The sequence below is a fragment of the Psychrobacter maritimus genome (assembly GCF_029953575.1).
Classification (GTDB): Bacteria; Pseudomonadota; Gammaproteobacteria; order Pseudomonadales; family Moraxellaceae; genus Psychrobacter; species Psychrobacter maritimus.
In genome coordinates this window covers 1,095,760-1,153,430 of record NZ_CP124526.1, presented here as the reverse complement: position 1 = coordinate 1,153,430, position 57,671 = coordinate 1,095,760, and the positions used below count along the sequence as shown (strand labels likewise).

The window sequence follows — 57,671 nt, the reverse complement described above, 5'->3', positions numbered from 1 at the left end:
AAACAGATAGACACCCCTGTATTAATCATCACTGCTCGCGATGCCATCGCCAATCGCGTGGCCGGACTCAATGCAGGGGCTGATGACTATTTGATTAAACCCTTTGCCTTGGATGAAGTTATCGCTCGTCTGCAAGCACTGATGCGGCGCAGCCAAGGACGTAGCCAACCTGAAATTCGCTACGGTAACGTGACTTATCAGCCGCATAGCCAACAACTCTACCATCAAGGCAATCTTATTGAGCTTACGATTAAAGAGGTGGCAATACTAGAGCAAATGCTGACGCATCCTAAGCAGATTCACAGTCGGGCAAGCTTAGAGGACAAGCTCTATGGATGGCAACAAGATATCGAAAGTAATGCCATTGAAGTACATATTCATCATTTACGCAAAAAGCTTGGCAATGATTTTATTTTAACCAAACGTGGGGTGGGTTATTATTTAAATCCCACTTACAATCATCTATAGTGATTTAAAAGCTTAAACTTAAACTTAAAATCATAAAATCCTTCATCACCTTTTGCCCTGTGAGCCTATGAAAAGTATCCAACAACGACTACTGACGTCCTTATTGATTGGACTGCCTTTGCTTTGGTTACTCACCTCCAGCTTTATCGCTTGGCGACTGTGGCATGAAATCAATGAGATGAATGATACCCAAATCACGCAAGTCGCCCGTTACTTAATCGGGGTATCTGCTGACGAGGAACATGACGACGATGACAATGGTAACGATGACCATAAGAAACAGTCACGCGCTGCCAAAATATATCACTTAAAAAGTAAGCAGCTATCCGGTGATCTTGGCGAGGCTGAAGATGATTACATGGGGTTCGCCATCTGGAATAAAGACGGTCGGCTGCTCATGGCGGACGAAAATGGGCAGTCATTTAAATTTCTCCCCGATCAACATGGCTTTTTAGAAGACCATCATCATGCCTATCAGCGCTTGAACCCTTTTAACCATCAATGGCGCTTGTTTTATATTCACGATGAACATTCTGATAAGCACGAAAGCCGTATGATTGCGGTTGGTCAAAACCTTGATTCTCGCCAAAAAATGATTGTCGAGACTATGTCGGTGCAGCTACTGCCTATGCTGATTGGGTTGCTGGCGTTCATGGGTCTCGTCGTTCTACTCATTCGCCGTGGCTTTAAACCTTTAACAGAGGTCAGCGCCGAGCTTGAACAACGTCAGCCACAAGATGACAGCCCCATCACAGCACATGTCCCTAAAGAGATTCAGCCTTTAGTCAGCGCCTTAAACGTGTTATTTGTAAAAGTAGCTGACACTTTAGCGCGTGAGCAACGCTTTACGGCTGATGCGTCACATGAGCTACGAAGTCCGCTTGCCGCCTTAAAGTTACAAGCGGATTTATTACAACAGCAATTACTGCAACTGTCAGAGATAGAGGACGATAGCCAACTGTTCTATCACACTCAAAAAATCAGTGAGGGTATTGAGCGCGCCAATCACTTGGTTGAGCAACTTTTGACGTTAGCAAAAATAGAGCCACAGCAGCACCTGCCTGCTGAACAATTAGAAAAACCTGATTGGCTGGCTTTAACCGACGAAGTACTTAGCGAGGTCAATCGGCTGGCACGGGAAAAGCATATCCAACTCAAGCGCACAGTGCTGTGTGACCATCCTGCCGATATTTTACCTATTCTGGTAAACCCCACCTTATTCAAATTATTAATTCGCAACCTCTTAGAGAATGCCATTCATTATTGCCCAGAAGGCGCTTTGGTGGAATTACAGCTAGATATAAATGCTATCCGAGTGCTCGATAATGGCAATGGCGTCGCGCCTGAGCAGTTAGCACGGCTCAGCGAACGCTTTTATCGACCAGCTGGTCAAAGCCAAATGGGCAGCGGCTTAGGTCTATCTATTGCCAATCGGATTGTCGAGCTACATAACCTGAACTTAGCATTTGCCAACCGCCCTTCTCCAGAAACCGGCTTTATGGTCACTATCAGTAAATAAAGCTGCCTTGTCTTAAGTTTGAGTTAATCTTCACCGCGTATGCTACTTGTATTCCCTCATGATTTCATACGGAGTACAACTTATGAGCCTGCCACTATTAAAACCCTTGTTATTGACTATCGGTGCCTCTTCACTGGTCTTCTTTGGCGGTGTCATCGCATTAACGACAGCATCATCAGATTCTACTGATGTCTTATCAGCGGCAAATATCACCAATCAGCTGACTGCTGCTGTTAAACAGAACACTGCTATTGAGCCGCTATCGGCTGCGATGCTTACAAGCGACCAAGCAATCGCCTTAGCTAAGCAGAACCTTCCTAATGCAACCCTCCAAGCGACTCCAGAGCTGGTTAACTACAACGGTGCCGTCGCCTATGAGGTGCGCTTAGATACCAACACCACTTATATTGATGCCAATCTCGGCTCTATCTTGAACCCTGTTAACACCAGTGCTGCCTTTGTTAATGACGACTATTCTGATTATGACGATGACGATGACGATAAAGATAAATACGAAGACCACGACAATGATGACGTTTAAAAATAGCATTCTCATCGTCTCGGTCGTTGGCACCATGGCAGGTTGGCTCATATTACTTGATCAAGAAGCCGATAATTTACCTGCCAGCACCGCTATTCCTGTCAGCACTAGCATCTCAAACCCTAACGTCATAGTGGCTCAAACCCCAAGTGGCGTTGATATCACGCAATTGAGACAAGTGAATGAAGTAGAAAGCCCAGCGGTTGAAGCGATAGCGGTTGTCGCTCGTACCCGCTCTTCTCGATAAATAAAAAATGATGGGCTTAAAATGATGACCAATCGTGCAACTAAGGACTTCTTATGCAAGCAAACACCAACAGCAGCACGCCACAACTAGCGACCTTTATATTGCCGGCGATGGGTTGTCACGTCCAAATCAGTCTAAATATTACGCAATTAAGCTTGCAGCAAACGCAAGGCAACACAGACCAAGAGATAGACCAAAAAATTGACCAAAAAGTCGCTTTGGTTAAAGTCTATGTAGAAGAAAAACTGCTGCAGTGGGAGTATATATTCAGTCGTTTTGATAACACCAGCGAGCTGATGAGACTCAATAATCATACCAATCAATGGACAGATATCAGCCCAGAATTATTTGCAGTTTTAGAAAGTGCCATTGCTTTTGTGCCAAAAACCCAAGGCTTAGTCACCCCAACATTACTAAACACCCTGTGGGATATTGGCTATAAACACTCATTTGAGACCTTAGCAAAACAACCGACGCCGTCTGTGCAAACTGCTCAGCCGACTTTACAAGATATTTCTGATAGCTCTAAAAACGACGCTGCCAGTCAATCCATAAAAAATATCAAGCTTCGCACGTCAGCTCATGGACAACACAAAGTATGTCTCCCGACTGGCACAGCTCTCGATTTAAATGGTTATGTCAAAGGATGGTGCGCGATGCAATTGGCCGAATACATCAGTCAACGCTCTGACTGGCAATTGCCTTGTTTAATTGATATGGGAGGCGACATAGCGATTGGTGTGCCAGACAACCAAAAATTTGTCAAACCTATTACATGGGCTATTGCTATCGCCAAACCCTATATTGCTGATAGCCAGCAGGTTCAAGATGAAGATATTGCCATTATTCATATCAGTGCGGGCGCTGTTGCAACCTCAGGTCAAGACTATCGCCGTTGGTGGCATAAAGGCCATTGGCAACATCACTTGATACACCCTTATTATGCTTACCCTGCAAAAAGTGACGTTTTAAGTGCCACCATACTTGCTGATGATACGCTGACCGCAGAGGTATATGCCAAATACTGTGTCATCCTAGGCGCGAAAAAAGCGCTGCAATGGCTGTCCGAACAGCATATTGCCGCCGTATTAGTCGATACTAATCACAAGGTCATGGCTTCACCCGCCATTCATCCAAACTTAATTGCCATTTAATCCATAAAAAATATTTAAGTCGTTACTATTTAAATCGTTACTATTTAAGGTTTTACTATCTTAAGTTATTATCTTGATTGGAGAATAGCCATGCATACTGACTCTCACCCTGATTCTAGCAATCACTTGATAGTTAAACTAACTAAGACAGTCTTTCAGGCGCTATGGACAGTATTTATTTTAAGTGCTGGCATAGTCGGCGGCGTTTATGCCTTTTCGTTGTGGGGAGAAAGCCTATCGCAAATCCTTATGACCACAGATAAGCACTTTTGGTATTTGTCGCGCGCAAGTGGTGTGATTGCCTATGCTTTATTTTGGTTGGCAGTTGTTTTTGGTTTGTTGCTCAGTACGCGCCTATGTCGGTATTTTAATGCGGCAAAAGTATTTGCATTACATCAATATTTAAGCTTGCTGGCCGTAGGTTTTGCTACTTTTCATGCGGCTATTTTATTGGCTGATAACTATATGAATCTGAATATTTGGCAGGTATTATTACCGCTTGGGTTTCAGACTGACCGTATCGGTGTCGCATTAGGACAATTGGGATTTTGGTTTTTATTCATCAGCGCGTTTAGCTTCTACCTTAAAAAATACATAGGTCAATCAGCATGGCGATGGTTGCATTTTTTAACCTTTTTAGCTTATATGGGCATTAGTATCCATGTGTTTATGGTGGGCTCTGATAGCCGACTGCTAGCGCCATCATTGTTTTATGCCGGTAGTCAGACAGTGGTCTTTGTACTGATTGCCTATCGTTTATATGCGTTAAGGCAAGTTAGCTAATCTCTGAGCAATTTACAGGGTAAACTGTAATACACTATCTTTGGTTTATTATTTTTGGTTTATTATTCTTGCTTAGTTATTTTTGAGGTTATTTATGTCCCTTTCTATTCATGATGAAGTGCATTTAAGCAACCGTAGCCAGTGGCTCAGAGCAGCCGTTCTCGGTGCAAATGATGGATTGATTTCTACCGCCAGTTTATTGGTTGGTATTGCTGCGGCAAACGCCAATAGCCAGACTTTACTACTGACGGGGCTTGCGTCATTGACTGCGGGTGCTTTATCAATGGCGGCGGGTGAGTATATTTCCGTGTCATCACAGGCAGATACTGAAAAAGCGGACTTGGCAAAAGAGCATCATGAGTTAACACATAACTCTGAGCGCGAGCTTCTTGAGCTGACAAGAATTTATGAGCAGCGTGGACTTGAGCAAGACTTAGCCCATCAAGTTGCCGTGGCTTTGACTGAGCACGATGCCCTAGAAGCCCATGCGCGTGATGAGATTGGCTTAACTGACATAAGTACCGCCAAGCCACTTCAAGCCTCCATTGCCTCTGCTCTATCATTCATAGTAGGCGCCATCGTCCCTGTTATGGGTATTCTGCTATTGCCAGCAGAGACATTAGTATGGTCGTTGGCCTCGTTGACTGTCGTAGGCTTAATTTTACTTGGTGTGGTATCTGCACGCTTGGGCGGTGCCCCTATTATTCCTGCTACTGCTCGGGTAGTAATATGGGGTGTACTAGCTATGCTGGCAACTTCGTTTATCGGCGGATTGTTTGGTGTCGCGGTTTAATTTCTGTCTTCTTTACTATAACCTCTCTTATACAAGCAAAGAGAGGTTCCCTAATGAGGACTTGAACCCTAAGCTGTGGGCTAATGGTATCAACGTTTTAACTCGCTGAAATAGTCACAGTGTACTTCATGGTGTACTTATCATATATATTCTGTTCGTGATCGGTGCGCTATACAGGCATCGAACAGCAGATTTTAGATATAATCTTAATGCCTATGAGGTCATTGATTAAAAATTACTAAGTTAGCTTCTGCAATCTCTCTATCGTAGCTTATGTTTAGGGTGCTTTAAGCTATATTCTAGATATATTTGGATATTTATTTTCTGGAACTTAAGTAGAGGTATAAGTGAATATCTGTAGCATTAGTACACAAATTAGGGAAATGTCTGAAGCAAAAGTAGATGCAGATATGGGGACATGGAGAGATGTTTTCAGTAAATTTGATAAAGCAGTAGAAGAATGCTTCGATGTTGATATGTTAGTTAAGTGCTTATTAGAAGATGACTCATGGTATATACCTTTTGATTCTAGAATGAAGCTTATGGAAAAAGCAAAATCTTTAGGCGGATGCTCATTGGAGTTTTTGGCAGATTACTATTCATTTAAAACAGCATTTCTAGATCCAGGCAAAGAATATGATGATGCTGTCGTAAAATTAGATGAATTATTTCAATAGGTTCTGTTAGGGCATACCCCAGCGGAACCAGTTATTTTACCCTTCAAACCTATTAACAGACCACTTAAAACAGACTGGTATAATGGAACCACTTATATCACGACAATAAGTAGAGACTTGTCCCATTTGCATCTCCCTCCCAATCCTTTAAATTTATAGATAATAGACCTCTTGCAAAAGCACCATTCTATTAATTTCTAATAACAGACTTTCAAAGACTGGCGACGACTTATGCAAGAAGTCTAATAAAATATATAATTCAAATATGACACATCAATAATTAACGCAATTCATCCACGACCGCCAGCATGGCAACCAACGAGGCTTCACCTAGCTTAATTGAACGCTCTGGTGACCAGCCTGTGTCTGCATCAGGTACATTATCATTATCTTTAAACGGCATCTCTAAAGTATTGGCCAGACAATCAAACCGTTCCGCTACCCAGTGGGTGGCGATGGTCATGTTCGCGGTGCCCAGCGCATCGATGTCATAGCCAAACTCAGACTGAAAATCAGCACTGGCGAGCTTTAATACGTCTGAAAACTTATCACGTAAACGCGCAAGACGGTCGTTATAACTTGCCGTGCCTTGCGAGCCGGCTAAGAACACATAAGGCAGTGCTTCATCACCGTGCACATCATAAAATAAGTCCACACCCGTTGCTTCCATTTTATTAATGACATGGAATACCTCAGGGCTTTTCTCTAAACTTGGATTCAACCATTCACGGTTTAAATTCGTTCCGACAGCATTAGTACGTAGATGTCCGCGCACACTGCCATCAGGGTTCATATTTGGCACAATATAAAAGTTAGCCTTTTCTAATAACAGCTTAGCAGTGGCGTTATCACTATCTAGTAAGCTATATAACAATCCTTCAACCAACCACTCAGCCATCGTCTCACCCGGATGCTGACGCGCCGTAATCCAAATATTGCGTTTGCTCTTATCACTACTGCTATCGCCATCAGCAATTTTAACTAAGGTTAAGTCGCGCTTATCAAGCGTTTCACCTAAATGCTCTACACTCACTAATGGGTGCGTTTGTACGGCTGCCAATAAGTCTTGATGACGCTCATAACTGTAAGGGGCAAAATACGCAATTTGAATGGTGTCACACTCAAGCTCTGCCACTATGGTTAATTTGCCGTCTTTATAAGAGGTTGGCAGACGGAACCAGTACTCCCGATCATAGGAAGCAACCGCTTGGTAATTCTCCCAGCCCTCAAGGTATGACGCCGCCCCTGCATTGACAATATTGAGCACATATTGCTCGCCAATCTCACCTGATAGACGAAAGTTAAACCACTGGAAAAACTCTTCACCAACGTCTGGGCGAATCGCTAATTGGATATCTTTTTTATCTTCTAGACTAATAACGTCAATATTACCTGCGTCAAAATTTGCAGTGATATGCATAATCTTTCCTTAATGGTTTTTTGTAAGTTTAAAGACTTATGTTAAAAAAACTTATACTAAACTCAATAGGTTGTCCATCATAGTGTAACGGAGTTTATGGCACACTCTTGATCAAGTTTGGTTGCTTATTATAGCGCTTGTTTCTTTATTATTAGCTTGATTCTTGGCTTGATTCTTGGATTGCGTATAACTAGAAACTAAGAGAACACCGTAAATTCGTACATTCTCGAACATCAAACACATATTAGCTTTTACTAGACAGTTTATTTCAATAATTCGTGCGTCTTAGAGCAATATCTGCTGCTCTACTACCAAAGATAAATAAAGGAATATATGTGACTTCAGGAAGAAGCGCCAGCGTGCATAGCGCACCTATATACATCTCACCCAAGCACTTTGCCGATTACTTATCGCCTCAGCAAGGCTATTGCCTATTTTTGGATATAGATGGCACGCTTGCAGACTTTACCTTGAATCCAAAAGACAGCTTCATTCCTACTACCACCCTAACACTTTTAGAAAAAATACAAAGTCATGGCGTCAACATCGCAATTGTCACCGGACGCAGTTTGGATGAAGCAAAGCAAATGCTGTCTCCTATAAAGCTGCCCATTGCCGCAACCCATGGATTAGAAATGGCATTTGATGGTATCAGCGCAAGTTTGACGCAGATTAACCTTATTGAACTGAACGCCATTAAGCAGGCTATTCGTCAATCTTGTACGCCTTACGATGATTTGTCGATAGAAGATAAACCTTATTCTGTTGCCCTACATTATCGGCAAAATCCTGTGTTAGCCGATGTGGCTTATAGCATTATGTCAACGGCGTCAAAAAATCATGCTGATTGGCTATTAAAACAGGGCAAATACGTGTGGGAGATAGCGCCCAAAGAGGCCGATAAAGGCACTGCAATTTTAACCTTATTAAAACAAATGCAGACCAATGATACTCTTTGCCCTATTTTTATCGGTGATGATATAACCGATGAAGCAGGGTTTATTGCCGTACAAGGCAGCAAGCGATTCATAGAAAAAAGCCATTTAATCGAAGGCATGGGTATCAAAGTAGGTAACGAGTACCAGCAGCCAACGTGCGCCCATTATTATGTTAATAATATTCATGACGTAACAGTTTTACTTGAGCGCTTTTTAACTGTTTGTCAAAAACGTAGCACGCTATTGTCTAACCTAACTAATTCCAATGTTCAGATAGTCAGCAAACATTCGAGGCAACTGATATGAGCCGTTTAATCGTCTTATCTAACCGAGTAAAGATGCCCGATAATAACCCTATGGCAGGCGGGCTGGCAGTAGCGCTGCAAGATATATTAACGGGCAATTCAGTCATCTGGATGGGCTGGAATGGTGACATTATTGATAGCTCTGATGCCGGTGAAATCAATAGCTTTAGCAATTATAAACAAGAGAATGTAGCAAGTTCTTGTATGCAAGGAACGCATACCGAAACTACTTATATGACCACCGCCCTTACCACCCGACAATATCAGCATTTTTACTGCGGATTTGCCAATAATGTGCTGTGGCCAATGCTGCATGAGCAACCTGAGTTAATTAACCAAGCACCAGAGGACTATGCAGGCTATCAAGATGTAAATCGCCTGTTTGCTCAACAATTAAAGAGCATTATTCAGCCTGACGATGTGATTTGGGTGCATGATTATCATTTTTTAAGTGTGGCTTATCATTGTAAGAAACTTGGAATAAAGAATCGTATTGGCTTTTTTTTACATATTCCGTTTGCGCCATTAGCCTTTTGGCAACGGCTTGCTCAAAGCTGTGAGCTGATTAAGCATTTGGCACATTATGATGTGCTCGGCACCCAAACGCAGCAAGATAAAGCCCATTGTCTTGCGGTTTTGCAACATTATTTAAAAGAGAATTTGGTAGAAGAAAAACCTTTCGAAGATAGTCTGGCAAAAAACAGTCTTTTAGATTTTTTACCCATCAACGTTTTATACTCCAAACAGCCTGTTAATAAAGCACATACTGCATCTGGTACACAGTTAAAGCTTCATTTAGAGTTAAAACCCCAGCATGCTTTAACAATTAATGCCTATCCTATCGGCGTTAATGTCGCAAAGATTCAGCAGCAGGTTAGCCATGTATTCTCACCTTTATCCTTATCACCTATCAAGCATATTCAGAATAACGATACCGTAAAGCCCATCTCACAGCGTATTATTGCGGTCGATAGGATTGATTATTCCAAAGGTTTATTAGAGCGTTTTTCGGGCTATCGCGACTTTTTACAGCAATATCCAGCCTATCAAAATCAGCTGCAATTATTACAAATCGCCTGCCCTAGCCGTTTAGATTTATCGACTTATCAGCGACTTTATAAGGAAGTTAAACAAGCGGTTAATAACGTTAACCAGCAATTTTTACCTAATACAGATTCTTGGCAAGCAATTGATTACAGCGAAGAAGTGTTAAGCCATGAGACCGTGATGACGGCATTTTGCCAAAGTGATATCGGCTGGATAAATTCGCTGCAAGACGGTATGAATCTGGTCGCCAAAGAATATATTGCTGCCCAAAATCCTGATAATCCTGGGGTGTTGATGCTATCACGTTATGCCGGAGCCGCCGAGCAAATGCAAGCAGCGGTCATTATCGATCCATATCAGCCAAAAAGTATCATAGAGGGTTTGAATACTGCCTTAATAATGCCACTAGGAGAGCGAAAGTCCCGCTATCAGGCATTATTACAAGGATTGCAGCAATATAATTTACATGCTTGGCAGCAAAGCTTTTTAGACGACCTATATTTAGATAACTTATATGATAATAAAAAACATCAAACAGACAGCGATTCCCCAGCAGCCGTCCAAATGTTTGGCTCATAAAAATAACTAGGAGACCCTTATGCTCGCGCTCGAGACAAAAAACCCTTTATTATCAGACATAAAATCTGCCATAGAAAATATCATATTTACTGGTAATCAAGCCAGCAGCAGATGGCTGATAACCGATAAGCTGCGCCATGAGATATTAAAAATCTTAGTGAGCTATAGCGATAAAATCCCTTATCCTGCCAGCGGCACTGAAGACAATAAAGAAAACAAATCCCGAACCAATTCACGTACTTTGATTCGTTGGCAAATTTTGGCCTATGTAGCCAGTATAGATTTAACGATTACCAAATGGTTTGAGTCACATTTAGACGCTTTAAGTATTTTACATGAACTGGGCTATGAGCAAGCAACACAAGGTTTATGGGCGGTTTGGGCAGCAGAAGGTCATCCTTTGAGCTATCAGCAGGGCAAAATCAGCGGTACAAAAGCATGGTGTTCAGGCGCAAATATTGTTGACCATGGGCTAATGACCTATCGCGATAAGGATGGTCAAGCGCAACTGCTTATGGTGGATATGCAGCAATCTGGCATTAAGATTGATAATAGTGCCTGGCAAGCAGTCGGCATGCAGGCTACTGATACGGCAACCATACATCTCGATCAGGTAGTAGCCAGTAACGTTGGCGCGGCAAATGCGTATCTAGAACGCGTGGGATTTTGGCATGGAGCGGCTGGCGTTGCTGCTTGCTGGTATGGCGCGGCAGCTTGTCTCGCCAGTTATTTAATCAGCGCTTATCAGCAAAAACCAAGCGATTATAAAGCCATGTATTTGGGACAAATTGGCACAGCACTGGCTGTCACTCAGCAATATTTTCATCATCTTGCTGAGTTAATAGATAATGAGCCAACACAAAGCCATGAGCTTGCCATCCGCCAATTAAGGTCAAACGTTGAGCAGATAGCTCGCGAGGTTATAGAGATCGTCGGGCAAGCATTGGGCGCCGCACCGTTTTGTAATAACCCTCATTTCGCCAGATTATCTGCCGATTTGAGCGTATTTATTCGCCAAAGTCATGGCGCTTTTGATTTACAGAAAATCGGTGAGCTGTCTAGTATGTTAGCGAGTGAATCCGCTAGCAAACTGACTAACGATGGCCCCAGTGATTTTATAAATAGGCAGGGACATATATGGCAACTGTAATTCCTAGTAAGCCAGCACCTATAAAAAATAACCATCCGATTGTTGGCGACCGCATTATTGAAGGTGATGGTACCAGTTGCGACGCTTGGCAAAATTGGTCAGGGCTGAAAAACATGCCGCGCTTAAATGTAGCGACAAGCTTTCCGGCGCATCAGCGGGTTTGTATTTTCGCGCCGCATCCTGATGATGAGGTTTTGGGCTGCGGTGGGTTGCTACAACAACTAGCAGCTAACGGTAATCCAATCCTACTGGTCCATGTAACCAATGGCACGCAAAGCCATCCTGACTCGCAGATTTATCCTCCGAAAGCGCTTGATATTATCCGTCCACAAGAAAGTATTGCAGCGTTAGAGGCATTAGGTATATATCACCAAGTAAAAGTTATTTCTATGCATTTAAGCGATGGTGACGTGTTTGCTGAGCAGGCACAGTTTCACCAAAAATTAGCAGCAATCATCCAACCTGATGATATTCTGGTAACGCCATTTGTACACGACGGGCATCCTGACCATGAGGCGACAGGGCAAGTGGTCGCTGCATTTGCTAAGCAACACCATTTAGCCTGTTATCAAGTATTAATTTGGGCGTGGCATTGGGCAACACCTGCTGACAGCCGTATTCCTTGGAGCTGTGCTTTCAAAGTAGATTTAACGCCCGAGCAATTGCAGCGCAAAATACAAGCCATTAATTGCTTTACCAGCCAAATTACCGTTGATGAAAGCACGGGCAATCCGCCCATTTTATCGGCTCAAACCATCGCCAGAATTAGCCAACCATGGGAGGTTTATTTATATGAGCCAACACTATAAATCAACGCCACCAATGGATTTTGCAAAGCCCTTAATGGTTCGTAAAAATGAAACGGCTGACTCCCTTCCTATTGATACGCAAGCTGTCAACTATGCAGAAACCTATTTTGATGCTTTATATAGCGACAATAGTGACCCATGGCAGTATCAGACACGCTGGTACGAAAAGCGTAAACGCGATATGTGTCTTGCTGTATTACCAAAAGCACAATATCACAATGCCATTGAATTAGGCTGCGGAAACGGCGTGTTTAGTGCGTTACTTGCCAGCCGTTGTCAGGCTTTGGTAAGCATCGATGGTAATAGTCAAGCAGTTCAGCTTGCTAAACAACGCTTGGCAGAGTCCGCGCATGTAAATGTCATACAAGGAGTCATTCCTGATGCATTATCGACTGCTAAACCAACCTTTGATTTAATTATTATTAGTGAAATTTTATATTATTTATCGCCCAATGATATTGATATAGTTATTACTTGGATCAAACAAAACCTTGCTATAGGTGGCACCTTGCTGTGCTGTCATTGGCGTTATGCCATTGATGGCTTTGTGATGACGGGTGAAACCGTACACCAACGTTTATGCCAAGCGTTTAATAAAATAAGTAATGCGGTAGAACCTAAGCAGGGACAGGGACAGCAAATCGATACTAAAAATTCAGCCTTTACCCATCAAAGTAAAATTATCGATAGTGATTTTTTATTAGACGTTTGGCAATACTCTCCTGAATCAGTCGCCATGCAAGAAAACTTGGTATAAGAGGATATGACAACGAGTAAACCGAGGCAGATATATGGATGATATAAAAATTGGTATTGTCATTCCTGCTCATAACGAAGCGATGACTATTACTAAATGCTTAGCATCGGTGCAAACTGCCATTAAGCAGCTGCCCTCTACCATTACCGCGACTGTGCTTGTCGTGCTCGATAGCTGTCGCGATAATACACTTGAATTGGTTAAAAGTGTCCAATTAGAAAGTGCTCAAGCTAAAAATACTAAAATCGAAAATGCTGACGTGAATTATCTATGCTGTGATTACCAATGTGTGGGACAAGTACGGGATTTAGGCATTCGCCATGCTATCGCCTCTGGCGCGACATGGCTTGCCTGTACAGACGCTGATTCAGTCGTCACCCCAGATTGGCTGATACAGCAAATCGCCCATATCAAAGCTCAGCCTACTGATATGATATGCGGCGTAGTAAGCGTTGATAGCTGGGCGCATTTGACGCCGCAAACGCGCAAAGACTATATGGCTCACTATCAAGATAAGATGGGACATCGCCATATTCATGGGGCAAATTTAAGTTTTAGCGCTAAGGCTTATCTTGCCGTTGGCGGTTTTGCGCCCCTGCCTTGCCACGAAGATGTCGATTTGGTAAAAAGGTTTGAGAGTACAGGCTATGCCATCACTTGGAGCAATCGCGTTCGGGTTATTACTAGCAGCCGTTTGCAAGCTCGAGCAACAGAAGGTTTTGCCGCGTTTTTAGCCAATTTAGAAACTAATCATTGACAGTAATGTTTAAAATCCTGCTAACGGCTACGAGTTTAACAGTTAGCCTATAGGAGCAGAGCGAATATGAGTGGCGGGGAAAACGGCGCTAAATGTCGAGCCTTTGCCTTCTGACGATTCAATTTGCAAAGTCGTATCATATTGATATAACACATGCTTTACAATCGCCAGCCCTAACCCCGTACCACCTGTCGCACGACTGCGCCCGCTATCCACTCGATAAAAACGCTCGGTCAACCGTGCGACATGTTGTGGCGCAATACCAATACCATCATCACTGACGGCAAACCGACAACCTTCTGCAGTTTTTGCCCAACTGATAACGATATTACCTGCTTTTGGCGTGTATTTAATCGCATTAATCACCAAATTGGATAACGCACTGTTCAAATACATCTCCGAGCCATAAAGACCATCATAGGTGTCTATCTGTAAATGCAGCGTATGACCATATTCTTGGTTGTAAGCCTGCGCGTCGTCATAGACATGGGTGAGCAGCTTGGTCATATCAATATAATGCAGCTCATGTGTCTCTTCGATTTCAATCCGAGACAGCAGCAGCAAGTCATTGACCACTCTATTCATGCGCGCGGTCTGCTGCGTCATTAATTCAAAGCCGCGTCGCCATTGCCGCGGCATGTCTTCCTGATCTGAGAAATTTTCCAGATAGCCCATCAGTACAGTCAATGGCGTTCGTAACTCATGCGAGACATTTGCCACAAAGTCGCGGCGCATTTGCTCTAAGTGTTGTAAGCGGGTCACATCATAAATAATCAGCAGCTTTTCATCGCCAAAAGGCGTGAGCTCACATTTAAGATAACGGTTAGGATCTTGCCATGACTTCATATGTACACCATCATTGGGTGTCACCATGCTCTGATAGTATTGCCGAAACTCAGGGACGTTAATAAAGTCAAAAATACTTTTGCCATGATCCGCTGACTGCAACAATAACAAATCCTCGGCGGCCTGATTCCACCACTCCAAACCATCATCGTCGTTTAGCAAAATAACCGCATCTCGCAGTGCGCGTAAGGCACTTCTGATTTTTTTAAGCTGATCGGTGGAGTATTGCTCGATGTCCTGTTGCTCAATGTCCCTTGGCGTTATCATGTGTTTCTCTCTTTTTTATTACCAGTATGATGCTTAGCACTTATTATTAGCACTGACTATTCTTAGCACCAAATATCCTCAGTACTTATGCTTCTCAGTACTCAATATTCTAAATATTTATGCCTCTGAGCACTGAATGTTCTTAACGCTGGTTTCCTGCCTCGTAAGCTGCCTTGTAAATAATGGGCTATTTTTCAAAATCGATAGCGTTATTCAACCAGACTCGAAAACCGATAACCGGTACCGCGAACCGTTTGAATCAAGGCACTGCAACCATAAGGCTGTAGTAATTTGCGTAAACGCCGGATGTGCACATCAATCGTGCGATCTTCGATATAGACATTGCCGCCCCAGACCTGATCTAGCAGCTGGGTGCGCGTATAAGCACGCTCGGGATGACTCATAAAAAACGCCAGCAAGCGATATTCTGTCGGTCCGATATCAATGACTTTATTATCAGCGGTGATACGCTGGCTTTTAGGATCGAGGCTAAGCTTGCCTATTTCAATTGGCTTATCGCTACTAAGCGCACGACTACGGCGTAATACGGCTTTGATTCTGGAGATTAATTCACGCGTTGAAAAGGGTTTGGTCATATAGTCATCAGCGCCCGCATCAAGCCCATGAACCTTACTATCTTCCTCACTTTTGGCCGTCAGCATAATCACGGGTATCTCAGCCAACATCTCATCACTTTTAAGCATACGGCAAAAATCAATACCACTTTTATCACCCGGTAACATCCAATCTAGCAAAATCAACGCGGGTCTATGATCCACCACTTGTTGATGCGCTTCTGCGACGTCAGCCGCTTGTAAACTCTCAAAGCCCGCCATCTCTAGCGTCATTACCACCATCTCACGAATTGCAGGTTCATCTTCGACAATCAAAATCTGCTCATTGCGCATACCATCGCCTCATTATTGAAAGACAAAAAATTGGAAAACAAAAATACTAAGCCCTTATCAACGTCTGCCCATTAAACGGCTTAATTATGACAGTTTGATGACACAGTGACTCGATACGTTAAATGCTGCGCCTTAAACATTGCAGCTCAAACACTGTACTTTCAGCCCTATACTTTAAGCGCTGTGCTTTGAACGCTTAGCCTTAAACCCTTACGCCCCAAAAAAAACCAACGGCTCATCATAACGAATTTTGCGCTAGATAGCAGCTGCAATCCCCTTAAACGACTGCTTTATTAGGCTGCGTTTTTAATTGACCAACTTTTTTCATAAAAATGTCTTATTTCATCAAACTGTCATATTTGCTCGGCACAATATGCTCATTGACCACCGAGCGTCTTTGCAGCAAAACCTTGCTAACCAAACATCGTTAGCAATACATTACTAAAAACCTGGGCAGCGACATTGTTATTCATAAATGCCCCATACTTAAATCTGATTACTTTTTAGGAGAAATAATGCGTTATTCATTAATGGCTTTAGCAGTCGCGAGTACCTTTACCTTAGCTGCTTGTAATCAAACCCCCAATAGTAATGAAAGCAATGAGCCGGCTACTTCGGCGCAATCAACCACCGCCTCTACCGACAGCGCAAACGTTCAGTCGACAGACGTCCAATCAACAGACAATGTGTCGATGAATATCACCGGCGCAGGTGCCTCTTTCCCGCAGCCTATCTATGCTAAATGGTCAGATGCCTACAATAAAGCAACAGGCGGTCAAGTGAACTATCAGTCGATTGGTTCATCGGGTGGTATCAAACAAATCGTCGCAAAAACCGTTGATTTTGGGGCGTCTGATGCGCCAATGACCCCAGCTGAATTAAACGAAGCCGGTCTGATTCAATTCCCAACTGTTATCGGCGGCGTGGTACCTGTCGTTAATATCGATGGTATTAAGCCCGGACAATTAAAGCTCGATGGAAAAATGCTAGCTGACATCTATCTTGGCAAAATTAGCAAATGGAATGACCCTGCCATCGTAGCCATGAACCCTGATTTAACCCTTCCTGACGCGGCTATTACCACGGTGTTCCGTTCAGACGGTTCGGGCACAACTTTTAACTTTACCGATTATCTAGCCAAAGTTTCAAACGACTGGAAAGACAGCGTTGGCGTCGACAAAACCGTGAAATGGCCAACCTCAGCAACCGGTGCGGGCGGTAAAGGCAACGAAGGCGTTTCAAGCTATGTGAATCGTATGAAAAACTCTATCGGCTATGTCGAGTACGCCTATGCTAAGCAAAATGGTATGTCACACGTTGCCCTGAAAAATGCTGCCGGCAATGTCGTTCAACCATCTGCGCAGACATTCGCCGCCGCTGGTGACATTGATTGGTCAAAGCAAGAAGGCTTTTATAAAGTCATCACCAACTCCGAAACGGCTCAAGCATGGCCTATCGCTGCTGCGACCTTTATCTTAGTCCATAAACAACCAAAAGATGCTAAGCAAGTGGCAGGTGTCCTTAACTTCTTTGACTGGGCTTATGCTCAAGGCGATGATGATGCGATGAGCCTCGATTACGTGCCTTTTTCTGATACGGCCGTGGCTTTATTTAAAGCGAAATGGAACGAGGTGGTAGACAGCGAAGGTAAGCCTGTTTATACCTCAGCACAGTAGGTCAGGAATAAGCTAACTAATGCCAGCAAGCAAATACGGAAAAGCGTGTTTGCTTGGTGACGTCTTAGCCGTAGTGAACTTAATAGATGCTTGTTATAAAACACAGTTTATTACGGTAAGACGCTAAAGCTAAAACCCCTAAGATTTTTTACAATCAAGCTTTCACACTAGCAAGCGTTAACACCATTCATCATTAACATAATGAAAAGTTAGATCGATAAACAACAGAGGCTTTTATGGCAGACCTAAAATCCCAACTGGCAAAACAAAAACGCTTTGACGCGGTTTTTGTTAATGCCACCAAAGCATTTGCAATCTTGGTGCTCTTGTCGCTTGGCGGCATCATGCTGTCATTGATTGTCGGTGCGTGGCCAAGTATCACTGAGTTTGGCTTGGGATTTTATACCAGCAATAACTGGGATACGGTGAACGATCAATACGGTGCGCTTGCGCCCATTTACGGAACGGTGGTCACCTCTCTTATCGCTATCTGTATTGCCGTGCCAGTCAGCTTTGGAATTGCTATATTTTTAACGGAACTTTGTCCCAATTTTTTGAAAAAGCCATTGGGTATTGCTATCGAGCTGCTGGCAGGTATTCCTTCTATCATCTACGGCATGTGGGGCTTGTTTGTCTTTGCGCCGTTTTTTGGTGATCACATTCAGCCTTGGTTTATTGAAAATATTGGCCCCCTACCGATTATTGGCAAGGTTTTTACCGGCGCGCCGATGGGATTGGGGATGTTTACCGCCTCATTAATACTGGCAATTATGATTATTCCCTTTATCGCCGCCACTATGCGCGATGTTTTCTCTGTGGTGCCAGACCTGCTAAAAGAATCCGCATACGGCATGGGCGCCACCACGTGGGAGGTGATGTTCAAAATTATCTTACCTTATACCAAAGCAGGTGTGGTTGGTGGCGTGATTTTGGGACTTGGTCGGGCGCTTGGCGAGACGATGGCCGTTACCTTTTTGATTGGTAATGCTTTCAATATCAGCCCAAGCCTATTCACCTCTGGGGTGACTATTACCTCAGCGCTGGCCAACGAGTTTGCCGAAGCGTCAAGTGAGCTGCACTTAGCGTCATTATTACATTTAGGATTAATTTTGTTTGTGATTACCTTTATCGTTCTATCAATATCTAAGCTGATGCTCATGCGTATTGACCAAAAAGCAGGTAATTAAACATACTATTTTAAAAGCCAACAAACCCAATCAAATCAAAACAAGCCTAAACAAATTAAAACACGTCATTTGCCGCCATTATTTGACCCAAGAAGGACGAACACTTCATGACTTTAGCACCAGTCACTACTCAAACGACCCAGCCAAGCCCGCCTTCTGCAAGCTTTGAAGATCGTTACAACAAGCGTCTTTATAACAAGCGCCGTTTTATCAATAGATTGGGACTTGGGTTTGCTTTATCAGCGATTGTATTTGGTTTGTTTTGGCTGATTTGGATTTTGATTACGCTGTTTGTTGAAGGCTTTCAAGGTCTAATCGAGATGCCTGTTTTTATGGCCGATACCCCGCCACCGATGGGCGAAGGTGGTCTACGCAACGCCATTGTTGGTTCAGTAATGTTGGCTTTTTCGGGATTGGCGATTGGTGCCCCAATCGGCATGATGGCTGGCATTTATTTAGCAGAGTTTTCACATGGCAGTATGCTGGGTAAAGTCACCCGATTTTTAAATGATATTTTATTGTCGGCCCCCTCCATCGTGATTGGTTTGTTTATTTATGCTCTGATGGTCAAAGGACAGAGCTTTTCGGGTTGGGCTGGTGCTTTGGCATTGGCACTGATTGTGATTCCTATTGTCGTGCGTACGACGGAAAACATGCTAAACCTAGTGCCCAATACCTTGCGTGAAGCTGCTTATGCACTCGGCACACCAAAATGGAAGCTGGTCAGTACCGTGACACTGAAAGCTGCCAAAGCCGGTCTGACTACCGGTGTGCTGCTCGCTTTTGCGCGTATTACCGGTGAGACCGCGCCCTTGCTATTTACCGCGCTAAACAACCAATACTTTAGTACCGATATGAGCCAACCGATGGCCAACTTACCGAATACGATTTATCAGTTTGCCATGAGCCCTTATGACAACTGGCATGCACTGGCTTGGGCGGCGGCGCTGCTCATTACTGCGACAGTATTATTCTTAAATATCGCCGCACGCTTTATCGGTGGCAAAGACCATAGCAGATAATTCAAGGCTAACAAACGCACAGCTAAGAGCAAAAAAAACACCCCATTTAACAAAACTTTAAAACAGATGGATACCATTATGACTGATGTATTAGAGAGAAAAGCGACTAAGCCGATGACAGATACCAGCAGCAAACGCCGTTTACTGGATGACGCTATGTTTGATCATGGTCAGCATAAACAGCCAGATATCTCCCATCTTATCAAGCAAACCATGGCGGACATGCCCGACAACATGCCGCCTGCCAAGATTACCATTCGCGATTTGGACTTTTATTATGGTGATTTTCAAGCATTAAAAAACATCAATATTGATATTCCAGAAAAAAAGGTCACCGCTTTTATTGGTCCCTCAGGCTGCGGTAAATCAACGCTGCTACGTACCTTTAACCGTATGTATGACTTGTATCCGAGTATGCATGCTGAAGGCCAAATCACCCTTGATGGCCAAAATATTTTGGCCAAAGACATGGATGTTAACTTGCTGCGTGCGCGTGTCGGTATGGTTTTTCAAAAGCCCACACCCTTCCCGATGTCTATTTATGACAACGTCGCATTTGGCGTCCGTCTCTATGAAAAGCTCAGCAAAGCAGAGATGGATGAACGTGTCGAGTGGGCACTCAAAAAAGCAGCGTTATGGCTGGAAGTTAAAGACAAACTTAAAGCGTCAGGATTGTCACTATCAGGCGGTCAACAGCAGCGACTTTGTATTGCCCGCGGAGTAGCAACGAAACCTGAAGTCTTGCTATTAGATGAGCCAACGTCAGCGCTCGACCCCATCTCTACTGGCGCGATTGAAGATTTGATTACCGATTTAAAAAACGACTATACCATTGCTATCGTCACCCACAATATGCAGCAGGCCGCGCGCGTCTCTGACTACACTGCTTATATGTATTTGGGAGACATGGTAGAAATGGGTGAAACAGATCAAATATTCACCAACCCAGCACAAAAAGCGACTGAAGATTATATTACCGGTCGTTATGGCTAAGTCGCTGTTCGCTTAAAGCAATCATTTCTAGCAGTCATTTATCACGCTACTCATTTTGGCAATATTTTTATGAGCAACACCAATACGATTAAGACCACTACGATTAAGGAAGCAAGCATGGCGATAACGGCAAAGCATTTATCAAAGAGTTTTGATAATGACTTACATGACGTGATTGAGCTGTTTATGCAAATGGGTCACATGGCAGCAGAGCAAGTCATGGTTGCGACACGCGCCTTGATAGCCGCAGATGAGGCGACCGCAAAAAAAGTGATTGAAGATGACCATCTGATCAATCAGCTAGAGATTAAAATCGATGAGCAAATTATTTTGTTAGTCGCCAAGCGCCAGCCAGCCGCCAATGATTTGCGTTTAGTAATGGCGCTGAGCAAAGGCATTGTCGACTTTGAACGTGTCGGTGACGAAGCAGAAAAAATCGCCCGTATGGCCTGCCAATTGATTGAAGATGGCGCGTCACCCAGAGGTTATTCAGAGGTTCAGCATTTATCCAATCAGGTGCGCCTGATGCTGCTCGATGCCATTGACGCCTTCTCAAATATGAATCCGCAGCAGGCATTTTCGGTCTTGCAAAGCGATACCGCGGTCAATGAGGAGTATCAATCGGCCACGCGCGCCTTGATGACCTATATTATGGAGGACAGCCGCCATGTGTCTAAAGTGATTAATATACTGTGGGTATTACGCGCCCTAGAACGGGTGGGCGATCATGCTCGCAACATTGCTGAGCTGGTTATTTTTTGCACCAGCGGTAAAGATGTGCGGCATACGGATTTTATGCAAGTCGAACAAATCGTCCAGCAAACCACTGATGCTGGCATTATTCATACTGATAATAAATAGCCCATCTTGACGAGCGTGTTGAGCATGATGGATATATATCCATCATGCTCAACACGCTCTTTGCATTTTTAAGTTCAGCATTTAACTTCTGAGCACTTTTCCAAGCTCGACTCTATTCAAATCCTCGCCTTTTTTAAAGTCTTCACGCTATTCATATAAACCGTATTTTTTCTATCTATATATAAATAAGCACTTGAATTGCTTGTATTTTTACAATATTTACCTAGCCTTACATTATTAAGTATTCTTAAACACTTAACCATCAAGTTCTTACTATACTCTGAGTTATGATTATTCAAATAATAAATATAAACCCGTTCATTAGCGTCTAATTATATTTTTATAACGCTACTATTTCTAATGGAATAAAACGGTTTTTGTCATTATTTAACTAATAGCGTGAATAATAATAACTAAGGACAAATCATGATGGTCAATAATGGAGTGGCTTATAAAACGATACTAGACGCTATTATGGCTTCCCCTAAAAAGCCGTATCCGGAAAACGATTCTTTACGTGAAAGGCTTTCATATAAAGCTGCCCCTGCCCTTCCTAATGCTACTTTAAGCTTTCAGTTAATGACCCGGTCTGAACCACCAGAGCTGGTGATGGCGACCATACAATCTTTGCTGGCTGTAAAACAGGCGACTGATGAAATACTTATTATTGATAACAATAATACAGATACGTCAATGTATCAGCCTGTGGCAGCTTTCTGCACCAGTCTAGATCCAGCACTCAATGTGCGTTTTTATCATATCGACGCGGTAGCAGGTTTTAAGGCAGGCGCGTTAAATTTGGCGTTGGGTCTTATGAATCCAGACTGCTCTCACCTTGTTGTGGTCGACAGTGATTACCAAGCCTTGCCCCACGCTAGAGACTCGATTGCCAATGCTATTAAGCAATATCCAAACCATACGCTTTTACAGTTCCCGCAGTTTTACCGCAGTGCTGGGCAATTGGACACGCACAGCGAGCTTAACCATTATTTTAATCATCATTTATACCGTCCCTTTAATCGTAAGCGTGCACTATCAACAGGCACTTATGCGGTGATACGTCGCTCCGATCTTTTGAGCTTAGGCGGTTGGTCAGGTGCCTCGATTACCGAAGATGCACAAATGGGTGTATTGATGCATAAAAGAGGGTTTCGCAGTCAGTTCATACCAGAAGTCATTGCGACTGGCCTATTACCTACCTCGTTAAATGATCTGATGTGTCAACGTCGGCGCTGGATCTATGGCAATATGCAGGTGTTAAGCAACTATTTCTCGATAGCATGGCCAACCAACCCCCAAGAGACCGTAAACACTCAATCATTAAGTACGCGACAAACGGTTGAACAAATAAGCCACCCAATTATTTCTTTTAACTCATCCGCTATCAGTAGCCAATACATAAAAAATAAGGGTGAACGTTTAGGATATGCGCGTGCGCATTTATCTCAGCTAAGCGCTTGGATAAACTTCACCGGTTTATTTATTTTCTTGCAGATAGCGACCTTATTTATCCTTGGCTATGCACTTCTAAAAGCTCAACTTTCAGACGCCACGCCTGATATATCCCTACTCACGCCCTTGTACTTAGTCTATGCCAGCTATGGCGTTTTTATCATAAGGCGATTATGGGCATATTTACAGGATAAAGCGCCACTGAATAAACAGCTCAGTCAAAACCATGGGTCTAGTATCAAAATGCGTGTCAGGGCATGGTTCATGCATTTAAATTTTTGGGAGCTTGGAGCACTATCGTGGTTGCCCGTGTTATGGGGTAGCGAAAAACCCTTTGTCTGCACGCCAAAGCAAGAATACATTCGTACTCAAAGCTCATTACGTCGTGCAAATGTGGTGGCGTTACCCAAGCTTATTTTGCTACTCAACATCATCACTGCCGTTATAGTGGCACCGTTTTCGCCGCTTTATTCTCCGCTATTATTTATCTGTGCTTTGATAATTTGTACGTTAAAAATTGGCGCCGCAAAAGTGGCATTTGATAACTTTAGGGTTCCTAAGAAAAATCCGTCCAGCATTAGCATCAAATCTAAACCTACAGTTGCCTTAGCTATTAATCAGTCTCGTAAACAAACCAAAAGTCTAAAGCCGTTACAACCTGAAATTCACACGGTATTTGAAGACAAAAAAATTATTAATTCTTAATGGTTGGCTTTAGGCATTTATTTTCAGCTTATTAATTCAAAATTCAGCTTATTAATTTAATAGTGCTTAAAAACGCCTGCAGCAGTTTATTGATAGCGAATCAACGTTTTAGAGCGTTTTAGCACGTTTTAAGCAGTTGTTTTATTAAGACTCCCTTTTTTACTTATTTACAATAATCGTTCGTTTTACTTTGAGGTGCTTATGCCCGCTGCTGATCCTATTAATTTTATAGATGCTATTGATAATGATGCTGAACGCCCTGCCCTGTTAGCTGATAAACCTTTACGTATTGCGATGATTGCTCATTGTTTATATCCTATTGCTCAGCCCTTTGCTGGCGGGCTTGAGATGATTACTCAGCTTATATGTGATGAGCTTGTCTCCCAAGGCCATGAGGTTTTACTTTATGCGCATCAAGACAGTCAAACGCAGGCTCGCCTCGTCCCAATGCTAACCCGAGAAAAATTTGATAACACCGTCTATCCGAATGAGCATGAGACTTTAGGAATGAGCCGCGAGGAGATGTATCAGTATTTGGTCTATCAAGATGTCCTACGCGATATTATCGAACGCGATGAACGTGGTGAGACTGACATCGTGCATAATCACAGCCTGCACCATATCCCCATGATGACCGGTCAAGCGTTTGGCTCGCGGTTCTTTACCACCTTTCATACGCCTATTTTCCCGCAATTGCGTTTGGCGCTATTGACCTTGCGCCACGGTACAACCACCCAGTTTACCGCTATCAGCAAACACCAACAGCAGCTATTTTCTGAGTTTGTGCCCTCAACGGTGGTTTATAACGGCATTGATGTAAAATCCTTTGACGCTAACATTGCATCTACGGATGATTTTACCCGTGAAAATGATGAAATTTATTTTTGGTTTGGACGTATTTGCCCCGAAAAAGGCACACATTTAGCCATGCAATACTGTATGGAAGCTGGAAAAAAACTCATTATTGCTGGTCCCAAAAGCAACCAAGCGTATTTTGATGAACAAGTCGCACCACTATTGGCTCAAGATGGTGAAAATGGCGCGCAAAGACTGTTTAATTATGTCGGTCATGTTACCAAAGACGAGGTGAATCGCTACCTTTGTCAAGCGACTGCCATGCTATTTACCAGCACATGGGATGAGCCTTACGGTTTGACACTGGCTGAGAGCCTAGCCTGCGGTACACCAGTGATTGGCTTTGATGTCGGTGCTAGCGCTGAGATTGTTACACCAAATACTGGCGTTATCGTCGCTAAGGAAGATAAAGACGCTTTTATCAAAGGCTTTACTAAGATTAAAAGCATCTCACGTCAAGCCTGCCGAGAACGCGCCTTACAGTTTTGTTCCGTAGCAGCCATGGTAGCAGGCTATTTAGCCTTGTATAAAGCAGCAGTAACAGAAAGTGAGCAGAAAAAAGGCATTGAAGCTCCAACAGATGCACATTTAAAACTGAATTCATTTAACCACAAAAAGGGCAAAGACAATAAAGCAGAGCCGATAATCGGTTCAAGCAGTGGCTTAAATAACATGATGGAGCGAGGATAATGCGGCTTGGTTATTATGCCCATCATCACGGCTCAGGGCATTGCCGCCAAATCGATAAGCTTGCTGCCCTATTACCCGCTGAAGCAAGACAGCAATTAACGGTATTTACTAGCGTAACATCTGATACTTATACGTTTGCGGCTATAGATGAGGGGCGAATTGTACGACTGCCAGCAGAGGATGAACGTGCAGATGATGTACTCGCTGGGCGCGCAGGGCAATATTGGCAACCAGCCAGCCTGCACTATTCGCCCGTGGGTAATAGCGATATTCAGCAGCGCAGCCATAAAATACTGGATACCATCCATCAGCGGCACATTGATTTAATGGTTGTTGATGTCAGCGTTGAAGTCGCAATGCTATGCCGCGCCGCCAGTGTTCCTTACCTTTATGTCAGACTGCCAGGTATTCGCGATGATGAGCCGCATCTAAACGCTTTGGCTGGTGCGCTTGCTTTACTTGCCCCTTATCCTCGCACATTAGAATCTGCGATGACACCTGATTGGCTGGCTAAAAAGACCCTCTATCTTGATTTTATCAACACGGAGCAAAGGAATGCGCAAAATTATCAAGATTTTATAAAAGACTTAATACAGCTTACTACTGATGAAGAAGCGCTCTCTTCAATGCTAGAGGGTAAAAATACGCCAGCTATCGTTACCGTCATTAAAGGCTACGGCGGACATCAAGCTATTGATGCAAAACTGCCCGAGCTGCGGCAGCTTTTACCACATGCTTTTATTATATCGCTTGGTCCTATCGACGATGATAAACGGCATTATGTTGACATCGCAGCCGACGTAAATGATGTGACGCCATTTATCGAACATAGCAATTATCTACTGATGGCTTGCGGTCTAAATGCCGTCGCCCAAGCCTATGATTATGCGACGCCGCTGGTCGTCCTACCTGACGACCGCCCGCACCAAGAGCAAGAGGTAATGGCAGAGGTGTTGATAGCCCAAGGACGGGCATTAAGTTGGCAGCAATTTAAAGCGTTAATAAATGCAAGCGGCAAACATAAGCTAAGTGGAGAAACGGCTAACCAATCCACTCAAACCCATTCCTTATCAAAGCGTGTTAGTGCAACGCTTAAGCAAAAATCTATACCTACAGCCCAAGCGTTTATGCAGAGTACGGCCAAGTATCGAACGACTAAAGCTTGGTTTGAACAATGGTTGCTGCCGCAGCTTACATTAAAGCCTGAACGTTAAATGGAATAGTTATCAATAACGTCGTAGTAAAAACATAAAAGCCAAATTAATACGAGAGGCGCTGACAAACAATGACCGTAAAACCCACCACCAATCCTAATGCGGTTTCTGAGCATGTGCCGGTAACGGTGATCACGACTTGTTATGGACGCAATCGTCACCTGTATAATCTGCTTAGTAGCCTTGCGAATGGCAGCGTTAAGCCCGATGAAGTTATTATTGTCAATGATGATACCGACCCTAAACGTCTGGCTGATTTTGCTTTAAACATTGTTAAGATTCCGACGAGCGCAGGTTTAGTGGACAGCGCAGACCATCAAACGTTAGAACATCAAACGTTAGAAAAATCGGACAAAACGGAATTTGATATCGGTCATAATCGCAATATTGGCGCCGCGCGTGCCAGCCATGACACGCTGATATTTTTGGACGTTGATTGCATCGTAGCGCCGAGCTTTATTGAACAACTAAGCGCAAAGTTAAGCCAGTATCCAAACGCTCTACTAATGGGACAACCGCGCTATTTGACGCGACCTTTATCAAACGAGGAAAGCTTGGCGTTGCAAAAGGGGGCGCTGACTAATGATTACTTAAATCATCTATCTGTTTATAATCCTTATCGTGATAACTTCGATGCGAAACAATCGATTTCTACTAAGACAACACCGACAGCTATTAAAAAAACAAATGATTACGGCGCTTTTTGGAGTTTATGCTTTGCGATTAAACGTGAACAGTTTGAGAAAATAGGTGGTTTTGATACGCAGTACACCGGTTATGGCGCAGAAGATACCGACTTTGCCTTTACTGCCCGTCAGTTAGATATTGCTTTTTATCTGACCGCCGACCTTATTTATCATCAGCAGCACGCCGTCTATCGCCCGCCTCTCAATCATTTGGAAAGCATTATCGTCAATGCCAATCGTTTTTATCAAAAATGGCAATGCTGGCCTATGGGCGGCTGGCTTGAACAGTTCTGCAAAATGGGATTGATTGATTGGACGAACGAGCAATCAAATTCAATTACGCTGTTACGCCAGCCTAGCAGTAAAGAGATAGAGTTGGCCTATTATCCCGATGCCGCTTATGTTTAAATTACCAATCTTCCCTTGCCTAATACTGGCGTATGATCTCTACCTCTGGCGGCGGCGAACTCATTTCATGGCGCTCAAATTCCCAATTATGCCCTTGCCAAAAGTGCGCCGTTTTATCGTTGTCATTAAAACCTATCATTAATAATTGCAGCGGTAGCGGTGCTTTTTGCAGAAGCTGCACATGCTCTCGCGCCGCTAGCAACAAGCGATACAACAAAAATCCTGAAGAAGGGGCTGAAGAGTGAATATCTATAAAGTAAGGATAGTCGTCAACGACCGGATGGCGCTCCGATAACACGCTATGATGCGCCGCATCCTGCAACAACACTTGCACCGCCGGTGGTAACGTCAGTATGCGATCATCATCAATCGGGTCATCATCGGGACTTGGGTCATCACTGGGCAAAGGAAATTGATAAGGCTGTTTACTCAGTAAAATACCTAATGGTGCCGCTTTTGCCATGCGCTTCATCACCGCGACATTGTTGCTCCTCGGTGGCAAACCAAAATGCAGTTTACTATCCCCAATTTGGCGAAAAAACAACAATTTAGGCAGGCTACTGGCTAGCGGATGGTTGGCAAAAAACTCAGCGTGGATGAAATGGTTAAATAATACCAAAACATCATCCGAACGTAATAACTGCTTAAGTTTATCAGTGCTAATAGAAGGGTTGTTGGCGATAAAGACGATTCGTTTATTTTGCTTTAACGCGTTTTGGATGTTGAGTGGCAGGGCTGTAAATGCAGCGGCTTCTTTGCTTATTTTATTCAAATTATCCTCATAATTATGGGCGGTTGATTATGATGTTAATAGCTTGTTATTGAACCAAATTTTCAAAAATTCAAGTCTGTATAAATGAGTTACTTTCCTCCTTAATATACCTTACTTTTTCATAGATAAAAGCCTATCTAACAATAATATTTATTCGCCTGCTTTGGATGCTGCTCTACGATTCACCCTATAAAACCGTTAACCATCCTTTTATATAAAGAACACCTATCATTAAAATATTAAATCAACATTTTTATTTATATATTGATAATAATTATCATTTGTAATATTATTCGCATCCATAGTTACGCCCATTTTACGCTATGTTGCTATTTCCTATATTCAGATACCTATCTTTTATTGATAATTTATTGAGGTTTTTATGCGCTTATCCCATCTTACCCAAGCAGTGGCACTTATCAGCGCGACTTTGATACTAACTGCTTGTGGCAATGATTCTGATGACACCACAATCATTGATGGGACACCGCCGCTTTTAACCACCGATAGTAATTTTACAGATGGCTATAGTGCGGTGGCGGCGATATTTTTCTCTGGGCAAGTACAAGATAGCAGTGGCATCAAATCGCTGACTTATCAGCGCAATGAAGAGCCAGTGGAAACGTTAAACGTCGATACAAATGGAGATTTTAACGCACGTATTTTATTGGCATTAGGTAGCAATAAAATCACCTTAGAAGCTACAGATAATGCTGGCAACATTATGCGCTCAATCAAAACTGTGTATTTGGGCGATACTGTCGCCGCAGGTGGCTCACATACAGCTGCTCTGCGCGATGGACAGCTGTATGGCTGGGGGCGCAATAATTATGGGCAAACCGGTCTGGGAATGACCACAAAAATTGCTGACGTCATGGGTCATCCAGATACTCCCATGCTGATGCACAGTGCACCAAAAGACCTTGTGTCTATTAAATTTAACCAAAATCATTCGCTGGCGCTAGATGCTAAAGGTCAGGTTTATAGTTGGGGCGAAGATATTTCTGGGCAATTAGGACGCGGCAACACCGGTCGCAATGACTGTAGTAAAACAGAAGATTGCCGCCTAGATATCGGTGCCATTGATGGTATTGACAATGCCGTGATGGTAGCAGCGGGTTATAAGCATAACTTAGTACTTACCAAAGACGGCAGCGTGTGGGCGTTTGGTGCCAATACCCAAGGTCAGCTTGGTAATGCTACAACGATAAATAGCAGCACACCGGTTAAGGTTGATTTTTCAGCAGCCGCTGACATCGGTCATATTGTGCAAGTGGTGGCCAGTGCCAATAGCTCGTACGCGTTAGATGATAAAGGTCAAGTTTGGGGCTGGGGCAGCGACGCCTATGCCAATCTAGGTCGCGGTCAAGAATGTAATAAGGCCAATAACTGTATTAATATTAATGCAACGCCGTTTCGCATTGATGTTCTGAGCGGCAATTCCACTGCCCATACCATCGTTGACGTTCATACTAATAACGCTATCGCCCCTACTCCTGAGATTGCCTCTGACTCAAACATTGACCTTGAAAAAGTAACCCAACTTACCGCTGGCCGTGACCATGTATTGGCGCTAACCAATAAAGAAGCCGTCTACGCTTGGGGGCTCAATGCCAGTAGCCAAATAGGTTATAACGGCGAAAAATTCAATGCTACTGAAAGCGCTTGGGCAAATACCATTCTAACGCCAACCAAACTGCCATGGTTTACTGATAAGAATATTCGCCGCATCTATGCGAATGGCAATGCCAGCTATGCGTTACTGGACAATGTGTCATCGAACAATGGAACATCGGAAAATGGCTCAGCGACAGACGGTATTCTTTACGCGTGGGGTATGTTTGGGGAGACAAACGGTGCAGGCAAAACCGTCTACAACGATTTAGATGAACCAACCAATAAATTATCTAATTTAAAAAATATCGACAATATGGCTATGGGCGTCATGCACTTGATCGCGCATGAAAAACCTCTGCAGAAAGATGCCAATACCTCACATAGAGACGGTCAATTATTTACATGGGGCTGGAGCTTCGAGGGCTCACTTGGTAATAAAGATACTACCCACGTTTGGATGTATAACACCCCGATGCCAGTCAATTTACCAAGCCAGCTATAAGCGTGACTTATCTTTAACATGAGTATGCAATAGCAAATGTAGTAAACAAGGGCAGCCTTAGTAATGTTGCCCTTATTAACTTAGGACTTCGTTAAATCCTGCTTACTCATCTTTAGTATCTTCTTCGTATTTTAATAAATGATATTTTTAGCCATTTTAGGTCTTACCATGTCTCTACTGCCTCATTCACCGAACTGTTATTCACTAAACCATTTAAATGCTCCCTCTACTCTTTTATTTCCTATCATACGCCGTGCGCTATTTTGTTTAACGGCAACTTTATTACTAAGTGCATGTGGCGGCTCAGACGGTTCCGATAACTCAAACAATGACAGCTCTAACACCCCGAATTTACCTAGCCAGCCTACGCCGCCAACTTCACCTGACAACCCAGACAGCCCGAACAATCCTGCAACTGATATCAACTGGCTACCAGCCGGTGGCAACGCGACCATCGCTGCCGATATCTCACGACCATTTTTACAGATTATGCCCAATCTGCCAAGCAGTGCCTTGGGCGGCGTATCGCCAGGTCGTGAGCTCTTTATCACCGAATGGACGCCAGCCAACCAGGGTCGCGTGCTCTTTGATGGCGTTGGCCCCTTATTTAACGCCAATGCCTGCACCCAGTGCCATAGTGCTGAAGGACGCAAACCCATTTATGCGGCAGATGGCGAGCTAAGTGACGCTATATTATTTAGGCTCGGCAATAAACAAGGGCTTGCGCACACTTATTACGGCGAGCAAATGCAACATCAAAGTATCGATGCCAGCATCGCAGCCGAAGGTAAAATGCGCTACACCATCACAGCGAGTAATGGCAACCAACCTACCGGTATCCAGTTTGACTTTAGCGCCACCGACCCCAATCAGCCGCTGGGAGATACCGCTATCAGTGGGCGTATCTCACCGCAATTGGTCGGCATGGGTTTGCTCGACTTGATTCCTGAGGCGGATATCATTGCGGCAGCTGACCCTGACGATAACAATAACGACGGCATCAGTGGGCGCGTACATTGGGTACAGGATGGCAAACAGCGGCGCATTGGCCGCTTTGGCTGGAAGGCGATTAACTCAAGCCTCCGCACCCAAAACGCCAATGCCATGTCACAAGACATGGGTTTGACCACTTCCGTATTTATGGATCCCAATTGCACAGCCAATCAGCCGATTTGTTGGACAGCGCCCAATGGCGGCACGCCTGAGGTTTCAGACAGCAGCTTGGATGCGGTGACCGATTTTATGACTGCCTTGGCAGTGCCTGAGCGCCGAGTGGCTGATTTATCGACCTTTAATAAAGGCGCGCAGCTCTTTACCCAAGTGGGCTGTGCGAGCTGTCATACGCCAAAACAAAAAACGGGCGCTAGCGGGCGCTTTCCGCTGCTCGCCCAGCAAACTATTTATCCTTATACCGATTTATTGCTGCACGATATGGGCAAAGGTTTAGATGACGGCGTTAAAGAAAAAAATGCCGAAAGCTATGAGTGGCGTACACCGCCATTATGGGGCATTGGTATTGTCGCACGTGACCCAGAAGCACGGTTTTTGCATGATGGTCGCGCCAGCAGCTTGACAGAAGCGATACTTTGGCATGGCGGTGAAGCAGAAAGTGCTAAGACACGTTTTACGCAATTACCCGCCACGCAACAAAAAACGTTGCTAAGCTTTTTAAACAGCATTTAATAGTAGTGATGACAATGTCAAATAAAAAAGACCGCTCAATTGAGTGGTCTTTTTTATGCAGTATATTTTTTGGCAACCGATATTCTACTGCCGCAGCCGCTATTTATGACAGAGAGATTTTTGCAAATTACCTATTATAAATCACTTATTGTAAATAGCCATTTTTAGCGGTGATATTCGGCGGCAACTCGGTTTCTCCCAAAGCTTCTAGCAAATTAATCTCGATAGTACGAGATAAGGCCGTCAGCGGTAATTGATTGGCAGCCAAACCAAAAGGCTCTTCCAACTCTTCACTTAGCGCATCCAAACCAAAAAAGGTATAAGCAATGACCCCGCAAATCAAGGGCGTCACCCAGCCTAAAGAAGAAACCAGACCAAAAGGCAGCATAAAGCAATATAGATACGTCGTGCGATGCACCAGTAGCGTATAAGCAAACGGCAATGGCGTGCTGTGAATACGCTCACAAGCGGACAAAACCACCGTCATTGAATTTAGGCGCTCATCCATATTTTGTATCATATGCTCTGACGTCAAGCGCTGCCGCCGACAATAGCCAAGCTCCTTACCTAGCAGACGCAGTAGATAATCTGGCAAATTTTGCGCTCGCTGCATACTGGCATGATGGATAGGTTCTACAAAACGCTCAACATCTTGCCAAGGCGAGCTGTCACGCAGTCGATGACGTAAGGCATGGGTAAAAGCAATGCTTAAATACACCAATCGGCGCTGGCTATCTCGCCCCTCCTCACTTTCTCGCCCCTCTTCGCTGCTTTCATCTATATAAGACAGCACTTGACGGGTAAAGCTGCGCGTATCATAGACCAATTGCCCCCATAGCCCACGAGCTTCCCACCAGCGTTGATAACTGGCATTGTTACGAAAACCTAAAAATAGCGATAAGGCTATCCCAAGCAAGGTAAACGGCGCGACGCTATAAGAAGAAAAAGAACTAGGAAACCCATGCTGAATATTGGTGATAAAGGCACTAATCAGGCTAATGAGCAAAATCTGCGGATAGACCTTTGGCAGGATGGAGCCACGCAAGGTAAAAAGCAGTTTGATGGCGCTGGGCTTTTGCTTGACGATCATTTTAACGTCCTAACGAATGGTACTTATAGAAAATAACTGTGATTTTTTGCAGGACGAAATGATAACAGACTAAGGAGGTATGAACAGCAAAAATGCCTATTAATCCTGTTTTAATTGCCCAGCGGTTCTTATCGCCCATTTATTCAATAAATTTCTACAAAATCATCGGTTGTTATAATGATGTAAGGATAGGAGGCGCAGGGATACACAGCAGATGTCATCGCTTAAAAATTCGATTATAGTAGGTAGGTCTATCACTTATTAATAAATTGAAGTTAAATAAATCGAGGGAATAAATCATGAAAAAATTAGGATTACTTGTCGCGGTATCAGTAGGCTTAAGCGCTTGTGCAGGCGGTATGAACGGTGGCACCACACCGGGCAATTCAAACAACATCGTCACACAATATCCCGTTGAAGCGGCCATGCTCAATATTTATACCAAAGCCCGTAGCCAGAGCTTAGTGGCGACCGTCGGCGGTCAAACGGCCTCTGCGGATATCAAAGTCACGCCCAAAGGCAGCATGGTCTTTAATAATAAACAAGTACAAGGCGCTGAAGTAAATACCATCAACAAAGTAAATAATCAAGTCACTGATCAATCGGTCGCCATTAATTACTTTACCCTCAATCCATTAGTATTCCATGGTTTCACTGACAGCTCAGGTAAGTATTCGCTGTCGAATCAGACCACAACCATTCCCAAAATGGCAACGGTTGGCTCATCAAGCAAATTGATTACTGAAGACGTTTATGCCGATAGAAGTATGCGTAAAAAAATAGGCACTTATAACCAAGATTGGTCTTTGACCAGAGACAGCAATAATACCGCGTGGTTTTGTATAGAAACCTCAGGCAATCTCCTGCTCAATAACGATCCTAATGGCAGCTCGTCAGAATGCTATAAAATCAATGCGCGCGGCGATATCTTAGACAGTAAAGTAACCATCAGCCAACCATCTACTAATGGCACTAAAACAATTACCTTTACCAGTCGATAGTTATCATATTATCTGTAAAGGGCTATAGTTTTACTAAAACTGAAATAAAAAGAGCTGCAAACAATTTGCAGCTCTTTTTTTTGGACAATTTACTCTCATCAACCTGAACATTAAAAACTTTTTCGTCTAAAGCTTGAGTAATTTAAGTATTTACTGCACGCCATCTGCTGGGGTTTGATCTAAATTTGCATTACTCTCGTTGACGGTCACAGTGTCATCGGCTTTCTGCTCACCATCATTACCCGACATTCCATCTGCGGTCATACCCGTTTCGACAACTTCAGTACCTTCTTTATTACCTTCCCCGCCCTTCTCGTCAACCGCCACTTCATCTGTCACTTCGGTCGAATCTGCCACCACATCCTCTCTCTCATTACTACAAGCCGTAACGCCGACAATACTGGCAAACAATGCGATCCATAACGCCTGCCGCGCTTTGGTTAATCCTACATTTGCTGTTATTTTATTCATCTTAATCTCCTTGATAGCTCTCTAAATACTAAATGCCTAATGAGGTTTTTGTGCTAAAAAACCTTTATGAAATATAAATAGTCTAAAATAAGCACGATTAAGACGACCTTATGCCATAAACTTGACAGTAAATAGAAGCTTCTTGTGTGTTTTTATTAACTATTTACTAAGATAAATAAAATACTAAGCCTGTACAGATTGCGCTCTGTCCTCAAGCTGCTCTCAGATAAACGCATTAAATGACGGACTTTTAGCAATATTTAATACATACTAAGCCCGTAATTTAGTACAAATAACTTTGATAAATGCCCGTATGATTTATTGTTTCTTTATTCCAACCTTGAGCGAGTCTTTACAATGGATCAAATGAGTGCATGGGTACTCGGTATCATGGCAAAATTCGGTTACTTTGGCATTATCTTTGCCATGTTTGCTGAAAATATCTTTCCGCCGATCCCTTCTGAGGTGATTATGCCAGCCGCTGGCTTTGCCGCTGCCAAAGGTGATTTAAGCATTATTTTGGTGATAATAGCCGGTACGCTTGGGGCGGTGCTGGGTGCGCTGCCTTTATACTATGTGGGTCGCGTATTTGATGAGCCGCGTTTGGTCGCATTCACCGAAAAGTATGGTAAATATCTGTTTGTAAAGCCTGCTGACATCACCGCGGCAAATGCATGGTTTGATAAACATGGCAAAATGGCGGTGTTTTTTGGGCGTATGGTGCCCGGGGTACGCTCGCTGATTTCTATCCCAGCTGGCATGAATAAAATGGCGCTATTGCCCTTTTTGGTATTGACGGCTTTAGGAGCTAGTATTTGGACAGCGATATTGGCTTTAGCGGGCTATTACTTAGGTCAAAACTATGACGCCGTCGCCGGCATGTTAGCGCCTTATTCCAAAGCAATCGGCATACTGATAGTGGTCGCTGTGATTGGTTTACTTATTAAACGCCGTTTATCCAGTCAAGAAAGTACGAATGATAAAAACAGTAGTAATAGTAATGAGCGTTAAAAAAGCTTCTCTTACTCTCGAACCAATAATTACGCTTGATTAATAGGTTAAAAACTCTCAACGTTTAGACTATTCAGGACATTACTTTCTAGTACACTAAATTGTAAAAATACCTAACTAAATTCATAACTCGCCAGTACAAAAAGCGTGAATAAATCTTACTGGAATAATTCGCTTATTCTATAACATTCATTTAAAATGAATTTTATAGAAGCCAATTTAGAAGCTCGCAACTTTTATAATGTTGTTATTTGATTTTTTTGTTTTGATAGTGATGTTTGCTTTTCATCACAATTAACATTGGGATGATTAGAAGAAATAAAAATCGAGCTTTGTTAAATGAGCCACTTATTTTTAATTTTTGGAGAGCCTTATGCGCCTTTTTAATTCAACATCTTCTGAGCATCAATCACTTACCTACTCTAAGCTTGCCCTAGCATGTCTACTCGCTCTTGGCACAGCAGGGATGGCTGGTTGTGATAAATCAACCCCTGATGATGCTACTGCAACCACAACAGAGACTACTCAAGCCAAAAAAGATAGCAAGGCGCCAAATACTAAAAATGGTGAGTTACCATTGATTGACGCTATTATCACCCATGCGCCTGATGTGCCACCACCTATCGATCGTGACTATGCAGCAAAAGTCATCGTAAAAATGGAAACTGTGGAAAAAACCATGCGCTTAGCGGATGGCGTTGAGTATAATTTCTGGACGTTTGGCGGTCAGGTACCAGGACAGTTTATTCGGGTGCGTCAAGGTGATGAAATTGAGTTTCATTTGTCAAACCATCCTGACTCTAAAATGCCGCACAATATTGATTTACACGCCGTGACTGGTCCAGGGGGCGGTGCCGCCTCTTCCTTTACTTCTCCTGGTTATACCTCTGAGTTTAACTTTAAAGCCTTAAAACCCGGCTTATACGTTTATCATTGTGCGGTAGCGCCCGTCGGTATGCACATCGCAAACGGTATGTACGGTCTGATTTTGGTTGAGCCAGAAGAAGGTTTACCAAAAGTTGATCGTGAATTCTACGTGATGCAAGGCGATTTCTACACCAAAGGTAACTATGGTGATAAAGGGTTACAACCTTTTGATATGGAAAAAGCGGTGAAAGAACAAGCTGACTACGTGTTATTTAACGGTTCAGTAGGCGCTTTAACAGGTGAAAACTCGCTTAAAGCGAAAGTTGGTGAAACGGTTCGTCTGTTTGTCGGTAACGGTGGTCCTAACTTGGTTTCATCCTTCCACGTCATCGGTGAGATTTTTGATAAGGTAAATATGGAAGGCGGTAGCGCTGAAAACCATAATGTTCAAACCACGCTTATCCCCGCAGGTGGCGCGGCTATTACTGAATTCAAGGTAGATGTACCGGGTGAACTTGTGATGGTTGACCACTCTATTTTCCGAGCATTTAACAAAGGGGCACTTGGTATCATCGATGTCGAAGGTCCTGAAAATGCAAAAATCTACTCTGGAAAAGTGCGTGAAGAGGTCTATTTACCTGAAGGCTCAGCGGCGCAAAGCATCGGCAAAACCAATGCACCAGCTCCTGTAGTGACCGCTGCCAACAAGCAAGAAAGAATTAAAATGGGTGAATCTGTTTATGCCAGTAACTGTGCGGCCTGTCACCAATTAAATGGTGCTGGTATACCAAAAGCTTTCCCACCATTGGCCAAATCAGACTACCTCAACCAAGACCCCAAACGTGCCATCAATGCTATTTTGCATGGCTTGACAGGCAAAATCACCGTCAACGGTGAAGAGTACAACAGTGTCATGCCAGCGGTCGCCTTAGATGATGAAAAAGTCGCTAACGTCGTCACTTATATCATCAATAGTTGGGGCAATAAAGGTGGTGAAGTCACCCCAGCAGATGTCAAAGCCGCTCGTAAATAACCAAATATTCTATCGTTACGTCAAAACGGTGTCTGACTCAATCAGAGTTTGGCACCGTCACTATAAATAAGGCTTTAAAAACAGAAAGTTTTGATAGTGGTTGATTGACTAAATGGCTCATTAACTAAATGGCTAAATGAATCACGGCTTGATTAACTGCTATACGCCCCGCCCTTTTTTGGGACTACTAGGAGATTAGTTATGTTATGGACTCACATCACTAACACTCACAAAAGCAACACTCGCAGCATTAAAATTCACAAAAACAAAACTCTAAAAATTAACACCCAAAAGATTCTGAATACGACTGCTCGCCCGCTAGCACTGTTATTGGTCGTTAGCGCACTGACCCTAACAACAGACTTTGGGTTTATGAGCACACAAGCGCAAGCAAAAGAGCTGACCATTCAGCCCGGTACTTATCGTCCGTTGTATTTGAGTAAAAATTCACCGTTAGTGGCAGTCGATACATTCAAAATTGATGAGTTACCAGTTACTAACATACAGTTTTATCAGTTTTTAAAAGAAAATCCAAAGTTTCGCCAACGGGCGATTGCGCCTATTTTTGCCGATGCCGGTTATTTAAAACACTGGATTAATACCAAAGATATCTCTGTGCCTAAAAAGGCTGATTTTCGTCAGCCTGTGGTCAATGTGTCATGGTATGCCGCCAATCAATATTGCCGCGCTCAAAACAAGCGCTTGCCAACCGTTGAACAGTGGGAATATGTCGCACAGGCTTCTACGACCAATAAAAACGGTAGCTTGGAGACCGGCTACAACCAACGCATCCTTGATTGGTATGGCAAATCATCTGGTAGCAAAAACCAACTTGCTGATGTCGGACAAAGCCCTGCCAACTATTGGGGCGTAAAAGACATGCACGGTTTGATTTGGGAATGGACAGAGAATTTTAACAATAGCTTAGTCACTGGCGAATCACGTGCCGACAGCAACCTGAACCAACAGATGTTCTGCGGCTCGGGCGCAGCAGGTGCGGTTGACCCAAGTGATTATGCGGCATTTATGCGTTATGGTTTTCGCTCAAGCTTAGAAGCCAAATACACGGTTAGCAGCCTTGGTTTTCGCTGTGCTAGTAATTAACTTACCTCAAAAAAGCGCCCTTTTAACATATTACCCTTTTAACCTAGCGCCCTACTTTTTATGCTCAATTGAATTTAATGGCCTCTAAGGATTGTCTCATGAAAACAATAAAAACCATTCAAAATACAAGACTGCAAAATACAGCGACTCACCTATTGTCTAATGTGGCTCATGCTATCAAACTGACTATGACTGCAGGACTATGCATTGGCTTACTCGCTTGTAGCAATCCTGACGCCCCTAACTCGTCGTCAACACAAAACAGTCAACCTGATCCTACTTCTGAGTCTAAAGTAGCGAAAGATGCTCATCACGATATGAAGGACATAGATCATAAACAGATGAATCATACCGATATGAATGCACACGAGCCTGCAGAAGCGTTAGGACAAGATTATTCTATCTATCAGGCAGGCGGCGACTGGACAGACCATCGTGGCAATACCTTTGAGCTTGATAATCTTGAGGGTAAAAATCAAGTAGTGGTGATGGCTTATACCAGCTGTCAGCACACCTGCCCTATCTTAGTGCAATCGATGAAACAGATCTATAAAGAGATGACGCCTGAAGCCCGTGCGCAAACAGAATTTTTACTGGCGACATTAGACACTGAGCGCGATAGCGTCGAGGTGATGAAAAACTTTGCTAAGCATAATGATCTTGGCGATAACTGGCGCCTGATTCGTAGTGATGAAGCCAGCACCCGTATGCTTGCCAATACCTTAAATATCAAATACCAGTTTGCCGATAATGGTGATATTAACCACTCCAATCTGATTTCTGTGTTAGATAAAGACGGTCGCTTAGTCGCCCAAGGCGTCGGTGTTGCCGACTCTGGCATTAAGCCGTTGATTGAGTATTTAAATAGCCACAGCTAAAAATCAAAAAGCTTACCTTTTAAATGATATTGTAAAAGCTGTATTTTTAACCTTTACCTTACTTTTAAATTTACCTTTATTTTAAAGACAAAAAAAACACCGCTTATCTGCTAGCAGACAAGCGGTGTTTTTAATGGTGCAATCAGCTATGTCGCTGATTCTAGCTTTAAGGCTTTAACTAGGTATTTAATTAAGCATTTAAACTGCCAAAGCCAAACCTTTTTTGACGCGCATATCACCGGTTTCAACATAGCGTTGATGCCATGACAATGCTTCACTCAAGATATGAGGCGTTTGCATACCAGCAGTCTGTGCCGCGCGATCATAGTAATCTTGCAGCATAGGACGATAATCAGGATGGGCGCAGTTATCAATGATTTTTTGCGCGCGTTGACGCGGTGATAAACCACGCAAGTCAGCCAAACCTTGCTCAGTGACAATAATCATCACGTCATGCTCAGTATGGTCAACGTGTGACACCATAGGCGTGATGCACGAGATAGCGCCACCTTTGGCAACCGATGGGCTTACAAACATTGAGGTAAAGGCGTTACGAGCAAAGTCGCCAGAGCCGCCCAAACCATTCATCATATTGGTACCCATGACGTGGGTTGAGTTGACGTTGCCATAAAGGTCACACTCAATCATCGCGTTGATAGCTAAAACGCCAAGACGACGTGAGACTTCAGGATGGTTGGTGATTTCTTGTGGACGCAGGATAATGCGTTTGCGCAATTCTTCAATATTGGCGTTAAAACGGTCTAATGCATCTGGGCTTAATGACATGGCGGTTGCAGAAGCTTGGGTCATTTTACCTGACATAATCAAATCTAACATACCGTCTTGCAATACTTCGGTATAGCCGGTTAGATTCTCAAACGGACTGGCTTGCAATCCTGCCAATACCGCATTGGCAACGTTACCTACACCTGATTGGATAGGCAATAAGTTGGCTGGCATGCGGCCTTTTTTCACTTCTTCATGGAAAAAGTCAATAATATAACCGGCAATTTTATTCGAGCATTCATCAGGATCAGCAAATTTGCTATTACGGTCTGGTGAATCTGTTAAGACTACGGCAACGACTTTATCCAAATCACAGGTTAGATAAGGCGAGCCAACACGCTCACCTGGCGTAGTAATCGGAATTGGCTTACGATACGGCGGTACGCCAATATCATCAAAGATATCATGCATGCCTTCTAATAACAGGCTTTGGCGGCTGTTTACTTCAAGAATAATCTTGTCAGCATTATGCAACCATGCATTATTGGTACCGATAGAGGTAGAAGGAATCAGGCGACCGTCCGGTAAAATACCGGCCACTTCAACCACCGCCACGTGCATATCACCGTAGAAACCAAAGGTGCTTTGCTGAGCGACATGCGATAAGTGCATATCAAAATAATGGGTTTCGCCGGCGTTGATTTGTTTACGGAGGGCGGCTTCTGACTGATAAGGCGTGCGCATCTTGATACCATTGGCTTCAGCCAATACACCGTCACATTCTGCGGCAGTTGACGCGCCGGTTAATAAACCGATTTTGAATTCTTCACCGCGTGCTTGAGCCGCTTTCATACGCTCCGCTAATGCAGCTGGGATGGCTTTTGGATAACCTGCTCCCGTAAAACCACTCATTCCAACATTCATATCATGTGAGATAAATGTCGCTGCTTGCTCCGCAGACATGATTTTTTCACGTAAACCTTCATGACGGACGCGCTCTTCGTGATTAATTGCACTCATACCTTTTTTCCTAGTAACTTCCCTATTAACACCAAACCCTCAGATTAATAAAATAATGAGACGTTTGATACCGAACCAACGATAAAATACAATAGAGCATATTAACAACTTTACGATAAAAAACAAGTTGATTGTCTCATGTTTTAATATTAGCACTTAAAAATTCATACTTATTTATTGACAATCGTTCACTATTAAAATAAATACTCGTGTTTATTTTTTAAAGCCTTTGAATAAAGCATTTCTTTTTTCTATTATAGAAGCTGCTTATTTTTCGTTTTTTATCATTTATAATGAGTTTATATAACCGTTGTAGATTGAATCCTCCTATTAATTTATCGTTAAAATTGCCATACAAACAAGTCTAGTCATACAAAATTCAGTGTGACGTTTGTCTCTATTAACAACTCAGTACGACAAGCTATACAATTCCCACCTGACGTATAAACCTATAGTCAAAGAACTTATAAATCGCCACACAGCCATAAGAAATAAAAGAACAGTGTGTCAACGCAATCTAGCCGCCACTCTTTACGTTTTTGTTTGACCCAAGCCCACATTTGCTCGATAGGATTCAAATCAGGACTGTAAGGTGGCAGCCATAAAATAGTGTGCCCTGCATCTTCTATAAGTTCAGTTGTGTCTTTGCGCTTATGGAAGGTTGCATTATCCATAACGATTACACTGTCTTTCGGTAAGCTTGGTAGCAGCAGTTGTTCAACCCAGCTATGAAATACATCACTATTGACACTGCGATCATAAAGTCCAACAGCGAACAGCTGATTATTGTAAATAGCACCTATCGCATTGGTTTGGTTTTTAAGCTGCCAGTTGTATTGTCCAAAGCATTTTTTACCTCTATTAGAGTAACCGTAAGGCCTGTTCTCATGAGACTTAAAGCCACTTTCATCAAGATAGATAATAGGCTTATCATCAAACTCAAATTGCGCTAACTTTTCAAGAAATATTAAACGTTTTTTATCATCTGCTTTTGGATGAGTTAAGCTCTTTTTTTTGAGTGATGCCGATTCGTTTTAATGCAATGCCTATCGCTCTTTGAGTACAATTAAAACGCCGAGCTCGTTCGTGCTGATAGTCATCAGGATAAGCCTCTACATCCGCTCTCAGTAATGCATCGTCTATTTTAGTTGGGGTAAACTGACGTTTTTTACGCTCAGGAAATTTTTTCCAACGCTGAATAGTGTTGGTGCTAATTTGATATTCCTCGGCAAGTTGTCGAATGCTATAGCCTTCTGCAAGCTTATTGAGGATCAGTTGTCGGTAGTCTTTTGAGTATGCCATATTATATACTGTAGCGGGTTTTTGTTTCTTTTACTATACTTTTGCTAGTAAACTGAAACAGTTAGCGAATAAAAAAGCTTTTCCACATAATAATGTCTTTAAAAAACAATGACAGTAAGCGTAAAAAAGAGTTTAATTTTTACATAACCATATAACCATATAACCATATAACTATTCATTATCAATGAATAAAAAACACAAGACAATAACATGCTACTTTCAAATAAAAAGCGATTGAAAAAATTATAGATATCGCGTTTGTAATTAATAATAAATGAATATTCGAAACTACTAAGACAGCCTTTTATTGATTAAATACTAAAGTCTATTGTTATTTAACAAATGATACATAATGGAATATTGTTCTATCTTTAAAATGATTTTATTTAACTTTAAATTTTTTATCGTTTACAAGCCATACCTTTGCTAGAACGTTGATAAGAAGTTGCGACGATATAGACACTGTGCTCTAAGCATGCACGTTGCCACTGAGATCAGCTTTTCAAAATGCTTAGACTACAAAGTGCACGGTGAGCCGAGAATCTATGTCAGCAAAGCACCATTTAAGATATTGCTCTGTGATTTTGCAATGATACGATTTAAGGTAAGATGGTAGTCAAAGATGAATGATTGGCGATTTAATTGAAAAGTAGATGCTTACCCTGTCTTAAAAAAGCATTCTATCAATAAACCTGTTTCTCAAAGTATAAATGCAAATCTAAGGACAGATTATGATAACGAAAGAGCACGTTTTGGCTTGTATTGATGGCTCAGCAGTGACTGGGTCAGTGTGCGATTATGCGGCGTGGTATGCAAAAAAGCTGAATTTAGCGGTGGGATTATTGCACGTCAGCGATGTGGCAGCATCGGTCAGACGCGACTTATCAGGAGCCATCGGCATTAACAGCCGCCAGTCTTTGCTCGATGAGTTATCAAAGCTCGATGAACAAAGGGCAAAGGTCGTAAACAGCTATAGTAATGCGTTGGTACAAGATGCAAAAAGTCATATCCAAAGTAACTTTGCTGGCGTGACCGTCTGTATCTATCAACGCCGCGGTAAGCTGCTGCCAGCGATTGAGCATTTTCAAGAAAAAAACCGTGCTATCGTCATGGGTCGCCGCGGAGAAGATCATAAGAACAGCCGCATCAATATCGGTAGCCAAATCGAAACGGTTGCCCGCGCCTCAAACGTACCGGTGTTGATTTGTTCAGAGAAATTTAAAAAGCCTCAATCATATATGGTGGCGTTTGATGGCAGTAAAACCGCGATTAAAGCCATACAGATGCTTGCAGAGAGCAACCTTTTACAAGGCTTGCAAGGTCATATCGTGATGATCGGACATGATAATGAGGCATCTAAAAAAAGCCTTGAAGAGGCTGTAATCCAAATGAGAACCGCAGGCTTTAGCGTAGACTCCCATCATTTACCACAGCTTGACGCGGTTAATGGCTTACTTAGTTTTCAGCTTGAAAATAATATTGATATCATTGTGGTTGGGGCTTATGGACGCTCTAAGCTCCAGCATTTATTTTTGGGTAGTACCACGACAGAGATTATCGCTAGCACCCTATCGCCTGTTATTTTAGTGCGTTAGACATTTGATAATACAGACTTTAATGTCATCAACCTTTATAGTCAGTGAAAAGTAATATCGATACATCTCGCGCTGCTGATATCAATTTTTCTTGCTTGCTGTGCCTGCGCAGACAGAGGCTACAAAAAATTGATATCAGCAATACCGTAGCGTTTTTAGGGTATTTTGACTATAGTTCACAACGTTAGTTTTTATTGATTTAATTCAACATCCTACATTTTATTAGTGTCCTATACTTTATAGGATAATTTCCATCCATAAAAAAGCAAGGCATCTGATGCCTTGCTTTTTTTGTTTTACCTGTTTTACTTTACCTAGTGATTCAATGACTATCGGAGTTTTTCAAGGTAGTTGTCACCATCAAGCTAAATTAAGCGGCTTGTAATCTTTGCTGTTGTTGCTCTTTTACAGGATTTAGCGTTGTTGGCCCTACAGGCTCGCAGTTCCTCACCTCCTGAGTTCCCCAGCGTATCGGGTTTTCATCTTTAGCGCGCTGCATCGTGAGCAGACGCTTCGCCAGTACTTCCTTATCCTCACCCGTATGGCGCTGATTGGGCGTCACAAAGTTCAGCTGACTGTGCTTATGCTCATTGTTGTACCAGCGCGTGAAGCTCAGCATCCATCGTCTTGCCGCATCTAAGCTCTTAAAGCCATCGATAGGCCAATTAGGGCGATACTTGCAGGTTTTAAATAGCGACTCTGCAAAAGGATTATCATTACTGACCCGCGGTCTGCTGTATGACGTGAGTACCCCAAGCTCATACGCTTTCATGCGCATGGTTTGAGCTTTCATCGGTGCCCCATTGTCTGAGTGTAGCACCACCCCAGTGTGCAATGCATTCTCACTGATTAAAGTACGCTCAAGCAGCTGAGCTGCCAGTACACCTGACTCGTGGTCATAAACCTCCCAGCCAACAATTTTACGGCTATAGACATCCTCTATCATGTACAAATAATAGAACTGACCCCGTACCGGACTTGGCAGATAGGTGATATCCCAGCAGAACACTTGGCAAGGGCCAGTGGCAGTAAAGGTCTTTGGGGCGCTTGAGGCTTTAGGGGCAAGTGCACGACCGCGGTGAGCCAATTGCTCATGCTGCCTCAGCACCCGATAAAAGGTAGACTCTGAGCCATGATATATCCCCTCATCAAGCAGGGTCGGTACAATTTGGGTGGGCGGCAGACTGGCAAAGCGGGGCTGATTGCACACGGCTAGGATGGCGGCTTGTTCAGAGGCGCTCAGTTTATTCTTAGGAGCTTGGCGCACGGCGTCACACCGTTTATCACCATTCACGTGACCTGCGCGGTACCAGCGCCGATAGGTGCGGATGCTAATGCCAACTTCAATACAGGCAAGGTTAAGTCTGGCTCCTGAGTGATTGGCCTCTTGTATCCAGTCTATGTATTGCTTGCGCTTAGGGAGCAAGGTCAGTCGTCATCAAACTCCTCCCAAAACGCTTCCAACTTTTTTCGCAATACCAGTAAGGCGGCAGTTTCAGCTAAAGCCTTTTCTTTTCGAGCAAGCTCTCGGGTGAGTTGTTTGATCTGTTTGCGATCGCTCTGCTGCTGACGCTTGTCTTTCAGGCTTTGTTGTTTGCTGCTGCTAAAGCCTTGTAAGGCGTCAGTACGCCACGCTTTGATTTGCTCAACATATAGGCCTTTGCTGCGGCAGTATTCGCTAAGTTCACTCTCGCTTAGGGTGGCCGTCTCTATAATGGTGGCAAGCTTGGTTTCGCTTGACCAGTCATCAGGGGTTTTATGGTTCGTTGGCATGGGGTGACCTTGTTCTCTAGCTTGGGCACGCCAATTATACAGGGTCTGTAATCCGATGCCTTCACTTCTTGAAACCTCGGCAACACTTAGGCTCAGCGGGGGTAGCAGTTTGCTGAGTATAGCCTGTTTACGTTCTTCGCTATATCGTGGCATGATGTGTCCTCATTGTCCCCTTTGGAATTATTATTTAGGGGTGACAACTATCCTGCCATAGGGGGCTATTTAACTTGGTTCAGCTTAATTTAGCTAAACTATCGGGCTAGCCAATTAATCAAAGTGGAAGCCTGCGCCGATTGCAGCACCTACGTTCCCTTGGGTGTCCGCTGTACCATTCAGCTTCATCACCCAACGTCCATCATTAGACATTTTCGAGAAGCCAATCGCAACGGCACTTTCACCATTATAGGTTGCGATACCGCCGCCTATCATGGGTTTACCGCTGATGAACGCTTGTGGCAATGAAGACATGGCCATCGCTGCTGAGATACCCGCGTTGGCGTCATCTTCGACTTCGCCAATTTTGTAGCCAAGCTCATTGATGCTGTTACCCAAACCTCTGCTAACAGCGTCTAATTGCCCGAAGTTCACAGCGTCTCTAGGTGCCATGCCATCCGCAATATTTGTCACCTTAGTACCAGCGGCATTGATACCGGCAGCCGTCATACTAGGCGCCGTTTCGGCATTACCTGCATAGATGCCAGCGGCTGTCATACTTGGGCCATTTTTAATAGTAACACCACTATTATTAACCGTCGTATTGCCAGTCGTCACGCTCTCTACGTTGATATTACCGTTCAGGTCAAACTTGATGCTACTGCCTTCAGCGGTGGTCTTAATGTTATTACCGCCTTTGAAGCTGAGTACGCTACCATCACCGATTGGTTTATTGATGACGGCACCGCTGTCGGCTCCAAAGTTGAGACCAGCATCGATTTTATCCTTGTTGGCTTTGATGTTGCTGGTATTGGTAGTGATATTCGCAGTATTCGTTACGATATCAGCTGTGTTTTTGGTGATGTTGGTGGTATTGGTTGCGATGTTTGTCGTATTCGTCGCAATGTTTGTAGTGTTGGTTTGAATGTTTTCAGTCATGACAACCTCGCCACGCTTGATAGAAGCAATCGCACCATCAATACTACCTTCGCCAGTACCACCGATGTTGTTATTGGTAAAGGTGCCAGTTGCAGGATCATAAGTCGTGTTACCCCCTATAATACTGCTGATACCCATACCTTGAGCATAGAGCTGACCACCGTTGATAGCGTCTTTGCTATTGGCAGCAACCTCACCACTCACAACGTTTGTAATCTTAGTGTCAGCAGCGTTAATGCCAGCTTTTTTGACACTAGGACCACCTACGATACTTAGACCTTCGTTGTTTAAGGTGCTATTACCAGTTTTGACACTATCTACCGCAATATCTCTATTTAAATCAAAGGTCATATCATTTGGATCAACAGCTCGGGCCGCTCGACCAACACTGCTAGCAGCGGCCGTTCTAGAGATTTTGATATTACCATCTCTGCTATTTAGATCAAAGGCACTTCCTTGCTTCACCATAGTAGCTTTATCACCTTGTGCACTTAAAGCCCTATCTCTGTCTAATGCAAAGGTTGTTGCCTTTAACTGTCCAACAGTAGCAGCGTCAGTAAACTCAATACCTGCCGCGACGTTTGTGATTCTGTTGAAACCATTGTTTAGACCACCAGCACCTAGAATAACGGTTCTACCTGGCTCATTACCTACAAAGGTGAAGCCGGTGTTATTCATGATGCTATTACCCATTTGCATACGACCCTCGTCGCCTAAGTTCAACTGGTTATTCAGTTTAACTTGGACACCAGTTGCCGAAGCGATGGTAGTGATATTATTATCACCCGTCACATTGATGGTATCTCCTAAGGCAAACTGTTGATCATTGGCGCTATTGCCATCACCAATTTTAATACCTTTGGCAACGTCTTCGTTAGTCTTAAACAACTGACTACCGTTAACTGCATCCTTACTAGTAGTGCTCAACAATCCATCAGCAACATTAGTGATTTTGTTGTTGCCATTGTTAAGCCCATTATTAGTAAGTACTACTTGACCATTATCACCACGATACAATGTAATACCAGCATTATTAACTTGCGTATCTCCAGTAGTGACGCTACCAGTTTTACCAAGATTAATATCTTTAGCCAATCTGACAGTTAGAGTGTCAGCACCATTAGCAGTGACACTGATATTTTTCGTTGCTGGGTCAGCATTGATAGTATCGCCGCCTTTAACCATGAGCTTTTGACCAAGCTTAAGATTAACTGGGTCACCGCTATCGCCACCAAAGTTTAAGCCTAGATCAGTAAGATCCGTTGTCAATTCATCCAACTGATCACGGTTCACCGCATCAGTACCAGCAATACCTTTTCCAAGGTTGGTGATTCTGTTGGTAGGATAGCTGTTAGCGTCAACAGGACCCATATCAATACCCGTTCTGCTAATGATGGGACCACCATTATTGATCATAATGCTGTCAAGATCTGTTAGGTTCTTAGCCATCACGAGGTTCAGCTTGCTACCGTCACTGTCAACACGTAGGTTTGCACCTGATGCATCAGCAGAGTCAGCTAACGTACCTTCGATGTTCAACGTTTGATTCAGCTTCTTAGCAATGGTATCGCCGGTGTGACCCTCGAACTTCATGCCATCTTCCATGGTGGCAACTTGGATATCGTCAATGACGATACGTGTAATGCCGTCAACACCGTTAACACCGGGTACACCATCAATAACACCGATGATACCTGATGCACCAGTAGGACCTGTTAGACCGATTGTGCCATTAGCACCATTGAGAGCAATACCAGATTGACCGTCAGCGCCATTCACACCGATGAAGCCATCTACACCATCTTCACCGTCTTGACCTGATCCACCAACACTGAGATTGTCGCCTAATGCAAAGTTGATTTCATTATCTGCCACTGTAGTGACGATACTGCCATCTGCACTGGTATATTTGACCGTCTCACCAAGTTTGACTTTGTCTTTAGTTTCACCAGGGGCTAATGAAGCGTTGTCGGCCGTGATGTCAAAGCCTAGATCAATGACACTTGAGATACCACCTTTTAATTGAGCTACGTTCACCGCATCACTGTCGAAACTACCCGCTGCAACATTGATGATCTGACGAGTTCCTTTTTCACCACCAGGACCTACTGACACCGCACCTAGCTCAGCTCTACCTATAGTGCTATTAATAGCAGTAAGCGCATTTCCTGTAGCGCCGCCTGTGTAAGCAGCAAACCCACCAGCACGATTAGCCACTGACCCTGCACCTAGTGCTACTGAGCCATTTTGGCTTGCTGAAGAGCCCATGCCAAAGGCAGAAGAGGCGTCACCTGATGAGCTTGAACGGACGCCGACAGCGGTAGAGAGATTGCCTTTAGAATGCGCTTTGACACCAATGGCAACAGAGGCCGCACCACCAGATTCAGTGTGATCACTATAATCACCTACCGTAACAAGACCGCCTATGCTGCCTGTATAAGTATTGAATAGTGCATTAACCCCATTCACCTTTGAGGCGTCATCTAAATCATCGCCACCAATGGCGATAGAGGATGCACCTGATGAGACAACGTTTGCACCAATGGCAATAGACTGCTCACCACTAGCTGTAGTATTCTGACCACTATCTCCGCTACCAATGGCGATGGCTTGTCCACCAGTCGCTGAGGCATTGACACCCATGGCCATGGCATTTGGTTTGGTTGCGCCATCGTTATTAACGTTACTGCCTGGACCCGTAGCTGCAGCAGCCGAAGTATTTTTAACACTATAATACTTGGTTTTGTTGGCTGCGACTGCATTGTTTAGATCACCGATGTTTGCTGCATTAGAGTCGTTACCAACACCACTTGCGACGCCAGTAATCTTATTACCAGCAACATCAACACGCGCTTTAGTGAATGTCGGTCCGCCTGTGATGGCTAAACCAGAAGTATTGAGTAGACTATTACCCGTCGTCACACTGGTCAAACCGGTTAAGTTCTCAGCTAACTGAATATGTAAGCTATCACCACTACCAAACACACCTATATTGTTTGTAGTTAGATCTCCACTTGCACCACCTAAAATATTAAGTGTCTGACCATTAGTGCGTGTAATCGTTGTAGAATTATCGCCCTCAAAGTTTAGACTTATTGAGCTCCCAGAATTACCAGGGCCATTAGGGTTATTATGACTATTATTGCCATTGGTATGAGTATGGGTGCCATGACTTCCATGACTATGGCTATAAGTACCGTCATGGTGATTCGAAGTACCATTATTAGCACTTGCTGGAATAGAAAAACCAGCAGCTAACAACCCTAACCCCAGCCCTATAGCGGTGAGTCGAAAAGCATTTGTAGATGAAAGATTGGATGTGGTATTGATAGTAGCGTTTGCGCTCACGCTAGATTTTGACGACTTACCACGCGCTTTGGCGTACTCAGAAACTGCCATAAAGCAGTTTAAAGACGCATTCCATATCACTTTATAATTCCGATTCATGGTATGTACTCCCTTACAGACTTATTAGATTTGAGAAATCAAAGTTAAAATCCATTTTTAGAGAGTTGATATGACAAAATAAAACGGGTTATATACTCATAGGGTAAAAGCTATATTTGGGGATTGTTACTCGTGTCAACACTTAACAAACAGTACGTCTTGTTTTGTAAAATCATTATTACTCTCTGTATATTATTATTAACGAATATACAGAGAGTAATAATGCCGCTCGTCGGGGATTTAATACCGCTTACCCACTATATTCGTAAAAGTGAATATATGTTAAGTAAATACGTTATTATTTAGGTTTTTTATTTCGCAGGCAGCGTTATTTTTATTACTAACCCCATTTTGCCGTCTTGACGATTATAAGCCGTGATTTGACCTTTATGGGCGATGACGACCGCATGAACGATGGCCAAGCCCAATCCATAGCCGCCCGTTTCCCTGTGGCGCGCACTATCAAGGCGTACAAAAGGCTGAAAAATACGTTCTACCTCTTTTTCCGCTACCCCGCCACCCTCATCTGTGATGCTAATTTGAATAGCATCTCTTTTATTATCTAACGGTGTTTTTGTGACTTCAGCCGTGACAGTTGAGCCTGCAGGAGTGTGCATAAAAGCATTACGAATGATGTTTTCAAGGGCGCTATGCAACTGTTCTTGATTGCCAAGCACAGTCACAGACGCATCAGATGATGAAGATAATAAAGCATCGGGCGGCGTCCATTGCCAGTGCACGTTTTTATGCTGAAACTCAAAACAGACGTCTTTACCAATCTCAGTGATGATTTCAACTATATCTACGGCATGATTTTCCAAATTATCGATGGTATATTGCTGCATTTGTAACGATTGAATATGAATGATTTGCTCAATCAGCTCATTCATACGTGCCGATTCCTTATCGATACGGTCAAGGTAACGGCTGGCATCGGGCGCAAAGTCACGCGTCAGCTCAGTAGCCACATCAAGGCGCGCCAGTGGCGAACGCAGCTCATGCGAGATATCACTTAACATCTGCTTGCGCGCAAGCTCACTCTCCGCCAATCGGGTTGATAATTGGGCCACATCTTTTGCCAATAGTCCTAGCTCATCAGAGCCTAATTCTGATAAATGGGGATTGACTTGGTAATCGCCATCAATCATACGGTGCACGGTATGTTGCACCTGACCGATGCGCCGAGTCAGCGTACGACTGAGCCAAAAGCAGACCAAAGTACTAAAGAGAATAATCAGCAGTAAACGCACGGTAAAATTACCGCGTTGCAGCGCCAAGACATCAGCAAAACGCAAATGCGGGCGCAGTTGTATAATGGCCGTTTGCCCGTCCGGCAAATCTACGGTTAAATCTGCCAATTCTGGGCGATTATTAGGGTCAAAAATCACTTCTCTATTGGGCATCGCTGGATGCAGGATTTCATTAATGAAAGAAGGCTTTTCATAGGTGCTGTCATTTTTATCATTATGCGCTCTACGATTCTCAGACATAGCATGCGATGGTAGGTCACGCTCCACTTCCTGACCGTTTGTTTGACGCTCTTCCCTATAACGATACCGCGGAAAAATAATAGCGCCCTGCTCATCATAAATCCTGATTTGACTCATCAATCGACGGTCTTGCCGGTACAGCTGCCTGACGGCCAATAAATCACCCGCTTGTAGCGCCGCAACCACTTCTTGCCGCTTGAGTAAAAGACTGTCAATTTGCACGTCCATCCGAGCGCTTAACTCTTTGCCATTGAGCCAACGTTCTACCATGACAGAGATGATAGAGGTGATAAGCACTGTCAATAACAGGCTGAGAAATAGCCGCCAAAATAGCGTAATTCTTGGCTTAAATGTAGAAGTAGGCATCGATGCGTCCGTCATTACAGTACCAACTGATAGCCTTTACCACGAATTGCCTTGATAGACTCATCGTGAAAAGGCTGAAGTTTTTTACGCAGGCGTGATACATGCACATCAAGGCTGCGATCAAACGGTTGCAATTCACGCTGTAAGACATTTTGTGACAACCATGCTTTGCTCACCACCTCGCCTTTTTGCTTGAGGAGGGCCAATAATAAATCAAACTCTGTACCAGTGACTTGTAGCTCAATGCCATCTATTTGACAGATACGCTGATTTTGGTCCAAATGCAGGCGACTCTCTGGCAAAGGGGTATGTTCTGAGGTGGCTGCACCCGATGCGGTAATACGGCTGCGTTTAATCACCGCGTTAATACGTGCCAGCAGCTCACGTGGGTTACAAGGCTTAGTAATATAGTCATCCGCGCCAAGCTCCAGCCCAATAATACGATCAATCTCCTCACCTTTTGCCGTCAACATAATGACGGGAATATCGCTAATCGCTGGCAGCTGACGCAGGACACTGAGCCCATCTATCTTTGGCATCATAATATCGAGCACCAATAAATCATAAGATGCACTATCATGCATCGCTACTTTTAAGCGTTCGATGACCGCCTCGCCATCATGAACACAGTCACTTTGGATGCCATGATTATGCAAATACTCTTGCAGCAGTTGGGTCAACTCTTCATCATCGTCACCCAATAAAATGTTTGGCATCGTTATCCTCCACTCTTATCTACCTTCTCGCCGCTCAGTCAAATGATTCTAAGCATGCCATAGTATGGCTGATATTATCAGGCAAGCGCCCATCAATGCGCCACAAACGTTACCTTTCTTAATATTTCATAAATGTTCGCAACTTCTAGCTGTCGTATGATAGTCGCTATCAGCAACAAATACTGATGGCAAATGATGATTCATAGTGGCTATCCGGGACACTTGATAATCATTACTTCTCAGATAAAAAACCTCTTTTCGTAATAATTAACGTTTGCACCATAATTTAAGGTAATGATAATGAAAAAATTATTGATAGGCTCAGTACTCGCGATATCTAGCGTCTTAACGGTTACGGGCTGTACCAGTGTCAACGCAACCACCGATACGACGTCAGCAACGCCAACAACGACTAGCATGCAAAAGCAGCATAGAGCTGGCATGAAAGACGGCATGCATAAAGGTGGCATGAGAGGCCCTATGTCGCAGTTGGATTTGACAACGACGCAGCAGGCACAAATCAAAGCTATTATGCAAGAAAAATATAGTGGCAACAAAAAAGATCGTAGCAAATATCAAGCTGAACGCGCGCAAATGCAACAACAAATGCAAGCGTTGACCAATGCCAAAACCTTAGATGCCGCAGCAGTTAACCGCCTAGCCGATCAACAAGCGGCAAAGACCAAGCAGCGCTTTATTGAACGCGTACAAACTGAGCATGCTATCTCGCAAGTCCTGACCCCTGAACAACGTCAAAAAATGGCACAATTAAAATCAGAAAGAAAAGCAAAAGGTCATCATGGTTCAAAAAACCGTCAAATGCATAACCAAGCACAGTAAGATATAAGCCATGGAATTAAAAAGCATTAATTAGATAAAGTAAGAACATTTAAAAAAGCGCATCGGTTAGCCGGTGCGCTTTTTTTTGGCTCTTTTTTTATCTCTCAAATTTACAAAGCTTAACTACCTTATAACGGGCTTCTTTATCTGAAAACAAAAATAGTAAAGCCCTTTCTACTACTGGCAATATTCGTTACTATTTAACCTTATTGATTCACCTCTCTTTTTAGCTCAATTTTTTTCACCCTCGTAAAAAGGACTTTGCGATGTCAACTTTGTTTTCTCATTCTCATAGCACCCAAACGCTCACCCATAAAAAATTAAAATCTGCTGCGCTGATTATCACTAGCACGCTATTGCTAACGGTCTCTGCTCACGCCGCAGAAACCAAACCTACGACCGCAAAAAATACCGTCAATCCAACCTCGATTAACACCAATGCGATTAATTTAGCGATTATGGCTGATAATCCGACTGTATTGTCCGAAACTCAGCGCGTTACAAAATCGAAATCCTCTGCCCTAGCGCCCAAGACCGCCACAGGCACAGCCGTCGTTAGTGGCAAGACAACCAAAACCGACCAAGCTATCTATTCTGAAGACGCCATTCATCACCCTGTTTGGGCAAAAAACGGCATGGTCGCCACCCAAGAAGCGCTTGCCTCTGATATCGGCTTAAAGATTTTAAAAGATGGCGGTAATGCCGTTGATGCCGCTGTCGCCGTTGGCTTTGCGTTAGCCGTGACGTTGCCGCGTGCGGGCAATATCGGTGGTGGCGGATTTATGATGATTTATGATGCTAAGCAAGGCAAAACGGTGGCGCTCGATTATCGCGAAAAAGCGCCCAGTAGCGCCGCGCGTGATATGTATCTTGATAGCGATGGCAATGCCGTTAGTGATTTATCCCGTTATCATGGCTTGGCGGTTGGCGTGCCGGGCACCGTAGCAGGCTTACTAAAAGCATTGGAAGATCATGGCACCATGAGCCGCGGGCAAGTCATGGCACCAGCGATTGCACTGGCTGAAGATGGCATAACCGTCACCGCTGGGTTGTCCGAATCGCTAGAAGCGTTAAGTGACCGTTTACAAAAATGGCCAAGTACCAAAAAGATATTTTTTAAACCAGACGGCAGTGCCTATCAGCCGGGTGAGCGTTTAAAACAGCCAGAGCTGGCAAAGTCCCTTAAACTGATTGCGGCAAAAGGCAATGATGGTTTTTATAAAGGCGAAACCGCGCGTAAATTGGTCAAAGCCGTCAATGAAGCAGGCGGTAATATGAGCTTGCAAGACTTAGCCAATTATCAAGCCATTGCTCGCGTGCCAGTCAAAGGGGATTATCGTGGTTATGAGATTGTCTCCATGCCGCCGCCGTCCTCTGGTGGCATTCATATCGTGCAGATTTTAAATATCTTAGAAGGTTATCCGCTAAAAGACTACGGTCAAAACAGCGCGCAAACCATTCATTTGATGAGCGAGGCCATGCAATTGGCTTATGCCGATCGCGCAGAATATTTAGGAGATGCTGACTTTATTGACGTGCCTGCCAGCGGTTTAACCTCGCAGCCTTATGCCGATAAACTACGTACGTTGATCAATCCCAATAAAGCCACGCCAGCGGCAACCATCAAGGCTAATAACCCCTTACCGTACGAGAGCGATCAAACCACACACTTCTCTATCGTCGATAAAGATGGCAATGCCGTAGCCAATACTTATACGCTGAATTTTTCTTATGGCACTGGGCTTGTCGCTGAAGGTACAGGCATCCTACTCAATAACGAGATGGATGATTTTTCTGCGAAACCCGGCGTGCCCAATGGTTATGGCTTAATCGGCGGCGATGCCAATGCGGTCGAGGCCAATAAACGCCCGTTGTCTTCGATGAGCCCAACGCTGGTATTTAAAGACAGCAAACCTTATATCGTTACCGGCAGCCCGGGTGGTAGCCGCATTATCACCACGGTCACGCAAGTCATCTCAAACGTAATTGACCACGATATGAATATCGCTGAAGCCACACACGCGCCGCGTATCCATGACCAGTGGCTACCCGATGAGATTCGTATCGAAAAAGCCCTAAATATCGATACGATTAAAAAGCTCGAGTCAATGGGACATAAGGTCAATCCACAAGCAGCCATGGGCTCAACCCAGTCGATTATGATTACCCCAAATGGTGTTTACGGCTCATCCGACCCGCGTATTGTTGATGCCGCGGTGGTAGGTTATTGATTTAGCTTTGCGATACTAAATGCTATTTGGCAAAAAGGCTAAATGCGTTTGGCGAAACTGAATGAGTACTATCTTTATAAAATGAGTACCATCTTTATAAATTACTTGAACCATTAGCTGACGGCACTATGCCAGCCATAGCCGCCGTTTGGCGATGTTTCAATAACAGTCATCTCAGTCGAGAGATTCATCGAGAACCTTTATGAGCACCCCAAATTTCGACTTACATATTATTGGCGGCGGTATTATTGGACTGGTAACGGCTGTAACCTTGCAAGCACGAGGGGCAAAGGTCGCCCTACTAGAGGCAAATGAAGTCGGACAAGGCGCGTCATTTGGTAACGCAGGACATATCGCCCCAGAGCATGTGTTTCCGATTGCCGATGCCAGTATGCTGCGTCATATTCCAGCCATGTTATTGAATCCAACAGGTCCACTGCGCATAGATTGGCGCTATCTGCCACGCTTGACGCCTTGGGCCATTCAGCTGCTGATGAATATGCGCCCTGAGCCATTTGCCCGTATTCATCAAGCGTTATTAAGCTTAAATAATAATTGCCTACCAGCATGGTTAGACTTTGCCCATCAGTGGCAGTTAGATGATTGGATACAAGTGAAAGGCGCGTTATTAACAATCGAAAAAACTAGTAGCTTAGACTCTCTAAAGACCCATGGTAAACGCCTTAATGATGTCGGCGTAGCTAATGAGTTATTGACAAAAGAGCGCCTTTTAGAATATGAACCCGCCTTAAAAGACAACCAATTAGCGGCGTTATTTTTCCCAAACACAGGCCATATCACCAACTTAACAGCGGTCATCAACCAGCTTAGTAGCAGCTTTAGACAATTAGGCGGTCACATTATCGAGCATTGCCGCGTCCTTGAAGCGAAGACCAATATCGATGGCATTCATTTAACGACCAACCAAGGTGATATCGTAGCTTCTAAAGTGATGTTATCGGCAGGCGCGCATTCTAAAACACTGGCCAAACAGCTAACAGGCGTCACGGTTCCGCTAGATACTGAGCGCGGTTATCACTTAATGTTACCTCATGAAAGCGCACGCTTACAGATGCCGGTAACCAGTCTAGATCGGCGCTTTGTGATGACACCGATGCAAGAAGGATTGCGCTTGGCGGGCACAGTGGAATATGCGGGACTTGATGCCCCTGCTAATATGCAGCGGGCGCACATACTCTTACAACACGCACAGCCCATGTTAAAAACGCCATTAAATTCGGCTGATAGTATGCCATGGATGGGCTTTCGACCATCGACATCAGATTCCTTACCAGTTATCGATAATATTGAGCGGGTGTTTTTAAACTTT

At 43.7% G+C, this 57,671-nt stretch carries 47 protein-coding genes (2 of these 47 only partly in view); 34 read left to right on the top strand and 13 right to left on the bottom strand.

Going from position 1 to position 57,671, the window contains the following annotated elements; all coding sequences use genetic code 11:
• The 8 genes from QJS82_RS04845 to QJS82_RS04810 form a co-directional block, all read left to right on the top strand.
• Positions 1 to 468 carry the 3' portion of a response regulator gene (locus tag QJS82_RS04845; RefSeq protein ID WP_201565587.1) on the top strand. Its footprint begins 207 nt before the window's first position, so only the last 468 of its 675 coding nucleotides appear in the window; its start codon lies off the left edge, out of view; its stop codon occupies positions 466 to 468.
• A 67-nt stretch (positions 469 to 535) separates the two neighbouring features.
• Entirely contained in the window at positions 536 to 1,987 is a 1,452-nt protein-coding gene (locus tag QJS82_RS04840; protein WP_281491412.1) for an ATP-binding protein, read from the top strand.
• Positions 1,988 to 2,069: 82 nt separating this feature from the next.
• The gene (locus QJS82_RS04835; RefSeq protein WP_281491411.1) at positions 2,070 to 2,528 is read left to right on the top strand and encodes a PepSY domain-containing protein; all 459 of its coding nucleotides are present in this window, start codon (positions 2,070 to 2,072) and stop codon (positions 2,526 to 2,528) included.
• Complete coding sequence (locus QJS82_RS04830) at positions 2,515 to 2,775, top strand: hypothetical protein (protein ID WP_281491410.1); 261 nt, start codon at positions 2,515 to 2,517, stop codon at positions 2,773 to 2,775. Before QJS82_RS04835 ends, QJS82_RS04830 begins: the two co-directional genes overlap by 14 nt.
• Positions 2,776 to 2,828: 53 nt before the next feature.
• Positions 2,829 to 3,929: an FAD:protein FMN transferase gene (locus tag QJS82_RS04825; protein WP_281491409.1), complete on the top strand. Its 1,101-nt coding sequence runs from the start codon at positions 2,829 to 2,831 to the stop codon at positions 3,927 to 3,929.
• Positions 3,930 to 4,019: 90 nt separating this feature from the next.
• A complete protein-coding gene (locus tag QJS82_RS04820; RefSeq protein ID WP_281491408.1) occupies positions 4,020 to 4,712 on the top strand; it encodes a ferric reductase-like transmembrane domain-containing protein in 693 nt (230 codons plus the stop codon).
• Positions 4,713 to 4,806: 94 nt separating this feature from the next.
• Complete coding sequence (locus tag QJS82_RS04815; RefSeq protein ID WP_201565597.1) at positions 4,807 to 5,505, top strand: VIT1/CCC1 transporter family protein; 699 nt, start codon at positions 4,807 to 4,809, stop codon at positions 5,503 to 5,505.
• 383 nt (positions 5,506 to 5,888) lie between these two features.
• Positions 5,889 to 6,182 carry a hypothetical protein gene (locus QJS82_RS04810; protein ID WP_281491407.1) on the top strand — a complete coding sequence of 98 codons (294 nt, stop codon included), beginning with the start codon at positions 5,889 to 5,891 and terminating at the stop codon, positions 6,180 to 6,182.
• 280 nt (positions 6,183 to 6,462) lie between these two features.
• Here QJS82_RS04810 and QJS82_RS04805 read toward each other — a convergent pair whose 3' ends face one another.
• Positions 6,463 to 7,602 (bottom strand): M14 family metallopeptidase, encoded by a 1,140-nt coding sequence (locus tag QJS82_RS04805; protein WP_281491406.1) that lies wholly within the window; start codon positions 7,600 to 7,602, stop codon positions 6,463 to 6,465.
• Positions 7,603 to 7,937: 335 nt separating this feature from the next.
• Here QJS82_RS04805 and otsB point away from each other — a divergent pair, with 335 nt between their 5' ends.
• From otsB to QJS82_RS04775, 6 genes are read left to right on the top strand one after another with little or no spacing between them, the layout of a single operon-like run.
• Positions 7,938 to 8,846: a trehalose-phosphatase gene (gene otsB, locus QJS82_RS04800; protein WP_281491405.1), complete on the top strand. Its 909-nt coding sequence runs from the start codon at positions 7,938 to 7,940 to the stop codon at positions 8,844 to 8,846.
• Positions 8,843 to 10,471 (top strand): alpha,alpha-trehalose-phosphate synthase (UDP-forming), encoded by a 1,629-nt coding sequence (locus QJS82_RS04795; protein WP_281491404.1) that lies wholly within the window; start codon positions 8,843 to 8,845, stop codon positions 10,469 to 10,471. Before otsB ends, QJS82_RS04795 begins: the two co-directional genes overlap by 4 nt.
• A gap of 19 nt (positions 10,472 to 10,490) precedes the next feature.
• Positions 10,491 to 11,621: an acyl-CoA dehydrogenase family protein gene (locus tag QJS82_RS04790; RefSeq protein WP_281491403.1), complete on the top strand. Its 1,131-nt coding sequence runs from the start codon at positions 10,491 to 10,493 to the stop codon at positions 11,619 to 11,621.
• On the top strand, positions 11,609 to 12,430 hold the full coding sequence (locus tag QJS82_RS04785) for a PIG-L deacetylase family protein (RefSeq protein WP_281491402.1): 822 nt from the start codon (positions 11,609 to 11,611) through the stop codon (positions 12,428 to 12,430). Before QJS82_RS04790 ends, QJS82_RS04785 begins: the two co-directional genes overlap by 13 nt.
• A gap of 34 nt (positions 12,431 to 12,464) precedes the next feature.
• Positions 12,465 to 13,187 (top strand): class I SAM-dependent DNA methyltransferase, encoded by a 723-nt coding sequence (locus QJS82_RS04780; protein ID WP_281491673.1) that lies wholly within the window; start codon positions 12,465 to 12,467, stop codon positions 13,185 to 13,187.
• Positions 13,188 to 13,230: 43 nt separating this feature from the next.
• The gene (locus QJS82_RS04775; RefSeq protein ID WP_281491672.1) at positions 13,231 to 13,944 is read left to right on the top strand and encodes a glycosyltransferase family 2 protein; all 714 of its coding nucleotides are present in this window, start codon (positions 13,231 to 13,233) and stop codon (positions 13,942 to 13,944) included.
• A 42-nt stretch (positions 13,945 to 13,986) separates the two neighbouring features.
• On the opposite strand, the gene phoR is transcribed toward QJS82_RS04775, so the two are convergent.
• Positions 13,987 to 15,057, bottom strand: coding sequence for a phosphate regulon sensor histidine kinase PhoR (gene phoR / locus QJS82_RS04770; protein ID WP_227692417.1), 1,071 nt, complete (start codon positions 15,055 to 15,057; stop codon positions 13,987 to 13,989).
• Positions 15,058 to 15,266: 209 nt separating this feature from the next.
• The gene (phoB, locus tag QJS82_RS04765; protein ID WP_281491401.1) at positions 15,267 to 15,965 is read right to left on the bottom strand and encodes a phosphate regulon transcriptional regulator PhoB; all 699 of its coding nucleotides are present in this window, start codon (positions 15,963 to 15,965) and stop codon (positions 15,267 to 15,269) included.
• A gap of 515 nt (positions 15,966 to 16,480) precedes the next feature.
• Here phoB and pstS point away from each other — a divergent pair.
• The 9 genes from pstS to QJS82_RS04720 all read left to right on the top strand — a co-directional run bounded on the left by pstS (position 16,481) and on the right by QJS82_RS04720 (position 27,714).
• Complete coding sequence (gene pstS, locus QJS82_RS04760; RefSeq protein ID WP_281491400.1) at positions 16,481 to 17,641, top strand: phosphate ABC transporter substrate-binding protein PstS; 1,161 nt, start codon at positions 16,481 to 16,483, stop codon at positions 17,639 to 17,641.
• Between the two features lie 236 nt (positions 17,642 to 17,877).
• On the top strand, positions 17,878 to 18,828 hold the full coding sequence (pstC, locus tag QJS82_RS04755; RefSeq protein WP_281491399.1) for a phosphate ABC transporter permease subunit PstC: 951 nt from the start codon (positions 17,878 to 17,880) through the stop codon (positions 18,826 to 18,828).
• A 107-nt stretch (positions 18,829 to 18,935) separates the two neighbouring features.
• A complete protein-coding gene (pstA, locus tag QJS82_RS04750; RefSeq protein ID WP_281491398.1) occupies positions 18,936 to 19,850 on the top strand; it encodes a phosphate ABC transporter permease PstA in 915 nt (304 codons plus the stop codon).
• A 66-nt stretch (positions 19,851 to 19,916) separates the two neighbouring features.
• The gene (gene pstB, locus QJS82_RS04745) at positions 19,917 to 20,843 is read left to right on the top strand and encodes a phosphate ABC transporter ATP-binding protein PstB (RefSeq protein WP_438656518.1); all 927 of its coding nucleotides are present in this window, start codon (positions 19,917 to 19,919) and stop codon (positions 20,841 to 20,843) included.
• A gap of 117 nt (positions 20,844 to 20,960) precedes the next feature.
• Positions 20,961 to 21,704: a phosphate signaling complex protein PhoU gene (gene phoU, locus QJS82_RS04740; protein ID WP_201618689.1), complete on the top strand. Its 744-nt coding sequence runs from the start codon at positions 20,961 to 20,963 to the stop codon at positions 21,702 to 21,704.
• A 426-nt stretch (positions 21,705 to 22,130) separates the two neighbouring features.
• Positions 22,131 to 23,861, top strand: a complete 1,731-nt coding sequence (locus QJS82_RS04735; RefSeq protein ID WP_281491397.1) for a glycosyltransferase family 2 protein — start codon at positions 22,131 to 22,133, stop codon at positions 23,859 to 23,861.
• A gap of 201 nt (positions 23,862 to 24,062) precedes the next feature.
• A complete protein-coding gene (locus QJS82_RS04730; RefSeq protein WP_281491396.1) occupies positions 24,063 to 25,406 on the top strand; it encodes a glycosyltransferase in 1,344 nt (447 codons plus the stop codon).
• Positions 25,406 to 26,620: a hypothetical protein gene (locus QJS82_RS04725; RefSeq protein WP_201618557.1), complete on the top strand. Its 1,215-nt coding sequence runs from the start codon at positions 25,406 to 25,408 to the stop codon at positions 26,618 to 26,620. Before QJS82_RS04730 ends, QJS82_RS04725 begins: the two co-directional genes overlap by 1 nt.
• A gap of 71 nt (positions 26,621 to 26,691) precedes the next feature.
• Entirely contained in the window at positions 26,692 to 27,714 is a 1,023-nt protein-coding gene (locus QJS82_RS04720; protein ID WP_281491395.1) for a glycosyltransferase family 2 protein, read from the top strand.
• Positions 27,715 to 27,733: 19 nt separating this feature from the next.
• On the opposite strand, the gene QJS82_RS04715 is transcribed toward QJS82_RS04720, so the two are convergent.
• The gene (locus QJS82_RS04715) at positions 27,734 to 28,486 is read right to left on the bottom strand and encodes a hypothetical protein (RefSeq protein WP_201618559.1); all 753 of its coding nucleotides are present in this window, start codon (positions 28,484 to 28,486) and stop codon (positions 27,734 to 27,736) included.
• 382 nt (positions 28,487 to 28,868) lie between these two features.
• On the opposite strand from QJS82_RS04715, the gene QJS82_RS04710 reads away from it, so the two are divergent.
• Entirely contained in the window at positions 28,869 to 30,605 is a 1,737-nt protein-coding gene (locus tag QJS82_RS04710) for an RCC1 domain-containing protein (RefSeq protein ID WP_281491394.1), read from the top strand.
• A 168-nt stretch (positions 30,606 to 30,773) separates the two neighbouring features.
• Positions 30,774 to 32,288 (top strand): di-heme oxidoredictase family protein, encoded by a 1,515-nt coding sequence (locus tag QJS82_RS04705; RefSeq protein ID WP_281491393.1) that lies wholly within the window; start codon positions 30,774 to 30,776, stop codon positions 32,286 to 32,288.
• Between the two features lie 145 nt (positions 32,289 to 32,433).
• Here the strand turns inward: QJS82_RS04705 and QJS82_RS04700 are convergent, their stop codons facing one another.
• Positions 32,434 to 33,378: a bestrophin family protein gene (locus tag QJS82_RS04700; protein ID WP_281491392.1), complete on the bottom strand. Its 945-nt coding sequence runs from the start codon at positions 33,376 to 33,378 to the stop codon at positions 32,434 to 32,436.
• A gap of 299 nt (positions 33,379 to 33,677) precedes the next feature.
• Between QJS82_RS04700 and QJS82_RS04695 the strand changes: the two genes are divergently transcribed.
• Positions 33,678 to 34,379: a hypothetical protein gene (locus QJS82_RS04695; protein ID WP_281491391.1), complete on the top strand. Its 702-nt coding sequence runs from the start codon at positions 33,678 to 33,680 to the stop codon at positions 34,377 to 34,379.
• 150 nt (positions 34,380 to 34,529) lie between these two features.
• Here QJS82_RS04695 and QJS82_RS04690 read toward each other — a convergent pair whose 3' ends face one another.
• The gene (locus QJS82_RS04690) at positions 34,530 to 34,850 is read right to left on the bottom strand and encodes a hypothetical protein (protein ID WP_281491390.1); all 321 of its coding nucleotides are present in this window, start codon (positions 34,848 to 34,850) and stop codon (positions 34,530 to 34,532) included.
• A 357-nt stretch (positions 34,851 to 35,207) separates the two neighbouring features.
• On the opposite strand from QJS82_RS04690, the gene QJS82_RS04685 reads away from it, so the two are divergent.
• The 4 genes from QJS82_RS04685 to QJS82_RS04670 all read left to right on the top strand — a co-directional run bounded on the left by QJS82_RS04685 (position 35,208) and on the right by QJS82_RS04670 (position 39,743).
• Positions 35,208 to 35,861, top strand: a complete 654-nt coding sequence (locus QJS82_RS04685; RefSeq protein ID WP_281491389.1) for a DedA family protein — start codon at positions 35,208 to 35,210, stop codon at positions 35,859 to 35,861.
• Between the two features lie 373 nt (positions 35,862 to 36,234).
• Entirely contained in the window at positions 36,235 to 37,761 is a 1,527-nt protein-coding gene (gene nirK, locus QJS82_RS04680) for a copper-containing nitrite reductase (RefSeq protein ID WP_281491388.1), read from the top strand.
• Between the two features lie 201 nt (positions 37,762 to 37,962).
• Positions 37,963 to 38,865 (top strand): formylglycine-generating enzyme family protein, encoded by a 903-nt coding sequence (locus QJS82_RS04675; protein WP_281491387.1) that lies wholly within the window; start codon positions 37,963 to 37,965, stop codon positions 38,863 to 38,865.
• 98 nt (positions 38,866 to 38,963) lie between these two features.
• Complete coding sequence (locus QJS82_RS04670) at positions 38,964 to 39,743, top strand: SCO family protein (RefSeq protein WP_281491386.1); 780 nt, start codon at positions 38,964 to 38,966, stop codon at positions 39,741 to 39,743.
• Positions 39,744 to 39,941: 198 nt separating this feature from the next.
• Here QJS82_RS04670 and QJS82_RS04665 read toward each other — a convergent pair whose 3' ends face one another.
• The 3 genes from QJS82_RS04665 to QJS82_RS04655 all read right to left on the bottom strand — a co-directional run bounded on the left by QJS82_RS04665 (position 39,942) and on the right by QJS82_RS04655 (position 42,791).
• A complete protein-coding gene (locus QJS82_RS04665) occupies positions 39,942 to 41,489 on the bottom strand; it encodes a succinyl-CoA:acetate CoA-transferase ScpC (RefSeq protein WP_201618566.1) in 1,548 nt (515 codons plus the stop codon).
• A 464-nt stretch (positions 41,490 to 41,953) separates the two neighbouring features.
• A complete protein-coding gene (locus QJS82_RS04660; RefSeq protein ID WP_068407314.1) occupies positions 41,954 to 42,457 on the bottom strand; it encodes an IS630 family transposase in 504 nt (167 codons plus the stop codon).
• Positions 42,458 to 42,470: 13 nt separating this feature from the next.
• Positions 42,471 to 42,791, bottom strand: a complete 321-nt coding sequence (locus QJS82_RS04655) for an IS630 transposase-related protein (protein ID WP_025651424.1) — start codon at positions 42,789 to 42,791, stop codon at positions 42,471 to 42,473.
• 731 nt (positions 42,792 to 43,522) lie between these two features.
• On the opposite strand from QJS82_RS04655, the gene QJS82_RS04650 reads away from it, so the two are divergent.
• On the top strand, positions 43,523 to 44,386 hold the full coding sequence (locus QJS82_RS04650) for a universal stress protein (protein WP_281491385.1): 864 nt from the start codon (positions 43,523 to 43,525) through the stop codon (positions 44,384 to 44,386).
• A 370-nt stretch (positions 44,387 to 44,756) separates the two neighbouring features.
• On the opposite strand, the gene QJS82_RS04645 is transcribed toward QJS82_RS04650, so the two are convergent.
• From QJS82_RS04645 to QJS82_RS04630, 4 genes are all read right to left on the bottom strand, one after another.
• Positions 44,757 to 46,312, bottom strand: a protein-coding gene (locus QJS82_RS04645) for an IS3 family transposase (protein ID WP_438656510.1) whose coding sequence is annotated in 2 segments (ribosomal slippage) — positions 44,757 to 45,823 and positions 45,823 to 46,312 — 1,557 coding nt in all. Because the reading frame shifts where the segments join, the coding sequence is not laid out codon by codon here.
• 114 nt (positions 46,313 to 46,426) lie between these two features.
• Positions 46,427 to 50,698 (bottom strand): YadA-like family protein, encoded by a 4,272-nt coding sequence (locus QJS82_RS04640; protein WP_281491384.1) that lies wholly within the window; start codon positions 50,696 to 50,698, stop codon positions 46,427 to 46,429.
• A 311-nt stretch (positions 50,699 to 51,009) separates the two neighbouring features.
• The gene (locus tag QJS82_RS04635) at positions 51,010 to 52,554 is read right to left on the bottom strand and encodes a sensor histidine kinase (RefSeq protein WP_281491383.1); all 1,545 of its coding nucleotides are present in this window, start codon (positions 52,552 to 52,554) and stop codon (positions 51,010 to 51,012) included.
• A gap of 14 nt (positions 52,555 to 52,568) precedes the next feature.
• Positions 52,569 to 53,270: a response regulator gene (locus QJS82_RS04630; RefSeq protein WP_281491382.1), complete on the bottom strand. Its 702-nt coding sequence runs from the start codon at positions 53,268 to 53,270 to the stop codon at positions 52,569 to 52,571.
• 300 nt (positions 53,271 to 53,570) lie between these two features.
• Here QJS82_RS04630 and QJS82_RS04625 point away from each other — a divergent pair, with 300 nt between their 5' ends.
• The 3 genes from QJS82_RS04625 to QJS82_RS04615 form a co-directional block, all read left to right on the top strand.
• Complete coding sequence (locus QJS82_RS04625; protein ID WP_281491381.1) at positions 53,571 to 54,110, top strand: Spy/CpxP family protein refolding chaperone; 540 nt, start codon at positions 53,571 to 53,573, stop codon at positions 54,108 to 54,110.
• 266 nt (positions 54,111 to 54,376) lie between these two features.
• Complete coding sequence (gene ggt, locus QJS82_RS04620) at positions 54,377 to 56,341, top strand: gamma-glutamyltransferase (RefSeq protein WP_281491380.1); 1,965 nt, start codon at positions 54,377 to 54,379, stop codon at positions 56,339 to 56,341.
• A gap of 202 nt (positions 56,342 to 56,543) precedes the next feature.
• On the top strand, positions 56,544 to 57,671 hold the 5' portion of the coding sequence (locus tag QJS82_RS04615) for an NAD(P)/FAD-dependent oxidoreductase (protein ID WP_281491379.1). 120 nt of this gene lie beyond the right edge of the window; the window shows 1,128 of its 1,248 coding nt (coding positions 1–1,128); the start codon lies at positions 56,544 to 56,546; the stop codon falls past the right edge of the window.

Excerpts from the sequence above, each read along its gene's own strand:
- QJS82_RS04840 (WP_281491412.1), top strand. The coding sequence starts at position 536 with ATGAAAAGTATCCAACAACGACTACTGACGTCCTTATTGATTGGACTG.
- QJS82_RS04835 (WP_281491411.1), top strand. The coding sequence starts at position 2,070 with ATGAGCCTGCCACTATTAAAACCCTTGTTATTGACTATCGGTGCCTCT.
- QJS82_RS04830 (WP_281491410.1), top strand. The coding sequence starts at position 2,515 with ATGATGACGTTTAAAAATAGCATTCTCATCGTCTCGGTCGTTGGCACC.
- QJS82_RS04825 (WP_281491409.1), top strand. The coding sequence starts at position 2,829 with ATGCAAGCAAACACCAACAGCAGCACGCCACAACTAGCGACCTTTATA.
- QJS82_RS04820 (WP_281491408.1), top strand. The coding sequence starts at position 4,020 with ATGCATACTGACTCTCACCCTGATTCTAGCAATCACTTGATAGTTAAA.
- QJS82_RS04815 (WP_201565597.1), top strand. The coding sequence starts at position 4,807 with ATGTCCCTTTCTATTCATGATGAAGTGCATTTAAGCAACCGTAGCCAG.
- QJS82_RS04810 (WP_281491407.1), top strand. The coding sequence starts at position 5,889 with ATGTCTGAAGCAAAAGTAGATGCAGATATGGGGACATGGAGAGATGTT.
- QJS82_RS04805 (WP_281491406.1), bottom strand. The coding sequence starts at position 7,602 with ATGCATATCACTGCAAATTTTGACGCAGGTAATATTGACGTTATTAGT.
- QJS82_RS04795 (WP_281491404.1), top strand. The coding sequence starts at position 8,843 with ATGAGCCGTTTAATCGTCTTATCTAACCGAGTAAAGATGCCCGATAAT.
- QJS82_RS04790 (WP_281491403.1), top strand. The coding sequence starts at position 10,491 with ATGCTCGCGCTCGAGACAAAAAACCCTTTATTATCAGACATAAAATCT.
- QJS82_RS04785 (WP_281491402.1), top strand. The coding sequence starts at position 11,609 with ATGGCAACTGTAATTCCTAGTAAGCCAGCACCTATAAAAAATAACCAT.
- QJS82_RS04780 (WP_281491673.1), top strand. The coding sequence starts at position 12,465 with ATGGTTCGTAAAAATGAAACGGCTGACTCCCTTCCTATTGATACGCAA.
- phoR (WP_227692417.1), bottom strand. The coding sequence starts at position 15,057 with ATGATAACGCCAAGGGACATTGAGCAACAGGACATCGAGCAATACTCC.
- phoB (WP_281491401.1), bottom strand. The coding sequence starts at position 15,965 with ATGCGCAATGAGCAGATTTTGATTGTCGAAGATGAACCTGCAATTCGT.
- pstS (WP_281491400.1), top strand. The coding sequence starts at position 16,481 with ATGCGTTATTCATTAATGGCTTTAGCAGTCGCGAGTACCTTTACCTTA.
- pstC (WP_281491399.1), top strand. The coding sequence starts at position 17,878 with ATGGCAGACCTAAAATCCCAACTGGCAAAACAAAAACGCTTTGACGCG.
- pstA (WP_281491398.1), top strand. The coding sequence starts at position 18,936 with ATGACTTTAGCACCAGTCACTACTCAAACGACCCAGCCAAGCCCGCCT.
- pstB (WP_438656518.1), top strand. The coding sequence starts at position 19,917 with ATGGATACCATTATGACTGATGTATTAGAGAGAAAAGCGACTAAGCCG.
- phoU (WP_201618689.1), top strand. The coding sequence starts at position 20,961 with ATGGCGATAACGGCAAAGCATTTATCAAAGAGTTTTGATAATGACTTA.
- QJS82_RS04735 (WP_281491397.1), top strand. The coding sequence starts at position 22,131 with ATGATGGTCAATAATGGAGTGGCTTATAAAACGATACTAGACGCTATT.
- QJS82_RS04730 (WP_281491396.1), top strand. The coding sequence starts at position 24,063 with ATGCCCGCTGCTGATCCTATTAATTTTATAGATGCTATTGATAATGAT.
- QJS82_RS04725 (WP_201618557.1), top strand. The coding sequence starts at position 25,406 with ATGCGGCTTGGTTATTATGCCCATCATCACGGCTCAGGGCATTGCCGC.
- QJS82_RS04720 (WP_281491395.1), top strand. The coding sequence starts at position 26,692 with ATGACCGTAAAACCCACCACCAATCCTAATGCGGTTTCTGAGCATGTG.
- QJS82_RS04710 (WP_281491394.1), top strand. The coding sequence starts at position 28,869 with ATGCGCTTATCCCATCTTACCCAAGCAGTGGCACTTATCAGCGCGACT.
- QJS82_RS04705 (WP_281491393.1), top strand. The coding sequence starts at position 30,774 with ATGTCTCTACTGCCTCATTCACCGAACTGTTATTCACTAAACCATTTA.
- QJS82_RS04700 (WP_281491392.1), bottom strand. The coding sequence starts at position 33,378 with ATGATCGTCAAGCAAAAGCCCAGCGCCATCAAACTGCTTTTTACCTTG.
- QJS82_RS04695 (WP_281491391.1), top strand. The coding sequence starts at position 33,678 with ATGAAAAAATTAGGATTACTTGTCGCGGTATCAGTAGGCTTAAGCGCT.
- QJS82_RS04690 (WP_281491390.1), bottom strand. The coding sequence starts at position 34,850 with ATGAATAAAATAACAGCAAATGTAGGATTAACCAAAGCGCGGCAGGCG.
- QJS82_RS04685 (WP_281491389.1), top strand. The coding sequence starts at position 35,208 with ATGGATCAAATGAGTGCATGGGTACTCGGTATCATGGCAAAATTCGGT.
- nirK (WP_281491388.1), top strand. The coding sequence starts at position 36,235 with ATGCGCCTTTTTAATTCAACATCTTCTGAGCATCAATCACTTACCTAC.
- QJS82_RS04675 (WP_281491387.1), top strand. The coding sequence starts at position 37,963 with ATGTTATGGACTCACATCACTAACACTCACAAAAGCAACACTCGCAGC.
- QJS82_RS04670 (WP_281491386.1), top strand. The coding sequence starts at position 38,964 with ATGAAAACAATAAAAACCATTCAAAATACAAGACTGCAAAATACAGCG.
- QJS82_RS04665 (WP_201618566.1), bottom strand. The coding sequence starts at position 41,489 with ATGAGTGCAATTAATCACGAAGAGCGCGTCCGTCATGAAGGTTTACGT.
- QJS82_RS04655 (WP_025651424.1), bottom strand. The coding sequence starts at position 42,791 with ATGGCATACTCAAAAGACTACCGACAACTGATCCTCAATAAGCTTGCA.
- QJS82_RS04650 (WP_281491385.1), top strand. The coding sequence starts at position 43,523 with ATGATAACGAAAGAGCACGTTTTGGCTTGTATTGATGGCTCAGCAGTG.
- QJS82_RS04640 (WP_281491384.1), bottom strand. The coding sequence starts at position 50,698 with ATGAATCGGAATTATAAAGTGATATGGAATGCGTCTTTAAACTGCTTT.
- QJS82_RS04635 (WP_281491383.1), bottom strand. The coding sequence starts at position 52,554 with ATGCCTACTTCTACATTTAAGCCAAGAATTACGCTATTTTGGCGGCTA.
- QJS82_RS04630 (WP_281491382.1), bottom strand. The coding sequence starts at position 53,270 with ATGCCAAACATTTTATTGGGTGACGATGATGAAGAGTTGACCCAACTG.
- QJS82_RS04625 (WP_281491381.1), top strand. The coding sequence starts at position 53,571 with ATGAAAAAATTATTGATAGGCTCAGTACTCGCGATATCTAGCGTCTTA.
- ggt (WP_281491380.1), top strand. The coding sequence starts at position 54,377 with ATGTCAACTTTGTTTTCTCATTCTCATAGCACCCAAACGCTCACCCAT.